This window comes from Robertmurraya siralis (genome assembly GCF_005502275.1).
Lineage (GTDB): Bacteria > Bacillota > Bacilli > Bacillales > Cytobacillaceae > Robertmurraya > Robertmurraya siralis.
On sequence record NZ_SWLZ01000004.1, the window covers coordinates 172,662 to 226,907 of the forward strand.

90 protein-coding genes (1 of these 90 cut by a window edge) are annotated in these 54,246 nt (G+C 30.4%); 71 read left to right on the forward strand and 19 right to left on the reverse strand.

Translation table 11 applies throughout. The features are described 5' to 3' along the window. From FCJ93_RS07555 to FCJ93_RS07635, 19 genes are all read right to left on the reverse strand, one after another. Positions 1–895, reverse strand: the 5' portion of a protein-coding gene (locus FCJ93_RS07555) for a zinc-ribbon domain-containing protein (protein WP_137743258.1). The gene continues 317 nt to the left of window position 1, outside the view; only the first 895 of its 1,212 coding nucleotides appear in the window; it begins with the start codon at positions 893–895; its stop codon lies beyond the left edge, outside the window. A 43-nt stretch (positions 896–938) separates the two neighbouring features. Next, positions 939–1,121 carry a hypothetical protein gene (locus tag FCJ93_RS07560; RefSeq protein WP_137743259.1) on the reverse strand — a complete coding sequence of 61 codons (183 nt, stop codon included), beginning with the start codon at positions 1,119–1,121 and terminating at the stop codon, positions 939–941. 42 nt (positions 1,122–1,163) lie between these two features. Then, positions 1,164–1,604: a hypothetical protein gene (locus FCJ93_RS07565; protein WP_137743260.1), complete on the reverse strand. Its 441-nt coding sequence runs from the start codon at positions 1,602–1,604 to the stop codon at positions 1,164–1,166. A 41-nt stretch (positions 1,605–1,645) separates the two neighbouring features. Continuing rightward, complete coding sequence (locus FCJ93_RS07570; RefSeq protein WP_137743261.1) at positions 1,646–3,115, reverse strand: hypothetical protein; 1,470 nt, start codon at positions 3,113–3,115, stop codon at positions 1,646–1,648. Between the two features lie 29 nt (positions 3,116–3,144). Then, a complete protein-coding gene (locus FCJ93_RS25635) occupies positions 3,145–3,276 on the reverse strand; it encodes a hypothetical protein (RefSeq protein ID WP_268951573.1) in 132 nt (43 codons plus the stop codon). Between the two features lie 4 nt (positions 3,277–3,280). Continuing rightward, positions 3,281–4,879 (reverse strand): hypothetical protein, encoded by a 1,599-nt coding sequence (locus tag FCJ93_RS07575; protein ID WP_137743262.1) that lies wholly within the window; start codon positions 4,877–4,879, stop codon positions 3,281–3,283. A 26-nt stretch (positions 4,880–4,905) separates the two neighbouring features. After that, positions 4,906–6,750, reverse strand: a complete 1,845-nt coding sequence (locus FCJ93_RS07580) for a terminase large subunit domain-containing protein (protein ID WP_137743263.1) — start codon at positions 6,748–6,750, stop codon at positions 4,906–4,908. A gap of 2 nt (positions 6,751–6,752) precedes the next feature. Then, positions 6,753–7,631 (reverse strand): hypothetical protein, encoded by an 879-nt coding sequence (locus FCJ93_RS07585; RefSeq protein ID WP_137743264.1) that lies wholly within the window; start codon positions 7,629–7,631, stop codon positions 6,753–6,755. Between the two features lie 185 nt (positions 7,632–7,816). Next, positions 7,817–8,080, reverse strand: a complete 264-nt coding sequence (locus tag FCJ93_RS07590) for a hypothetical protein (protein WP_137743265.1) — start codon at positions 8,078–8,080, stop codon at positions 7,817–7,819. A 75-nt stretch (positions 8,081–8,155) separates the two neighbouring features. Continuing rightward, complete coding sequence (locus FCJ93_RS07595) at positions 8,156–9,394, reverse strand: hypothetical protein (protein WP_137743266.1); 1,239 nt, start codon at positions 9,392–9,394, stop codon at positions 8,156–8,158. A 12-nt stretch (positions 9,395–9,406) separates the two neighbouring features. After that, complete coding sequence (locus FCJ93_RS07600; protein ID WP_137743267.1) at positions 9,407–9,613, reverse strand: YonK family protein; 207 nt, start codon at positions 9,611–9,613, stop codon at positions 9,407–9,409. A gap of 321 nt (positions 9,614–9,934) precedes the next feature. Continuing rightward, a complete protein-coding gene (locus tag FCJ93_RS07605) occupies positions 9,935–11,050 on the reverse strand; it encodes an RNA-guided endonuclease InsQ/TnpB family protein (RefSeq protein ID WP_137743268.1) in 1,116 nt (371 codons plus the stop codon). A gap of 11 nt (positions 11,051–11,061) precedes the next feature. Then, a complete protein-coding gene (gene tnpA / locus FCJ93_RS07610) occupies positions 11,062–11,460 on the reverse strand; it encodes an IS200/IS605 family transposase (protein WP_137743269.1) in 399 nt (132 codons plus the stop codon). Positions 11,461–11,764: 304 nt separating this feature from the next. Next, positions 11,765–11,920 (reverse strand): hypothetical protein, encoded by a 156-nt coding sequence (locus FCJ93_RS24835; protein WP_170211236.1) that lies wholly within the window; start codon positions 11,918–11,920, stop codon positions 11,765–11,767. 125 nt (positions 11,921–12,045) lie between these two features. Then, entirely contained in the window at positions 12,046–12,861 is an 816-nt protein-coding gene (locus FCJ93_RS07615) for a hypothetical protein (RefSeq protein ID WP_137743270.1), read from the reverse strand. After that, on the reverse strand, positions 12,854–15,646 hold the full coding sequence (locus FCJ93_RS07620; protein WP_137743271.1) for a hypothetical protein: 2,793 nt from the start codon (positions 15,644–15,646) through the stop codon (positions 12,854–12,856). Before FCJ93_RS07620 ends, FCJ93_RS07615 begins: the two co-directional genes overlap by 8 nt. Before the next feature lie 273 nt (positions 15,647–15,919). Next, positions 15,920–16,207 carry a hypothetical protein gene (locus tag FCJ93_RS07625; RefSeq protein ID WP_137743272.1) on the reverse strand — a complete coding sequence of 96 codons (288 nt, stop codon included), beginning with the start codon at positions 16,205–16,207 and terminating at the stop codon, positions 15,920–15,922. Positions 16,208–16,212: 5 nt separating this feature from the next. Next, a complete protein-coding gene (locus FCJ93_RS07630) occupies positions 16,213–16,407 on the reverse strand; it encodes a hypothetical protein (RefSeq protein WP_137743273.1) in 195 nt (64 codons plus the stop codon). 129 nt (positions 16,408–16,536) lie between these two features. Then, entirely contained in the window at positions 16,537–16,740 is a 204-nt protein-coding gene (locus tag FCJ93_RS07635) for a helix-turn-helix transcriptional regulator (protein ID WP_137743274.1), read from the reverse strand. A 233-nt stretch (positions 16,741–16,973) separates the two neighbouring features. Between FCJ93_RS07635 and FCJ93_RS07640 the strand changes: the two genes are divergently transcribed. From FCJ93_RS07640 to FCJ93_RS24875, 71 genes are all read left to right on the forward strand, one after another. Beyond that, complete coding sequence (locus FCJ93_RS07640) at positions 16,974–17,258, forward strand: hypothetical protein (protein ID WP_137743275.1); 285 nt, start codon at positions 16,974–16,976, stop codon at positions 17,256–17,258. Next, the gene (locus FCJ93_RS07645; protein ID WP_137743276.1) at positions 17,258–18,385 is read left to right on the forward strand and encodes an FtsZ/tubulin family protein; all 1,128 of its coding nucleotides are present in this window, start codon (positions 17,258–17,260) and stop codon (positions 18,383–18,385) included. Before FCJ93_RS07640 ends, FCJ93_RS07645 begins: the two co-directional genes overlap by 1 nt. 405 nt (positions 18,386–18,790) lie before the next feature. After that, positions 18,791–19,261 carry a hypothetical protein gene (locus tag FCJ93_RS07650; RefSeq protein WP_137743277.1) on the forward strand — a complete coding sequence of 157 codons (471 nt, stop codon included), beginning with the start codon at positions 18,791–18,793 and terminating at the stop codon, positions 19,259–19,261. Between the two features lie 142 nt (positions 19,262–19,403). Next, positions 19,404–21,767: a hypothetical protein gene (locus tag FCJ93_RS07655; protein ID WP_137743278.1), complete on the forward strand. Its 2,364-nt coding sequence runs from the start codon at positions 19,404–19,406 to the stop codon at positions 21,765–21,767. A 114-nt stretch (positions 21,768–21,881) separates the two neighbouring features. Next, entirely contained in the window at positions 21,882–22,055 is a 174-nt protein-coding gene (locus tag FCJ93_RS07660) for a helix-turn-helix domain-containing protein (protein WP_170211237.1), read from the forward strand. 29 nt (positions 22,056–22,084) lie between these two features. Then, positions 22,085–24,271 (forward strand): AAA family ATPase, encoded by a 2,187-nt coding sequence (locus FCJ93_RS07665; protein ID WP_137743280.1) that lies wholly within the window; start codon positions 22,085–22,087, stop codon positions 24,269–24,271. Further along, the gene (locus FCJ93_RS07670) at positions 24,272–24,949 is read left to right on the forward strand and encodes a hypothetical protein (protein ID WP_137743281.1); all 678 of its coding nucleotides are present in this window, start codon (positions 24,272–24,274) and stop codon (positions 24,947–24,949) included. It abuts the gene before it with no gap. Positions 24,950–25,252: 303 nt separating this feature from the next. Then, entirely contained in the window at positions 25,253–26,206 is a 954-nt protein-coding gene (locus FCJ93_RS07675; protein ID WP_137743282.1) for a hypothetical protein, read from the forward strand. Between the two features lie 1,594 nt (positions 26,207–27,800). Further along, complete coding sequence (locus FCJ93_RS07680) at positions 27,801–28,112, forward strand: hypothetical protein (protein ID WP_137743283.1); 312 nt, start codon at positions 27,801–27,803, stop codon at positions 28,110–28,112. A 49-nt stretch (positions 28,113–28,161) separates the two neighbouring features. Continuing rightward, on the forward strand, positions 28,162–28,767 hold the full coding sequence (locus FCJ93_RS25410) for a defense against restriction DarA-related protein (RefSeq protein ID WP_137743284.1): 606 nt from the start codon (positions 28,162–28,164) through the stop codon (positions 28,765–28,767). A 152-nt stretch (positions 28,768–28,919) separates the two neighbouring features. Continuing rightward, a complete protein-coding gene (locus FCJ93_RS07690) occupies positions 28,920–29,189 on the forward strand; it encodes a hypothetical protein (RefSeq protein ID WP_137743285.1) in 270 nt (89 codons plus the stop codon). A 140-nt stretch (positions 29,190–29,329) separates the two neighbouring features. Beyond that, a complete protein-coding gene (locus FCJ93_RS24845; protein ID WP_170211238.1) occupies positions 29,330–29,470 on the forward strand; it encodes a hypothetical protein in 141 nt (46 codons plus the stop codon). 243 nt (positions 29,471–29,713) lie between these two features. Continuing rightward, positions 29,714–31,177 (forward strand): LPD25 domain-containing protein, encoded by a 1,464-nt coding sequence (locus tag FCJ93_RS07695; RefSeq protein ID WP_137743286.1) that lies wholly within the window; start codon positions 29,714–29,716, stop codon positions 31,175–31,177. A 285-nt stretch (positions 31,178–31,462) separates the two neighbouring features. Continuing rightward, complete coding sequence (locus FCJ93_RS07700; RefSeq protein ID WP_137743287.1) at positions 31,463–31,756, forward strand: hypothetical protein; 294 nt, start codon at positions 31,463–31,465, stop codon at positions 31,754–31,756. Positions 31,757–31,819: 63 nt separating this feature from the next. Next, complete coding sequence (locus tag FCJ93_RS07705) at positions 31,820–32,953, forward strand: hypothetical protein (RefSeq protein WP_137743288.1); 1,134 nt, start codon at positions 31,820–31,822, stop codon at positions 32,951–32,953. Positions 32,954–33,223: 270 nt separating this feature from the next. Next, the gene (locus FCJ93_RS07710; protein ID WP_137743289.1) at positions 33,224–33,430 is read left to right on the forward strand and encodes a hypothetical protein; all 207 of its coding nucleotides are present in this window, start codon (positions 33,224–33,226) and stop codon (positions 33,428–33,430) included. 170 nt (positions 33,431–33,600) lie between these two features. Further along, positions 33,601–33,783, forward strand: a complete 183-nt coding sequence (locus FCJ93_RS07715; protein WP_137743290.1) for a hypothetical protein — start codon at positions 33,601–33,603, stop codon at positions 33,781–33,783. 176 nt (positions 33,784–33,959) lie between these two features. After that, positions 33,960–34,166 carry a hypothetical protein gene (locus FCJ93_RS07720; protein ID WP_137743291.1) on the forward strand — a complete coding sequence of 69 codons (207 nt, stop codon included), beginning with the start codon at positions 33,960–33,962 and terminating at the stop codon, positions 34,164–34,166. A 33-nt stretch (positions 34,167–34,199) separates the two neighbouring features. After that, positions 34,200–34,412 carry a hypothetical protein gene (locus FCJ93_RS07725; RefSeq protein ID WP_137743292.1) on the forward strand — a complete coding sequence of 71 codons (213 nt, stop codon included), beginning with the start codon at positions 34,200–34,202 and terminating at the stop codon, positions 34,410–34,412. Between the two features lie 51 nt (positions 34,413–34,463). After that, the gene (locus FCJ93_RS07730) at positions 34,464–34,706 is read left to right on the forward strand and encodes a hypothetical protein (protein ID WP_137743293.1); all 243 of its coding nucleotides are present in this window, start codon (positions 34,464–34,466) and stop codon (positions 34,704–34,706) included. Positions 34,707–35,036: 330 nt separating this feature from the next. Beyond that, positions 35,037–35,333 (forward strand): hypothetical protein, encoded by a 297-nt coding sequence (locus tag FCJ93_RS07735; protein WP_137743294.1) that lies wholly within the window; start codon positions 35,037–35,039, stop codon positions 35,331–35,333. Positions 35,334–35,467: 134 nt separating this feature from the next. Continuing rightward, positions 35,468–35,779, forward strand: a complete 312-nt coding sequence (locus FCJ93_RS07740) for a hypothetical protein (protein ID WP_137743295.1) — start codon at positions 35,468–35,470, stop codon at positions 35,777–35,779. A gap of 15 nt (positions 35,780–35,794) precedes the next feature. Next, a complete protein-coding gene (locus FCJ93_RS07745) occupies positions 35,795–36,007 on the forward strand; it encodes a hypothetical protein (protein ID WP_137743296.1) in 213 nt (70 codons plus the stop codon). 138 nt (positions 36,008–36,145) lie between these two features. Continuing rightward, complete coding sequence (locus FCJ93_RS07750; RefSeq protein ID WP_137743297.1) at positions 36,146–36,484, forward strand: hypothetical protein; 339 nt, start codon at positions 36,146–36,148, stop codon at positions 36,482–36,484. A gap of 72 nt (positions 36,485–36,556) precedes the next feature. Beyond that, complete coding sequence (locus FCJ93_RS07755) at positions 36,557–38,155, forward strand: DUF4942 domain-containing protein (RefSeq protein ID WP_137743298.1); 1,599 nt, start codon at positions 36,557–36,559, stop codon at positions 38,153–38,155. 499 nt (positions 38,156–38,654) lie between these two features. Further along, a complete protein-coding gene (locus FCJ93_RS07760) occupies positions 38,655–39,047 on the forward strand; it encodes a hypothetical protein (RefSeq protein WP_137743299.1) in 393 nt (130 codons plus the stop codon). 284 nt (positions 39,048–39,331) lie between these two features. Continuing rightward, positions 39,332–39,742, forward strand: a complete 411-nt coding sequence (locus tag FCJ93_RS07765; RefSeq protein ID WP_137743300.1) for a hypothetical protein — start codon at positions 39,332–39,334, stop codon at positions 39,740–39,742. A gap of 11 nt (positions 39,743–39,753) precedes the next feature. Beyond that, entirely contained in the window at positions 39,754–39,912 is a 159-nt protein-coding gene (locus FCJ93_RS24850) for a hypothetical protein (protein WP_170211239.1), read from the forward strand. Then, positions 39,912–40,376 carry a hypothetical protein gene (locus FCJ93_RS07770; protein ID WP_137743301.1) on the forward strand — a complete coding sequence of 155 codons (465 nt, stop codon included), beginning with the start codon at positions 39,912–39,914 and terminating at the stop codon, positions 40,374–40,376. Before FCJ93_RS24850 ends, FCJ93_RS07770 begins: the two co-directional genes overlap by 1 nt. A gap of 2 nt (positions 40,377–40,378) precedes the next feature. After that, a complete protein-coding gene (locus FCJ93_RS07775; protein ID WP_137743302.1) occupies positions 40,379–40,795 on the forward strand; it encodes a YopX family protein in 417 nt (138 codons plus the stop codon). After that, entirely contained in the window at positions 40,788–40,934 is a 147-nt protein-coding gene (locus FCJ93_RS24855) for a hypothetical protein (protein ID WP_170211240.1), read from the forward strand. The genes FCJ93_RS07775 and FCJ93_RS24855 overlap by 8 nt, the downstream gene beginning before the upstream one ends. A 32-nt stretch (positions 40,935–40,966) precedes the next feature. Next, positions 40,967–41,419: a WDGH domain-containing protein gene (locus FCJ93_RS25230; protein ID WP_211344101.1), complete on the forward strand. Its 453-nt coding sequence runs from the start codon at positions 40,967–40,969 to the stop codon at positions 41,417–41,419. A gap of 178 nt (positions 41,420–41,597) precedes the next feature. Further along, positions 41,598–41,777, forward strand: a complete 180-nt coding sequence (locus FCJ93_RS07785; RefSeq protein WP_137743303.1) for a hypothetical protein — start codon at positions 41,598–41,600, stop codon at positions 41,775–41,777. Further along, entirely contained in the window at positions 41,774–41,938 is a 165-nt protein-coding gene (locus FCJ93_RS24860) for a hypothetical protein (protein WP_170211241.1), read from the forward strand. Before FCJ93_RS07785 ends, FCJ93_RS24860 begins: the two co-directional genes overlap by 4 nt. 3 nt (positions 41,939–41,941) lie before the next feature. After that, positions 41,942–42,238 (forward strand): hypothetical protein, encoded by a 297-nt coding sequence (locus tag FCJ93_RS07790; RefSeq protein WP_137743304.1) that lies wholly within the window; start codon positions 41,942–41,944, stop codon positions 42,236–42,238. An 11-nt stretch (positions 42,239–42,249) separates the two neighbouring features. Beyond that, complete coding sequence (locus FCJ93_RS07795; RefSeq protein ID WP_137743305.1) at positions 42,250–42,480, forward strand: COG5 family protein; 231 nt, start codon at positions 42,250–42,252, stop codon at positions 42,478–42,480. 26 nt (positions 42,481–42,506) lie between these two features. Then, positions 42,507–42,707: a hypothetical protein gene (locus FCJ93_RS07800; protein WP_137743306.1), complete on the forward strand. Its 201-nt coding sequence runs from the start codon at positions 42,507–42,509 to the stop codon at positions 42,705–42,707. Positions 42,708–42,709: 2 nt separating this feature from the next. Next, positions 42,710–42,970 carry a hypothetical protein gene (locus tag FCJ93_RS07805; protein WP_137743307.1) on the forward strand — a complete coding sequence of 87 codons (261 nt, stop codon included), beginning with the start codon at positions 42,710–42,712 and terminating at the stop codon, positions 42,968–42,970. Continuing rightward, entirely contained in the window at positions 42,960–43,193 is a 234-nt protein-coding gene (locus tag FCJ93_RS07810; protein WP_137743308.1) for a hypothetical protein, read from the forward strand. The genes FCJ93_RS07805 and FCJ93_RS07810 overlap by 11 nt, the downstream gene beginning before the upstream one ends. Next, positions 43,193–43,375, forward strand: coding sequence for a hypothetical protein (locus FCJ93_RS07815; RefSeq protein ID WP_137743309.1), 183 nt, complete (start codon positions 43,193–43,195; stop codon positions 43,373–43,375). Before FCJ93_RS07810 ends, FCJ93_RS07815 begins: the two co-directional genes overlap by 1 nt. 232 nt (positions 43,376–43,607) lie before the next feature. Beyond that, on the forward strand, positions 43,608–43,790 hold the full coding sequence (locus FCJ93_RS07820) for a hypothetical protein (RefSeq protein ID WP_137743310.1): 183 nt from the start codon (positions 43,608–43,610) through the stop codon (positions 43,788–43,790). A gap of 16 nt (positions 43,791–43,806) precedes the next feature. After that, entirely contained in the window at positions 43,807–44,043 is a 237-nt protein-coding gene (locus FCJ93_RS07825) for a hypothetical protein (protein WP_137743311.1), read from the forward strand. Positions 44,044–44,094: 51 nt separating this feature from the next. Next, positions 44,095–44,640 carry a hypothetical protein gene (locus tag FCJ93_RS07830; protein WP_137743312.1) on the forward strand — a complete coding sequence of 182 codons (546 nt, stop codon included), beginning with the start codon at positions 44,095–44,097 and terminating at the stop codon, positions 44,638–44,640. Positions 44,641–44,691: 51 nt separating this feature from the next. Then, entirely contained in the window at positions 44,692–44,931 is a 240-nt protein-coding gene (locus FCJ93_RS07835) for a hypothetical protein (RefSeq protein ID WP_137743313.1), read from the forward strand. A 45-nt stretch (positions 44,932–44,976) separates the two neighbouring features. Continuing rightward, positions 44,977–45,369: a YopX family protein gene (locus FCJ93_RS07840; RefSeq protein WP_170211242.1), complete on the forward strand. Its 393-nt coding sequence runs from the start codon at positions 44,977–44,979 to the stop codon at positions 45,367–45,369. 21 nt (positions 45,370–45,390) lie between these two features. Further along, positions 45,391–45,606: a hypothetical protein gene (locus FCJ93_RS07845; protein ID WP_137743315.1), complete on the forward strand. Its 216-nt coding sequence runs from the start codon at positions 45,391–45,393 to the stop codon at positions 45,604–45,606. A 2-nt stretch (positions 45,607–45,608) separates the two neighbouring features. Then, positions 45,609–45,767: a hypothetical protein gene (locus FCJ93_RS24865; protein WP_170211243.1), complete on the forward strand. Its 159-nt coding sequence runs from the start codon at positions 45,609–45,611 to the stop codon at positions 45,765–45,767. 40 nt (positions 45,768–45,807) lie between these two features. Next, positions 45,808–46,134 carry a hypothetical protein gene (locus tag FCJ93_RS07850; RefSeq protein WP_137743316.1) on the forward strand — a complete coding sequence of 109 codons (327 nt, stop codon included), beginning with the start codon at positions 45,808–45,810 and terminating at the stop codon, positions 46,132–46,134. 228 nt (positions 46,135–46,362) lie between these two features. Next, positions 46,363–46,863: a hypothetical protein gene (locus FCJ93_RS07855; RefSeq protein ID WP_137743317.1), complete on the forward strand. Its 501-nt coding sequence runs from the start codon at positions 46,363–46,365 to the stop codon at positions 46,861–46,863. Between the two features lie 32 nt (positions 46,864–46,895). Further along, complete coding sequence (locus FCJ93_RS07860) at positions 46,896–47,399, forward strand: hypothetical protein (RefSeq protein WP_137743318.1); 504 nt, start codon at positions 46,896–46,898, stop codon at positions 47,397–47,399. Between the two features lie 407 nt (positions 47,400–47,806). After that, entirely contained in the window at positions 47,807–47,935 is a 129-nt protein-coding gene (locus FCJ93_RS25640; RefSeq protein ID WP_268951576.1) for a hypothetical protein, read from the forward strand. Between the two features lie 41 nt (positions 47,936–47,976). After that, entirely contained in the window at positions 47,977–48,237 is a 261-nt protein-coding gene (locus tag FCJ93_RS07865; RefSeq protein WP_137743319.1) for a helix-turn-helix domain-containing protein, read from the forward strand. A 42-nt stretch (positions 48,238–48,279) separates the two neighbouring features. Beyond that, positions 48,280–48,534, forward strand: coding sequence for a hypothetical protein (locus tag FCJ93_RS07870; protein ID WP_137743320.1), 255 nt, complete (start codon positions 48,280–48,282; stop codon positions 48,532–48,534). Positions 48,535–48,568: 34 nt separating this feature from the next. Beyond that, complete coding sequence (locus FCJ93_RS07875) at positions 48,569–48,907, forward strand: hypothetical protein (RefSeq protein ID WP_137743321.1); 339 nt, start codon at positions 48,569–48,571, stop codon at positions 48,905–48,907. 33 nt (positions 48,908–48,940) lie between these two features. Continuing rightward, on the forward strand, positions 48,941–49,204 hold the full coding sequence (locus FCJ93_RS07880) for a hypothetical protein (protein ID WP_137743322.1): 264 nt from the start codon (positions 48,941–48,943) through the stop codon (positions 49,202–49,204). A gap of 37 nt (positions 49,205–49,241) precedes the next feature. Beyond that, positions 49,242–49,439, forward strand: a complete 198-nt coding sequence (locus tag FCJ93_RS07885) for a hypothetical protein (protein ID WP_211344095.1) — start codon at positions 49,242–49,244, stop codon at positions 49,437–49,439. A gap of 35 nt (positions 49,440–49,474) precedes the next feature. Continuing rightward, the gene (locus tag FCJ93_RS07890; protein ID WP_137743324.1) at positions 49,475–49,663 is read left to right on the forward strand and encodes a hypothetical protein; all 189 of its coding nucleotides are present in this window, start codon (positions 49,475–49,477) and stop codon (positions 49,661–49,663) included. Then, on the forward strand, positions 49,660–49,791 hold the full coding sequence (locus FCJ93_RS25645) for a hypothetical protein (protein WP_268951577.1): 132 nt from the start codon (positions 49,660–49,662) through the stop codon (positions 49,789–49,791). The genes FCJ93_RS07890 and FCJ93_RS25645 overlap by 4 nt, the downstream gene beginning before the upstream one ends. A gap of 54 nt (positions 49,792–49,845) precedes the next feature. Then, a complete protein-coding gene (locus FCJ93_RS07895; RefSeq protein WP_137743325.1) occupies positions 49,846–50,040 on the forward strand; it encodes an RNA-binding protein in 195 nt (64 codons plus the stop codon). Positions 50,041–50,076: 36 nt separating this feature from the next. After that, on the forward strand, positions 50,077–50,295 hold the full coding sequence (locus FCJ93_RS07900) for a hypothetical protein (protein WP_137743326.1): 219 nt from the start codon (positions 50,077–50,079) through the stop codon (positions 50,293–50,295). A 262-nt stretch (positions 50,296–50,557) separates the two neighbouring features. Beyond that, complete coding sequence (locus tag FCJ93_RS07905) at positions 50,558–50,770, forward strand: hypothetical protein (protein ID WP_137743327.1); 213 nt, start codon at positions 50,558–50,560, stop codon at positions 50,768–50,770. Between the two features lie 45 nt (positions 50,771–50,815). Continuing rightward, on the forward strand, positions 50,816–51,061 hold the full coding sequence (locus tag FCJ93_RS07910; RefSeq protein WP_137743328.1) for a hypothetical protein: 246 nt from the start codon (positions 50,816–50,818) through the stop codon (positions 51,059–51,061). An 18-nt stretch (positions 51,062–51,079) separates the two neighbouring features. Next, positions 51,080–51,313: a hypothetical protein gene (locus FCJ93_RS07915; protein ID WP_137743329.1), complete on the forward strand. Its 234-nt coding sequence runs from the start codon at positions 51,080–51,082 to the stop codon at positions 51,311–51,313. A gap of 134 nt (positions 51,314–51,447) precedes the next feature. After that, complete coding sequence (locus FCJ93_RS07920; protein WP_137743330.1) at positions 51,448–51,804, forward strand: type II toxin-antitoxin system PemK/MazF family toxin; 357 nt, start codon at positions 51,448–51,450, stop codon at positions 51,802–51,804. 42 nt (positions 51,805–51,846) lie between these two features. After that, positions 51,847–52,029 carry a hypothetical protein gene (locus tag FCJ93_RS07925; protein ID WP_137743331.1) on the forward strand — a complete coding sequence of 61 codons (183 nt, stop codon included), beginning with the start codon at positions 51,847–51,849 and terminating at the stop codon, positions 52,027–52,029. Between the two features lie 44 nt (positions 52,030–52,073). After that, a complete protein-coding gene (locus FCJ93_RS07930; RefSeq protein ID WP_137743332.1) occupies positions 52,074–52,343 on the forward strand; it encodes a hypothetical protein in 270 nt (89 codons plus the stop codon). A gap of 35 nt (positions 52,344–52,378) precedes the next feature. Next, the gene (locus FCJ93_RS07935; protein WP_137743333.1) at positions 52,379–52,612 is read left to right on the forward strand and encodes a hypothetical protein; all 234 of its coding nucleotides are present in this window, start codon (positions 52,379–52,381) and stop codon (positions 52,610–52,612) included. A 31-nt stretch (positions 52,613–52,643) separates the two neighbouring features. After that, positions 52,644–53,066 (forward strand): hypothetical protein, encoded by a 423-nt coding sequence (locus FCJ93_RS07940; protein WP_137743334.1) that lies wholly within the window; start codon positions 52,644–52,646, stop codon positions 53,064–53,066. A 203-nt stretch (positions 53,067–53,269) separates the two neighbouring features. After that, complete coding sequence (locus FCJ93_RS24870) at positions 53,270–53,437, forward strand: hypothetical protein (protein WP_170211244.1); 168 nt, start codon at positions 53,270–53,272, stop codon at positions 53,435–53,437. A gap of 29 nt (positions 53,438–53,466) precedes the next feature. Further along, the gene (locus FCJ93_RS07945; protein WP_137743335.1) at positions 53,467–53,658 is read left to right on the forward strand and encodes a hypothetical protein; all 192 of its coding nucleotides are present in this window, start codon (positions 53,467–53,469) and stop codon (positions 53,656–53,658) included. A 249-nt stretch (positions 53,659–53,907) separates the two neighbouring features. Then, positions 53,908–54,078: a hypothetical protein gene (locus FCJ93_RS24875; RefSeq protein WP_170211245.1), complete on the forward strand. Its 171-nt coding sequence runs from the start codon at positions 53,908–53,910 to the stop codon at positions 54,076–54,078. The last annotated feature ends 168 nt before the right edge of the window (positions 54,079–54,246 follow it).

The window sequence follows — 54,246 nt, forward strand, 5'->3', positions numbered from 1 at the left end:
ATTTTCTTATTTTTGATTCTCCTTTAGATTCGTTGCACTTCGGACATCTATTTCCTTGTAAAAATCTATCGGGAGATACAACATATCTATGTCCACACTTCATGTGGATAATAGGAAGTTTAAATTTATTATTTTTATACTCTCCCAAAAACACATACTCGTTCCCAACCAAATCGAAAACTTCTTTATTAAAATCCCCTGAAGTCTTACGCAAATGACCACTACATTTGGGACAATTAAATTTTGCCTTTCTTGCGTCATATATACTCTTTTGGTAGTCAGAATGATGACTATTTGAACATTTGAACCAAACTTTGCGATTAGAATTAAGTGAATAAATGAAAGGACTACTATTATTCTTAACAGACCAAATCTTAGTTAAATAGTTCTTTCCATATGCATCCAAAATATGTTGACCCAAGGAATCTTTCGGATGCACTTTACGACTTGAGCAATATGGACATCTGCTGCCATTTATAGTGAAATTTGCAACAGAAACCAAATAACTTTTATGAGCTTTGTTTTGTTGACATCTAATCCACACTTTGCTTGTTGTTTTTTGGGGGATACTCCATGGATTCTTTCCTGATTCATTATTCATTTTCCAATCCCAATACAAATCTAAGAAATCTTCACTAATGTTATCAAGACCAAATTGCGCAATAGAATTACATCCATTACACTTAACAACAGCACTAGATTTTCTTGTGCAAGCTGCAAGGTTTCTTAAAGTGGATTCATGTAATCTTTTCGGGCATTTAAAATAATAACGATTATTTGAGGAACGATAGACCTCTTCAGGTTGACAATTATTTAAGCTATCATCCCATCTAGCTAGTAAGTCGTATCTATTATTTTCTAAACACCACTGTTTAAAAGTTTTCCTATTTGACAACAAGTCCACTCTCCATTGATATAATTTCTAAATAAAAAAAGGACTAAGAATGTTTTCTTAGTCTCCAAGCAGTTAAAAGATCATTTAATTTTTCACTGCCAATAAAGATCCAATATTTTTTTCTAGTTTTCTCATGGATTGATTTTGTAATAAATCTTTCGCCATTTTCGATTAAAAATTCCTTTAATGGTTTTGAGTAGCAATAGAAAAGTTTATTTTTTTTCAAAATATTAACCTCCAAAATAATATGAACTTGTAAAACTTTTAATTATTCGACAGTAACAGGATCTACAACTCGGAATTGCTTTAATGTGACATTCCCATCTTGGTAGTTGCCGACAAACTTAAACTTAGAAACATTGCCGGCTTGAGCAGGGGCAAATTTACCGTCAACAGCAACAGCATAATCACCATCAGTAAATTCACCTTCCACTTGGTCAACAGCGAATTGTGCTCCTACTGCATAAGTAGTTAAAATTCCTCTTTCATTGGCATTGACATCATCAAGCTCATAAGCAGAAATTTCTACATCTGATAAATGTCCCATTGGCTGATTGTCAGCATCCAAAATGAATACATCAACAGCGTTTCCGTTCGCTGCTACGGCAACACCATTACTTTTTGAAACTAGTGTTCCACGTTTTAATTTTTTATCACTAATCTTATACACTTCAACTGTTTTTGGTGCTTCAATTACACTACGTAACATTCAATATTCCTCCTAAAAATTATTATTAATTTAATTTTGTTTTATTTTTTAGAAACCCATGATTTAACAATATCCATAGATGTAAGAGTTCCATCTTCTTCAGAAGTAAGTGTGCTTTTTGCGTTAGTTTCTTTAACAGAACTTGTTTCAACTTGAGTCTCTGAATTAAGATTTTTAGTTTCCTTGAATTTAGCAATTGCTCTTTTACCTTTAATCACTTCTAATTTGTTCTGACTTGCTTCAAAGTTCTCCAATGTTAACTCAGAGAATATGGTTGAAAGAGCTTCATCTGATTCTAACTCTTCACTTGTAATTAATTCATCTTCAAGTGCAAAAGTTTTTAATTCTTCTTTCTTCTCAGATAGTTCTCTTTCTTGTTCAGCTAATTGCATTTCTTCAACCTTTTCTTTAAACGGAGTTAATTCGCTTATTTGAGTTTCGAGTTCTTCTTTTTGTTTTTGTAAATCAGTTAATGCCTTCCCTGCTTCAACAATTTCTTTTTCAGCATCGGAAAGTTTTGTTTGTAATTCAGACACTTCTGACTCAATCTCATCTACTGGAACAAAACGCAATTTAACATTCTTTTGAGAAGTAATAGATACAGTCTCATCGGAATTCACTTGGTAAATGAATTCTACGTAATCCTCATCACTCTTTCTGTCCCAATTATATGCAATAGCCCTATACTCATAAGGGTATAACTGACTAATGTAATACCATTCGTCAGAAAAATTGTTAATTGCTCTTCTCACTGCTGTATATAAGTCATTATCTGTCATGGCAGACAGTTCCTTTTCGTTCTGTTTCGGCATTTCTTCTCCTCCTTCATTTGAAACTGGATTTTCTTCATTTTCATTAGATGACAAAATCAACATATCTTGAGACAAGGCATTTGTTAATTCATCATCTACGAAACTAGCAACCTCTAAAATCCCTGAACTTTTATATGCAGGGGAAACATACTCTCCTAACAAAGCATGTCCAATAAAGATACCTTGATCGATTACTTTGATATCCTTACCATTAATTTTTTCTTGATGAGATTCAGATACATTAATTTCCCAAGATGTTTTTAAACCTTTTTTACTTTCAGCTCTATTTTTAATTATCTTATAAGCTTCCCTAAATCTCTTCCAAATCTTTGCTTTAGCAACTATATATTCAACATCATCTATAGTTTCAATAGCAACTTCATAAAAGCTACCAAATGCTGAAGTATCAAATTCAATAATTTTGATTTCGTTTCCTTCTTCATCAACATCGCTAACTATTTTTGCATTATGACCAGAAAAATCTCGCTTACCATCAAAACGAGTTACTATCTTTCCTACAACTGGTTTAACATTTAAAGTTGATAGCCAATCTTCAACAGTATCCCTATTTAATGCAACGTCATTGGCATTAGGATCGAAATCACAAATGATAAATTTAACATCTGCGGTGTCGCTATTTGCATCTTCACTAAAGATAACATTATGATTGCTTGTGATTTTAATTGTTTCTTTCCCCAATATTCATTCACCTCCTTAAAGGGATATCTTTATCCAAATTCAATTCCATTATCAGATAGTACCTTTTTCACAGCTTCAGATTCCTCATGAGTGGGGGAGGGCACTTTAACTTCAATGGAAATTTCCTCCTCGCAACAAGGGCATATTAATTTAATTTCCATTCAATCACCTATTATTATTTTTATTATAGTCTTTGTCATAATCTTGCTTGTCCGTATTGTCACTATCATTTGGTCTTCCTGTTTCTTTAGAATCGTTTCCACCTGAATTAGTATGAGCGGTTTGTCTAGGTGTGAATATTTCTTCATAGCCCATTTCTCTCTCGTTCGCTCTCTTTCTTGCTTCATTCTTTACATCTAAACCAAGAGTATTAAAAACGGTCTCTAAAGATGCATTTAATTCATTATTTAACATTCGTGCCAATTGCATAGATAATTCAATATTTAATTTTTCAGAGTCTAACACTTTTATCTTAGGGCAGTAAATTTTAGGATCGATTCCATGATCAATAAGTATACCCTTGTACCATTTAACGAGTATCTTTTCTAACTGTTCTCCAATTTTATTTATAACTTTTAATAATTCATTAATACTTATCTGAGCAGCGCCCAATGATCCTTTATCTGCACTTAAGTATTGGATACCAACAGCAGTTAATATTTGATTTCTATAGTTATTTTTTACTTGAACATTGGTTGGTTCAATTGATGGCTCAATGTAGTCTAATGATTCAGTCCAAGGTAAGCCTGTAAAAACACTTAAATTACCACTACTGTTTAAAGCGGTAATCAAATCAGTGTGTGCTTTAGCAATTGCCTCACTCCAATTGACCTTTGACTTATTAGCATTTGATTCAATAAAAAGTTCTTTAGATAACTTTTGGAATAAAATTTTCTTACCTCTCACAAGAGTATTCTTATCCTCTGATAGTTCAATATTTTCTAGTCTTACTACAGGTTTAAGAGCTTTAAAAATATGAGATAATCCATACTTTCTTTTTAGATTATTTATTCTCATTAGACCAGTGTTTTGAATATTTAATTTTGCATACGCTTCTTTGTTTTTAAATGCTTCGTATACTTCAATAGGATAGGTTGCCTTAACTTCTTCTTCGGCATTTGCATAAAATAAAGGTTGGTTTTTTCTGTTTTTCTTATATGTTTTTCTCAGTCGAGCTTCCAACTCTTTAACATTGATAAGCAAGTAAGGCTCATTGCCATCACTGTAATCAGAGACTTCACACACACCTAAAGGGTAATAATCAATTTGATAATTGTTATTCTTTGTATCTTTTCTAAGATACATGGGATAGTTTCCCTCTAAATATGTCATGGGAATTGATTCAGAAATTAACTCCCCTAAGTTAATTTTTTCATTAAAATCTCTTATAATCTCATCAACAAATTTTAAAGTTTCTTCATCCATTTCCTTATGTTTGGGGTAATTAAGTACCCAATCAGAATTTATATTGGACTCAATACTTTCATAAATATTACCAAGAATATCATTTTTGTTAACGAATAAACGAATGATCGAATTGATTTTTAAGATATTATTTAGATTTCCTTGGGCATTATATGCTAAATTATCTATATCTTCAATTTTAAAGTTGATTAAACCACTGCCCTCATTGAGTTGAACAGAACGAAAGTTTGAATTGTTATTGTAATCGTAAACTGCCTTTTCTAAAATTTCACGTTCATATTTTTCAGCAGTGAGAAGAATAGTATTTTCAGTTGATTCTATAATTTTCTCATCTTGCAATAATTTCACCTCATTTCTTTCCTAGGTTAGAGACTAATATTTAAAGAGGTAACATAAGTAGGAATAGAGTTAATATCAACATCATCTTTTCTACCTTGTAAATCTTTTTCCAAGCTACTTATAAAATAATTTCCATAAGCGAGACTAGTGTAACGGTCTTTGCGTTTACCAGATTGCTCTTTTAATTTTACAAACCTATTGTGATCTATTCTCTCAAGGAGCACCATTTCATTTTCGAGCAGTGTAGTTTGTAAATATGGATTTAATAGCATTATTTGTTCTTCAGGAGATAGTTTATTAAACCAAGTTTCATCAAAAAGGTGCTCTCGAACATCAGATTTGGAAATAAGAAAACTAATTCTTTTATTCACGATTTTCTCTTTTAGATCAATTGCAATATCACTATTAAACTCCTCAGAAGCTGACACTGTATAGATTTTTTCTTCGTAATCATCTTCTGTATGAAATGCAGATAACTTTGGTTCGTCTTTTTCATTTAATGAAATAAATGGCTGATATTCAACTTTTCTTTCATTATCATATAATTTTCTGCAAAGATAAGCATAAACACTTATCCCATTACCCTGTCTATCTAAGACAATATAATCACAATCAAAGTCATCAAAAAGTCTTCTTATCATTAATGCTTGTGTTTCTGGATGTAGTCCTTGATGTGATTCAATATTGAGAACTTCTCTTTTGTATCTATTACCATTTTTATTTTTCTTTGCAGATATTAATGTAAAAACAGAAGAGTCATTAGCATCTCCTCCAAGTAGTGCAATATCACAGCTTAGTATCCTGATTTCATTGTCGCCTTTTTTGTTATTTGCGATTTTTTTATTTTTAATTAAAGATTGAACTTCTTTTTTGTAAAAAGGAAACTGAATTACTTTGATTCCTTGCAATTCTTCAGTTTTAAAATAGGCTTTTTCACTCTCTCCAAAGAAAAGAGTATCCATCTCCATTGCCCAGCCAATTTCATCTATGTCATCTTCAGAAAGTTCATCCAATAATTGCTCTCTATTTGTTAAGTTTTCTTTTATGGCTATTTGATAGGGCAACCCACATACAAAATATTTCCTACCGTTAAGCATTGCTTTCACAAAAACTTTATATCGTTCATATGACCAATTAAATTTGTAATATGCTGAGGTTAGAAATATCTCTTTATTTCTTTCTAGGTATTCTTGCTTGTTTTTGTATTCAGGCTTATCTAGATATCTAGGTTGCCTTGAAGCAGCAAGGAATCTTCTTAGAACATTCTTATAAATATTTGGTTTTATCATCCTAAATTCATCTAATATCAATAAGTTTGCTCGTGCACTGCGTGCTCCATCTGTTGCAGCAACCACTTTAATCCAAGAACCATTTAGAAATTCAACATTCGGATCATCAGTATTCATCGAGGTTCTAATAGAGCCTTTAATTTCTCTTCTTAACATTCCAGTTTTTGATTGGGATATTAATTCTGGTATTTTCTCAGTTACAATTTTCATTCCTTGAGATTTCTGACCAGCCGCAACAACAATTTTTGTACCGGGCTTTAAGATACAAATAATGACACAGAATAAAGCAGTTAAATAACTTTTTCCCAGACCTCTGCTTGCAAAAAAGGAAGTATAGTTATAATGCATCATTACGTACAGAAGAACCTTTTGGAATGGTTTTATAGATAATCCTAAATATTCTTCAGCAAATATATCAGGTCTTGAAATATAAAAAGAAGCCCATGCAGCTACACCTTGCATCAGCTTCTCTGATTTTGTTAAATTATCACTACTTTTGTTATATTTTCTTTGCTTATCATATACACCTACAGTATTTTTATGCTTATTTCGCTTAACTTGATAATTAGAATATGAAGCCATGTTTACTCCTCAAATTCTTCTTCAGTTTTATTGATGTCTTCAAGGTTTATGGTGTATTTTGATAAGGCTTCATCATATTTATCGGTTAAATCATTATTTAAACCTTCCATTTTTGCTAAGTGACCAACCATGAAAGTATCAATGTATTCTTTTATTTCATCATCCATTGGAACAGGAATTGGACGTTCATCTTCCCACTTTTTAATAAGTGTTCCAAATGTTACTTGATCATTGCCCTCTGCACCAGTTGACTGTATTGGCTTCATGTTGGCATCGGTCATTAACTGTCTTCTAGTTTCTATTAAGTTCATTATGGTTTTTGCACTGGTATCCTTACGTTCCTGTCTAGCTTTTTCAATATCAAGATTTATAAAACAAATGTCTTTCATAATCATTTCCATACCATAATCTGGACATTCGAAACTTGACATTAGCTTATGACGCTCATCTTCTAAAAACATATATTCCCAATCTGAATATCCTCTTCCCCAATATTTAACGGTTTCTTCATCATACTCAATCTCATTTTCCATCATTAAATTATTGACATCAGTCTTTTTGTGACCCTCGAAATCACTATTTTCCCAAGTTAGATATCGAAAATCTTTCGTATTAATTAGTTTAAAATATTCACCTAATACACTATTTTTTTCTAAAGCAGATTCGTATAAATGAGTAATAAATGGTTTATCAATCCCACGAAGCATATTCACAAAAGACTTCATATCTCCATCTTTTATTTCATTTGCTAAACAAACTTTGCACACATGCAATCTATTTGTGGCTTTGTGAAAAGGGGAGTAAGACATATAAAATCCTTTATTTAAATCCTTTTCTTCACCACAAGATGTACATTTGAAATTGTCTTTTCCACTAGACACAAAATCACCACCTAAAATATTTAATTTATTCCAAGAGAATGCTTACCTAGTCTGATAAAGGAGAGGAAAAACAGACCAAGCAAACACTCTCTTGGAATAAATTAAAAAAGAGGTATCCAAAAATGAATACCTCATAAAATTAGTTTTTTATATTAATTTTTCAATCCCGATTTTGTTTGATAATATCAAAAATCATCATCGTCAATATCTACAAATTCTTCCTCTTCAAATTTTTGAATATTTTCTAATTCATGCAAACTTAATTTAGCCTGATCTATTAAGAATTGTTTACAGCTCCAACGATTACAGTCAATAAAAAAATCATATAGAATCTCCTTTAAGGATATTCCTCTTTCAAGATTATATTGAATAATATCTATATAATCTTCAATAATCTCTTCGGGAGTTTCTTGAGTTGGTACTATAAGAACATTTGGGTAATCTTCCATAAGTTTAACCTCCTAAATGGAGGAAGAGGATAGTTGGTTAACACCTAGACTATCATACCTATATTATTTTAATTATTAAATATAATAAATAGCTTCTAAAGCAGAAGGGGAATATTCAAACAACTGAAATCTTTTATGTGCTCCAACAAACCCATTTTCATCATGCCAATCATCTGTCTTACCTTTAGTTGATAAAGTTCTAACCAAAACTCCAAATTTGTCCTTTGCGGTTTCTGTATGTATATGACCAGTATGTATTTCAACAACTTCAGCAATAGCCATCTGCTTACCGAAGTCAGATAAAAAATTTTCGTGTAGGCGATTAGCACCCTTGTGACCATGAGAATATCCAATGAAAACGTTATTCCATATGAATGCTTTTCTTACTTTTTTAGAGGTGTCAAAATAGATATCAGGAAACTTAACTTCAAGGCATTTAACTAAAGCCCAACTCATAGAGTCATCATGATTAGCAATAGAGTAGCTGCACTCTGTGCTATTTGAGTTATTTTGCGCTTCGTTAATTAATTCACAATAGAACCTGAAGGCATCAGACCAAGCTTTATCCATATCTACTTTTTCAATAGGAGTTCCACTTGAAGTCTTGCCATCAAACCCGTTGTTATGTAGTAAATCTTGACCCACAATAAAGAAAATTTTATCCCACTTTTTACTTCTAATTTTGGATATAATCTTATCTCTAACGACTAAATAATCTTTGTATGTATTTACTCCAAAGTGTAAATCATACAAAGGAATTTCCAGTAGTCCATTACCGTCACTTATAATGGTATTAATATGTACAGGTGTAATTTCCTGTTTTGCTTTCTCAATGAAGTTATCAATATTAAACCCTACGACTTTTGGTCGCACAGTTATTTTACTAGAGTATAAATTTTGAATACCATCTTTTTTACTATAAACATTCCAAATATTATTTCTAGCATTTACAAGTTCCCACGATTCTTTATCAAAACCATGTGCGTCTAAAAGATAGTTCACATCTTTTAATTGTTCGGAGTTCATTCGAATTAATTTATCTGATTTATGCGAGCCGTCTGCCAATATCTCAGTAGTTTCTTTATAAGCAATTTCTTCCTCTGAGTTAAGTTGCTCAACTTCTTCATTCTCAACCATTAGCTTCCATCCTGATGCGTATTTTCGCAAAGATTCTGCTGAATGTTGAAAGTCGAACATTTCTTTTAAATCGATCCAATCCATAGAATGCTCTTTATTAAGTTTTGCAACAGAGAGTCTAACTAAATGTCTAAATTTGCTTTCTCCTTGTAATCTATCAAAATTAAATTCAGTCAATTAGTAGACCTCCTATTCTTCGCCTTCAGGAAGGTGCTCTGAAACTTCTGCAAATGTGATGTCAACTCGTCTATTGTCACCTGCGAAACGTGCCAACTCTGTCATGAGATCAAATTCTCTTTCCTCATCACCTTTCTTCTTAGGCATTTCCGTTAAAGTCATTGCTTTCAAGTCAATAACTACATTTGAGTATTTTCTGTTTAAAGTATCTTTTGCCATATATAAATCTCTCCCTTTTTATTATATGTATTTAATAAAAATAACCCTTCTATAGCACTAGAAGGGATTCAAAAGTTTAAATAAATTTATTTATATTTAGTTAATTTGTCCACTGTGTTTAAAACCTGATCAGCCAACAAACTAAACTCTCCACGATAATTCGTTTCTAACTTATGATATGTAACCCGAAAGCCTGTGAACTACCCACCACTTATTGACCTTACGTTCTGCTTGAAGTGGGGGGCTTCTCGACTTATCGTTGCTTTTATTAGCCAACGAAAACTGACCGAGCTAACCCTCTTGTTCCAAGAGTTTTGTTCCTTATGATAACGCTAATAAGCGTATACCTTCATTTTTGATGTTGATTGCTGAGTTATAATCACGCTCTGCCATATAACCGCATGAACAACGGTAGGTGCGTTCAGATAGTTTCATAGGTTTTTCTGCACCACAACAAGAACACTTCTTAGTAGAAGGGAACCACTTATCAATTTTCACAAGCTGTTTTCCTTGTTCTTTTAGCTTGTACGATAAGAATGTCGTGAACATGCCCCAACCGTTGTCGTGAACGCTTTTACCAAAGTGAAGGGCTTGAGACATTCCTTTCATATCCAAGTCCTCAATGATAACAGCGTCATAGTTTGATGCTAATTCTTTTGATTTGTGGTGAAGAAAGTTCTTCCGTTGATTGGCTGTCTTTTCTTGTAATTCAGCCACCTTCAAACGTTGTTTTTCCCAACGTGCAGAACCCTTTTTTCTACGAGATAGAATTCGTTGTTCTTTTGCTAATTTATCTAATGATTGTCGATAGAAACGTGGGTAATTGGCTTTCTCACCCTGTTCACTCTCGACATATAAGCCATCCATAGCAAAATCTAACCCAACAACTTTCTTAATGGACACAGGTTTTATGTCTTTCTCGTATTCTGTCAAAATCGAAATATAGTATTTACCTGACTTTGTTTTAGAAATAGTACAGGATTTCAATTTATAATCAGCAGGGATTTCTCTATGCTGTTTGATTTTTACTAATTTTAGTTTAGGTAATTTGATATGACCATCTTGCAATTCAATATTTCCGTTTACTCGATTAGTTGTGTAAGACTGCTTATGTTTACGACTTTTGAATTTCGGAAATTCAGAACGACCTTCAAAAAAGTTTTTATAGGCTTTTTGTAGATTTATCTGTGCATTTGCCAAAGCTAAAGAATCCACTTCTTTTAGAAATGGAAATTCATCTTTGTATTTGGCTGGTGTCGGAAACTTTTGCGTTTTAAGCATTTCCTTGTCGTTTCTATATTTCTCATAAGTCTCTTGTCGTTCTGAAAGCATCTTATTATAGACAAGACGAACACAACCAAAAGTTTTGGCTAATAATACTGCCTGTTCTTTGTTTGGTAACAAACGGAATTTGAAGGCTTTGTTTTGCTTAGTCATATCCATTCACCTCACTTTTGACCTTGATTTTCGATGTATTTCTTTATGGTATCTATGGGAGCGCCGCCTGTTGTTAGCAGACAGAAACTTCTTGACCAAAACATTTCTTTCCATAGCTTTTTTCTGATATGCGGAAAGTCTCTCTTTATTAATCGAGAACTTGCACTCTTGTAAGCATTGATGAACTTTGATAATTCAGAGTTTGGATGTGCTTTGAATAAGATGTGGATATGGTCTTTATCGTGATTCCATTCCACTAAAGAAATATTGTATTTGCTTCCAATCTCAGCGAACATTTCTTTTGCAAAATCAGATATTTCACTGTCAAATACTTGTCTGCGATATTTTACAACCAGTACAAGATGATAATGCAGCAAGAACACTGAATGGTTATTATTATCTAATTTCATTGATATATCAATCCTTTTCCTTTCTAAGACTGATTATATCAAAACCTTTAGCTAAAGCCAACCGAAATTCATCTCCCGCCTACTCATTGGTGCTATTCGCACCTTCACATTCCTTGAGGATGGGAGACTTCTTTCGGAAAGCCGTTAAAACCTTTTTCTGCAAGCCATTTCCAACGAATGTCACCAAATTTATTAGTCATAAGTAATGCCCCTTAGTTTGAATTTTGTTGAAGCAAGACAGGGATTGTACGAGGGGGGGGTATTGATTACCTGTCAATTTTCTTTTATGTATTTAATTATTTAATTAATCTTTAATAAAATATAAACTTTCCCTATATTCAATAATTCCTGAACCATTCTCATAAGGAATTAAATCTTTGTATTTATCTAAACTTTCCTTGCTAAAAATTTCATTTAATTCTTCTTGTGAAAGAATCTTGGTGTTTTCAGCAGCGTTCATGACATGTCCAGTCCTCCTTTAATTACTTTTGATAGAATCCTTATTTTATAGGTTTTCTCTATCATAGTAACAGAAAAACTAAAAACGCTTGAAACCGTTGGGGGAGTAAGTAAAACTAATGTCTTCTATTTCAAACTTGATTTAAATTTACGGTTGTCTACAGTTTTTTGTATATTTATATTTCTAGCACAAGGATTACAATACTTCTTTTTGTTGTTGCTTTGCTTTATCGGAATTCCACAACTCTCACACTTCTTGACTCTATTCTCGCCATGATACAAATCATAGTAATATCCAATCTCATTATAGTCTTTTACAATAATCCCTTCGCTGTCATCACTAGGAATATCATACATAAATAATAATTTTATATTTCCATTGTTTGCTATTTCCACAATTTCTTTATCATGCAATAGCCTTACCAAGTCATGAATATTTTTTATCTTTGATTTTTTTCTTTTATCAAAGCTAATCTTAGCTACAGATACCAAGTCTCTGTAATTCTTATATCCTCCAAAATAATATTCTTTACTTTTAATATCTCCATCTTTAATTTCAAGATATTTTTTTAAAAGCCTCTGTAACACAAGAAGGGTAAATATTACTCGTTTATATTCATGAGGTAAATCTAATCTATCTATATAATTAATTTCAGGTAAGGAAACTACTATATTATCAATTTGAACAATTTTATTATGCTCGTTCATTCCATGAGACACAGCATTGTTTATGATTCTATAGTGAATGGCTGGATTATATTTTTCCATCCCGTTTTTGCAAAATTCATGTAGTTTATTTTTAATTTCTTCTTCGCTGCCCCCCAATTCACGATAATGTCTTGCTAATAATTTCAACTCTGTACTATAAAACTTTGAGGTAAACTTGTTATTTTTTAAAATATCATTTATGTAATCTCTATCCTTATATTGATACTTATTCAATATCTAATTCCACCTTTCTCATTAAATATTTTTTGTTTAAATATTCAATATCTCCAGACTCAGAAGGGAAGGGGAGCGTGATATGGCTTACTTTAGTTTTTAAATTTTCTACGATTTCACTTCCGAACATATTCCATAAAACCTCTTTACTGATTACTCCATTCTCTTCGTATGCTAACTTAATTAAATAATCAACTAACTCCTGTTCATTAACACATATAGGCAATAATTTATTTTTAAGTGTCTCATATGCTTCTGAGATTGTTTTACTTAACTCTTCATTTTGCCCATCTCTCAAAGTGATATTCTCAGTATTTGTTGAGGCTTCTTCTTCACTAGATTTTTTAAATGTTCTTAACTCTTTTTTTATCTTAATTAATTTATTCTCATCAAGGACAATATTATTATTGTTCATAAGTCGCTTATGTATTTCGGTGTTATCACTATTGTTAATTACATATCTAATTCCAAAATCGATTGATTCTATGTATCTGCAAATTTTATTCATTGTGCAGTCGCTATCGATGACAGGGGAGTATAATCTATATTTTCTCAGAAATTCAGACTGTTCAGGTGTTTTTCTATGTAGAGTCTTTAGTTCTTCGATTCCTACTCCAAATAATTGTCTACATGTCGTGTCTTGATTATTGTAATATTTCCTATATTTTCTTTTTGTGTTTTTATATAGGTAGGTGAAAAAGTAGGGATGCTTATTTAAAAGAATCTTATTCAAAAATTCTTTTTTATGTCTAGTTTTTTCTGTATCATCTTCTTCAATCTTATTGTACTTTAGCCAAATATTAGGAATAGATTTAACCTTTCTACCTATCTTTGCTTTGTCAATTTGAGCACTCTGTAACTTGGTGCACATCTGTATACGCTTTAATGTTGTTTGGAATTCTTGACTATTTTCCTCTAATTGAGCAAGTAGAGCATACCCACTCGTACTTTTATTAGTAATCTGTCCTATCTCAGAACCAAACGAATGTAAATCGGCACTATATAATGCTCTCTCTTTAATATGAATAGGCTCTGATTTAGGTGGCGTATAAGCGATGGGCAATTCATCTTTATAAACTCCATTTATTATATTGTCATCTGACGTTGTGGCAATAATATCAAAATCAAAATCACTACCTGCCCAATTCATAGTTTCATGTCCATGAATATTAACTATAATCCCAGTGGTATTATACTTATACCAGTAATCTAACTCTTCATTTTTTTTTAGATTTAAGATAACATGTTCACTTCTATATGTAAGAGGCGCTCTCATAGAATCAACTTTTTTTACACCTTTTTGATTCCAATAATTAGAATAATACTCTTTTTCTCCAAGTAATCCTGTTACTTCTTTGTGTCCACAAATATGCTGCATCATTGCATAAGGATCTGAAACTAACACTTGAAAATTACCTTCGACCAATATTTCACCAAGACAGGCTCTCTTGATTTTCTTTTTAATTAGGTCGTAAATTTTTCTTTTAATCCATTTATCTCCAATCAAAGAATTATCTAACATTAAAGCTTTAGCCCAATGATTTTCATTGTTTTTTATATAATCAAATATTTTCTCATCCGTTACGTTCTTCCCCATCAGAAAAAGAAGAGTATAGCTGAGGTCTTTTGATGTTACTCCTGTTAACCAATCCACGGTCGTTTTACATAGGGATTCAATTTGCTCATCACTAAGATTGACGGTTTGTAAAAATTGATAGTTCATATTAAGAATATCTTTATCCTTTTTTGGACTAACTAATGATACACCCCATTCCAATTTATTTTTTTTACAGTTTTCCTGATATTCCTCAATACTAGGAAATGACTTCCAAAGTTTAAACTGGCTTTCTGACAAAATTACATCTATTTTAGATAGATCTGCTAAAATTGGATTTCCATTTTCATCTCTATAAGATGTTTTGACTATATAGTTACCATGATTCTTTTTTTTACAAAAAGATTTAATATCAAAAGTCGTTAACATTCCTTTAATGTAGTTTTGTCTAATGCACCATTGAGAAGGAATATAGTCTAATTCTAATTCCTCAGCCCACTTTGTAGCCATTTCAACACTAATGATGCCTTGACCGTCAAAACGATTGAACATCTCAGTTATTGTTTTTTCTGTAATAATGTCATCTTTGTTTAATTCTGTTTCAGTGACAAAATTTACTTTTACATTAGTAGGACTTTCATAATCGGGCACCAAACAAAGCCTTGGAGTAGATACGACTGATGTAGAACTTGTAACCAAACCTTTGTACGCATTAAACTTGGAAGGAACTAGTTTTACGTCTTTATTTCTTCCGTTATCAAAGATCTCATCTAATCTATTAGCCATTTCAGACTCACAAAATATAACCGTAGACGACCTTGCTTGACCAGCAGAACAAGTTAGCCTCCTATATTCTAAATTATTTAATTTCAATTTATTTCTAAATAAATATCGGTAATGTGCCTTATTTTCAATAATAATACTAATTATTTCTGGAACAAATAACATTTTATTAATTTCTGTTTGTACTTCTACTATCTTTCTTATATTTTCTTCAGAATGGTTTTGTTTCTTAAGAAACTTTAATTGTCTTTTTAGCTTATCTAAGGTATTATAATCAAATTCTTGTCCCTTCACATGCCGTATAGATCTAAATAATTGACTATCAAACATGGAGATTACTTCTTTATTGGCTTTTGCTTGGTCAAATGTTAGTCCTTGGATGTTGTAGTTAAACTCTGCCAACCTAGAAGATTTAAATTTATATGTATAGAAAATCTGTTTTTGCAATAAGTTTCCTCCTTACTGTTCAGATAAATTGGGATCAAATTCTTTCATGATTTCCCAATCATAGTCATCAATGCTATCTTCAAACAACTCATCTAATTCTTCATTTTCTTTCATCAATTTGATCATTCCTCCTAAAGTCCGTTCTAAGGCTAGAAATCAAAGTTAATTCTTTGATTTTAAAATTTAAATCTAACTTTAGACCATTTACACTAAAAATAATATGCGTTTAATTCATTAATTAAATTACTTTACATGCAGACCTTAAAATCGATTCTACTTTTTCTTATGTAAATTTCTCATTCTTTCTGCTGCCTTTTTTCTCTGCTCTTCTGACATCTCACGCTTTTTTCCTTGTCTAAATGAAACTTGATTATTCTTTAGCTCAAATCTGATCGATAAAGGAGATTCTCTACCTTCTTCATATTCGGCATCAATATTATTAACCCCTAATAATTTGACAATTTTTGTGATATGAGAGGGAAAACAAGAATATCCAACCCATTTATTCTCCTCAGCATCATATACAAGTGTGGTTTCTTGCTCGCTTTTCGCATAACCCATTCTGTTTACACTCCTTCGTTATAGTATTTTCGCAGTTTCTTTTTTAAATTTCTATATGTATATTTATATTCATTTAATTTATTTAAATCATCCCAAATAAATAACTCGTACAATTCCATTTCAACATTTGTAGCTTCTTGATGACTTAAAAGATACTCAAGAAACTCTTTCACCTCACTTGTGCTAATTTTTCTTCTCATATATACACCTCCTTGTAAACTTGGTTGCTATGTATATATCAAACTTTAATAGATTTGTTTGATATATACTTTATTATATTTATTTAATTAGTTAATGTCAATTAGAAATGAAGATTAAACTAAAAATATTTAATCTTCATCTATGTATTGAAATAAATCATCAACTTTACAGTTGAGAATTTTAGCTATTTTAAAACTTACCTCTAGGGGAGGGGTAGCTCTGTTATTACACCAAGCATTCATTGTCTGTTTGGTGACATTTAATATGTTAGCTAGTTCTTGCTGTTGCATCTCTGCTTCGGCTAATTTTACCTTTAATCTAGATTTTAGCAATATCAACACTCCCCACAATTCCTCCTTTTAATATACATTTAAGAAGCCATTATATCAATATATTCTAATGGGATGCATATATTACTTTAAAAAGTAATAAAAATATTTTCATTTATGATTGATTTTATTGTATATATGAATGTATAATGATACCAAGATAAACTACCGTATTCATTTCACATCAGTTAGCATCTATGGTAAATGAATATATTCATTGATAAAGGAGGATAGAGATGGATAGTTATTTCGAAGAAATTGTAAACAGTTTATCCATTGAAGATTTAAGTTTACTAGGTTTGTTGCATGACAACGATGCAGAAATCAAATTTAAAGCAATTAAAAAGAAAGATTTACAAGAGCAAAGTAATCTAAGTGAGGCTAATTTTCGTAAATCCATTTACAGGTTGGAAATTGCAAAATTAATTGAAATTGTAACGGGACAGAAAGAGCATAAGGTATTTATCACAAACTTTGGTCAAAAAGCTTTGAACATTTCATTATCTAAGGAGGCTATATAATGTTTTTTGGAGTAGTAGGAATTGGGCAGGCTGGAAATAATTTAGCAGATGATTTTGCAAAAATAAATTACCCTGCAATCGCAATAAACTTTTCATCGTCAGATTTAAACTCTCTTGAACATGTGCCAAATAAACTGACTTTAGTTGGAAGTGAAGGGGTAGGGAAGCAGCGTTCGAGAGCAATGGAATTGATGGAGAATAATTGGGAGTCAACAATTGAATTCATAAAACAAAAGTTCAATCAGCCTTCTATAGAAATAATTTTAGTTGCTTTTTCAACAGGAGGAGGAACTGGTAGTGGAATTTCTCCATTCATTATTGAATTACTGCAAGAACAAATGCCTGACAAAATTATCTGCGCTTGTCCAATCCTTCCGGATCACTCTGAAATGGTTGGGAGCCAAATTAACACGCAAGAAGCTCTAGAGGATTTATCTCAATTAAATATTTGTACACTACCGTTAGATAATCAATCAGTAATTAAGATGGCAAACGAGCGAGTACCAAAGAACATCCTCTTCAAAGAGATTAATAGTACCTTTGTAGAATTTATATCAAAAATAGATTCCTATACAACAAAAAACTCCAAAAACGGAGTTGTTGATAAAAGAGATATAGCACAGCTATTCAGCACGAAAGGTATCATGGTCATCTCGGAGACTAATATTGCTGACATATCTGATTTTAAATTAGATAATAATCATTTTATTGATAAAATTCAAGAGTCATGGAAAAAATCTATATTTGCTCCAGTTCAATATGAACAAATTATGAGAGCAGGTGTCATCTTCGATGGCGATGAATCATTGTTAAAATATTTACGTTACGAGAACTTATTTGATACATTTAAACATTCGCCAATTGAATTGTATGAAGGGTACTACTCAGATGACAAAGGAAAGGTAATCACAATACTAAGTGGACTGGATTGGATCTATAATCGGATAAAAAGTATTGATGAGATTATAGAAAAAGGAAAAGAAAGAATAAACACTGTTGAAGTTAGTGCTTATAAATCTAAAAATACAAATAAGGTTGCTCTATTTGAGAGTATTACCAAGTCAAATACAACTGTCATCCCAAAGAAACGCTCGGTATCAGAAATGATCAACAAATATAAACGTTGATATTTGTTGATAAGAAGTAGCCACTATTTAATTGGTAAGGTGATGAATAGTGGCTACCTAAAAAGTAAAAATTCTATCATTTAGTCATATTTCCGACTATGCAAATCATAAAATTTCCTTGAAGGAACGTGTGACGGAAGGAAATTTTTAGATAGCAAGTCTACAAAGGTAGCAAACCTATTGTTACTAAAGTTAAACCCACTCCAATTAATGCAGCAATTAGCATATCATCTACCTCCTAATGTAACTGTAAGATTATTTTTCCCATTAGAAAGTTAAATATACAAATTGAGGTGAACATAATGAGTCTTTCTTGGGTAATATTCTTAGGTTCTCTCTTTACAACTATTACTTATTGGACTTTTGGATACAAATATGTAAAAAACAAAATGGAGGAAAATAAAAATGATCATCAAGATTAACGGAGTCTCCATTGATAATTCCCTTTGCCTAGCTGGTGTAAATTCATTTGACCTAAAACCTTATATACCAAAATCAAGAAAAGAAGCCAAAAAACTAAGAAAATTATCTGTATGGCTTTGGAGTATATCAGGAACGTTTTTTGTGAAATCACATGCTTTTGCATCATCAGGTACTTCAATGTGGAAGCAAATGAGTCCACTATGGGGAACATTCCAAGATGTAGCCCTTGTGCTTGGTGGAATTGCTATTTTTGTTGGTATGCTAACATTCCTTTTTAAAAGAAATTTAGGGAAGCAAATATTGGTGACTTCCGCATTGGTGGTAGGAGGATGCTTCTTAGTACCATCAGTTTTAATGTTGATTGCTATTGTCGGTTCACTCCTAAATGATGTGTTAATGGGCGTGTTTGATAATATGAACTTAAAAAACAGCGTTCAAGTAGGTGGAAATTAATGAAAATATTCATAGGGGTTGCTATTGGTTTATTTTTTGGATTCATGATCTGGTTTCCATATGGAATTTTCTACGCAGTTCAAGCAAATGATTCATCAACCTTGGTTAATGTTATATCACTTCTCAAGGGGGTGATAGGGTTATGAATTTATTGGAACAGTTAAACAGTAGAGAAATGAAACAATTAGTCATAAAACAAACTTTCCCAATGAAGATAAAGCTTAACTATAATAATTCAATCAAGTTGAAATCAAAAAAATCTAATGTCACAGATTTAAAACTCAATTTTAAACTAATTTCTCCAATAATGACCACATATCAAATTAATCCAACAGCATCCACTAAAAATGACAAAGTACATCTATTGTTAGATCATCTATCCGATTCATTCCAAGAATATTACCAAATGATGAATCAATTTCAATTCACTGAAAAAGGGATAATCTTACCTAGTCAGCCGAAGTTGTTTTTTGAGACATTGATTACACATAAAGAATATAGATCATTTGTAACTTTTCCTGAATCAAAAGAGGAAGACATGTTGCAAAATTTAAACTTTACATGGTACAAAGCCTCGAAGATAAAGAAAGAGTCAAAGTTATTTACGTTGAATGACAATTGTATTGGCATTGAGTTTAAATTTAAACATACGTCAGGATTGTCATTGTCAGTAGACCAAAGATTCAAAGAAAAACCTATGCGAGAACTTTTAGAGCAAAGTAAGACACTTAAAGAAAAAGAAGAGATATTTATTCAGTTTGGTATTCAGCCTGCTGAATTAGAATGGTGGAAAGAGGCAGAAAGAAGAGTGAAAAATATATCTAAAAGGATAAAAACAACAGAATCGACAACGGGTAAGTTAGGGATGCCTGCATTTGACACAGTAATACGATTAGTTGTCAAAGGAGAGAATGTGAAACGATCTGAAATGTTAGCTAGAGGACTTATTATGGCTTTCAAGCAGTTAAACGGTGATAATGAATTAATTGACAAAAAAGTAAAAGCAGCGAAAATAAAAAAATGGTTTACTAAGTATGTAGAAAGCAGAAAAATCCCTATCTATTTCTTTAGGTTTGATAAACGCATGTTAATGACAAGAAAAGAGATTAAGCATTTTATCAAACTACCAGAAAGAAACCTTCAACTCGATTTTGAGTTAGGTGTAAATGAGCGTGAAGAATTAAAGGTGGATTCATTACTAACAAGGAAGAGGGGAGTGTTAATTGGTTATGCGGAAGAAAAGGGAAAAAAGGTTGATATTCGATTGCCAATTCAAAACTTGGATGATTTCTGTAATACCAGTGTGATTTGTGGAAGCCCTAGAAGTGGAAAAGATACCTACTTTTGCAACACATTAATTGAAAGTGTTAAAAATTTAAATGTAGGGGCGTTTATTCCAGATGTGATTAATGAAAAAGGTAACGACAGGGGAATGTCTGACACTATTAGAGATGCATTTGAACCTTCTAAAATTATTGACTTAAATATTGGTGATTATGACAATCCCATATACTTTGGACTGGAGGATGTAGCAAACTTAATAGGAGCAAATGGGATGAATGTTATAGCTGGTAATCTGGTCAACATTCTCAATCTAGATGACACGACAGATACTCAGGAATTATGTTCTCTTATAGCAAGAGTGTGTAAATGTAATATATATGATATGTATTGCTGCTTAAAATCCAAATCGTATGCGGAGAATTTATATGAAATAGTAAAAGAGGAAGACCAGTTATTAGCTTTAGAATACAAACAAGAATTTCTTAATACAAAACGTGATAGAGCAGTTTCAACCTTAAGAACTCGTTTAAAAATGATACTAGGTAATCCTCATTTTAAACATATGATGTCACAAGATCCTAATCCAAATATTAACTTTGAAAAATGGATTAGAGAGAAAAAAGTAGTTATTCTTAGAATGAATAAAATGGAGATTGGAGAAATAGGAGTCAAAATATTAATGTATTTACTATCAATGAAAGTATTTTGGATTAAAAAAATCATCCAAACAGACGATCCTACATTTATAGTTTACAATGAGCCACATCAGTATATGTCAGATGGATTGCAGGAATTAATGGAATCAATGGTCATAGAATCACCCAAATTTAGATTAAGTCAGTATTTTTTATTCCATCATCCTTTACAATTACCTAACAAACTGTGGCAAATATTAATTTCCTCTAGTGTAAATATGTATTTGTTTAAAAATACGAATTACAAACTATATAGTGATCTTAAGGAACAATTAAAACCTATAGAAGTTGATACTGCTATGAAAACAGAAAAATACGAATCGATTTTCTTACCATATGTAGAAGGCAGACAATTAGAGCCAATATTTGTGAAAATGCTCCCACCACCTAAGAAAAGAATGAAGATGTATGATAATAGTCATTTAACAATTGAGCATTCTAAATTATATGGACGAAATGTAGAGGAAGTCAGGCAAAAAATAATGGAAATAGAATTGAGTATGTACGCTGAAGAAAAGAATGTATAGACTACTGTAAGGTGGTCTGTCTTTTGGAAAATAAGTGGACAAAGTATATTGACATTAATTAATTAAATAAATATAATGTAAATATCAACTAATTGAAAGCGAGGTGATAGTATGTTGAGTGGGAAAGAATTGAAAATTAAGAGGGTAATGTTGGACATTAAAGCGATTGAGGTAGCTCAATATTTACATATATGCAAGAGTTATGTTTCTAAAATGGAAAATGGTGTGCAACCGATACCTAGCAAGATTTATGACAAGTGGGTATTGTTTTTGGGTATTAATAAATAATTAAATTAATATAAAGAGGAGATGGAGAATTGAGTGAGATAATTGAAACAAGAATTATTCCAGTGAGAGAGATGTTTTTCAATGAGGACTCAAGCTATGGTATTTATGCTTGTCATCCAGTTGAGTTTGATAAGGTGAAACTTAATACATATAATAATATTTCCGTTAAAGGCAACACAGTCAAGCTTAGATTAGACCAAGAATATAATGCTAGGCTAATAGAAAAAGAGGATAAGAAATATGGAGTTTTTTATGAGATTGCATCCATATTTGAAGATATTCCGACAGATATTTCTAAACAACGAGATTATTTAGCGAATATTATCACAAAAAATCAAGTTGATGCTATATTCACAGCTTATCCAAATCATGATGTTATTGATTTGATTAAAAATGATCAGATTGATTTAGGCAAGGTAAAAGGAATTGGTAAGAAAAGCTATTCAAAGATAAAAGATAAAATTATACAAAACTTGGAATTTCAACAGGCATATGAGTTCTTAAGCAAATTTGAAGTTACTAATAATCTAATAATTAAATTAGTTAAGCACTTTAAATCTGCCGGACTCTTGATTAGAAAGATGAATGATAATCCATATTGTATTACAGAGGTTAATGGAATTGGCTTTCTTAAAGCAGATAAGATTGCTTTAAATATGGGGTGTGATCCAAATAGTGGTTTTCGAATTATATCTGCAATTGAATATGTAGTTGAAGAAGACAGTAAAAACGGAAACACCTACTCAAAAGAAGAGCAATTGCTCACTCAGGTACATGAGTTAACGGATATTGAAAGGGATTTAATTCAGAATCAAATTAAAACAACTGAACGCATAATTGTTATTGGCGATAGGATAGCTCTAAAGAAAAATTACAATGCTGAGAAATTCATCTCTAAAAAATTGAAAGAAATTATGAACTGTCAAAGTGAGTTGGATTTTGATGTTCAGCAGTTCATTGCCAAACAAGAAGAGAAGCGAAATATTAAATTAACTGACCAACAGAAGCAATTTTTCTACAACATCAAGAAGAATAATGTAAATCTTCTAGTGGGATATGCTGGATGTGGAAAAAGCCAAATGACCGCATTGCTAATTGATCTACTTGAAGAATTGAATATTTCTTACAAGTTGACTTCTCCAACTGGGAAAGCAGCAAAAGTATTAAGCAATTATACAAATAGAAATGCAGAAACATTACACCGAGCAACGGGGTTAGGGAAAGACCACCAAGAGGGGTTCGAAAGATTTATTGATGAGGAGTTTGTGATAGTTGATGAGTTTTCAATGGTGGATGTGATTCTTTGTTCGAGGACATTAAGTAAATTAACAAATGAAAATGTAAGACTATTGTTTATTGGAGACGACTTTCAATTACCAAGTGTTTCAGCAGGGAACTTACTGTATGACATGATACATAGTGAAATAATACCTACTACAAAATTAGATGTTGTTTTCCGGCAAAGTGAAGGTGGAATATTAGATATTGCGACAAAAGTGAGACAGAATCAAAAATTCTTAAGTAATGATGATTGGGGAATTTTAGAGTTTGGAAACAATTGTATCATCGCTTGTGTTCCTCAAGACAAAATTAATGGCGGTTATCAATACTATTATAATAAATTATTGGAAACGTATTCTAGTGACGATATTACAATTGCCACTCCAACTAAGAAAAGTGAACTAGGAACAGTAATTATTAATAAGCATATTCAAGATATTGTTAATCCACAGTCTGATAACAAACCAGAAAAAGAAACAGGTTTTGATAAAATTACATTTCGTGTTGGAGATAGTGTTTTAAACACAAAAAATACATATGATATCTTTGATGTAGATGAACGAAAGATAGACATTGTAAATGGTGACATTGGTAAAATCATTCAGATTAATCTAGAGGAAAAAGAGTTAATTGTAGACTTTGAATTTGCGAAAGTACCCTTTGGTTTTGACCAGTTAAATCAATTACTGCATTGTTGGGCTATGACGATACACAAGTTACAAGGAAGCAGTAATAATGCAATTGTTGTAATCGCAGATAAGGCTCATAAGTTTCAATTAAACGCTAATTTGCTGTATACCGCAATTACAAGAGGAATTGATAAAGTAATTATTCTTAGTCAGGCTGAAACAATCAACTTTGCTATGAGGAAGGTTGCAAGTCAGCAAAGAGATACATTTCTGAAAGAGATGTTAGTGGAGGAGGGAGTGGAATAATTGACAGTATTTAAAATACAGATACCATCTGAAATTATTAGGAATCCATTGATTAGTCACGACTCTTTTTATGTGTATTGTAAATTAATTCAACATTACTATGTTCGAAAAGAAAAGAATTTGAAATTGAAAATTGATCATAAAAAGTTTATGTACTTTTGTAATATCAAATCCAATCAAACCTTTAAAAAAATCATTAACGAATTAAATCAATTTAATTTTATAAAAAATAAAATTGATTCTCTCCCTCGGAATGGGTTAATAGAATTAGAATTAAATAAAAAATATATAAGTAACTCAAAGAATTTTACATTTGCACAGTTGCCATTTTATTTACTGGATAAGTGTGTTCTTGATACGGTGGGGAAGGAAGGGTTCAGATTGCTCTATTACTTAAAAAGTTACATAAACAATTATGATGAATTTTGTTTTTGTTCTAGAGAAAGGATCGCTGCTGAAATTGGTAGTAATCCTAAAACAGTTGATAAGTACAATCAAATATTAAGAAAGAATAAGTTTATTAAAATTGTGCAACATGAGTTAAAGTCAACAGGTGATTATGAGGAGAATGAATTTGGCAATGAAATAGAGAAGTTTACAAAATTTAATAATCATTATTTTTTACGTGCAGATAAGTTTGAGGAAATACATACTAAGTTGAAAAATAATTCTACCTAAATTTGCAAACTTGTTTTGCGAATTTAAAATACTGGTTCTGAAATATCTTTTATATTTGGTTCTTTATATTGGTTATTTTATATCTTTCATCTGTATTAATACTAGAGTGTATTTCATGTAAGATGATTTACATGAGCAAGTTAAACGAAATACATTTACATCTTAAACAAAATACAGTATTGCTTACATGAAATACATGAGTATCTTTAATGAAATACAGGTAGATGAAGAATGTTGATTCGGTAGGGTTTTGAGGAAGGGGAAAATAAATAATTGAATTGATGTAGAAAAGAGGTAAAGTAAATGTATTTTGATATGAATGAAAGTGAAACACACTTAAAGGCAAAAGAAAAATTGTTTAGTTTAATTGCTAATAAAAAAGTAAGATTAATAGATGATAAGAGAAAGCAGATACATATTTATAGCGGAGCAATACCAACTGAATTTTTACATATGGAAAGCATGGTTGTTGGATATGGATCAGACGCACTGTATAGCAATTTTGATAGTCCGTGTAAATCATTTATAGATAGCCCAGTATGCGATTTAAAAGGTCATTTTGGAGTCATTGAACAATTACCTTGTCAGAAATGTATATTGAATAATGTTAATGAGGAAGAATTGCGTGGCAGTTCCATATACGCAAGTTATAGACCTGATATTGCCTATGGAATTAATGGAAAACATTTAGTGTGGGTTGAGATATACCATAAAAGTAAAAGTAGCTACAGTAAAGTTTATTTTTGCAGAGATAAAGGAATTAAATTATTAGAAGTGAAAGCAGACGATGTATTAAATCTAGTGGAAGATAACGATTTGGTTGTAAATGTTTTGAATGAAAAATTAGATGAATACATTACTGATTCATTAGAGGATAAAGTCGCTAAAATTATTAATAGTGTTAAGAAATATATAAGTAATAATGGTATGATACCAAACAAAGATTTCTATAAATTTATTGATAAATATAACTTAAATACTTTTGACAGGTATTATACTAAAAGAAAAATTATAGATACATTAAATAAATATGTAGTACATAATGAATATATGAAAATGATTAAAGAGTGTTTACCAAAAGGGCAAAAGAGCAAGTTAAAAGATTATATAAAATTCAAAGACGAGTTTATAGTTAAAACTGTTGGAGATTTGATGAAGATGGAAAGCTTCCCGTGCAAGGAAGATTTAAAAGGATTACACAGAAATGTCCATATTCTAATTGATCCAGAATATTATTTATCCATTATTGATAGATGAAATATTGGGGTAGGGTATCCAGTAGGGTACTTGTATATTTTTTATGTAAAATGTACCCCCACGTTAAAATGAAAATTGAATATCGTTGATCATTTTTATTAATTATCGTTATTCTTTGGAGCGATAGCTTACTTTTGATAGATGTCGATAATATAGTGGGGGATGTTGGTATAATAACGTTTCTGAAGTTTAAAAGGTCAAAATAAGCAAAAAATATCGTTAACCCTTTATGTATCAAGGGATTGAGTAGTTTCTTATAAAAAATCAGGGGAGTATGGTTGTATTAAAGGAAATTAGAAAATCAATAGTATCAAGGGTTCTATCGTTATGGTTACGATTCACTTTACGATAGAAAAGTAAGGTGGAAATGGTAAGTGGAAAATAAGTTGAGTGTGTGGATAGATGTGCTAGGGGGTAAAATTGTAAAATACTTCCACTGAAAAGTGTAAAAATACCCCCTATATCATGTATTTAACTTGTATATAAGATTCATTATATTAAAGTTAACTTGATGTGTTATTCTAGCCGTATTTAATTGAATTGTTATTTTTTCAGTTTAAATTTTTTGTCCGATGCTATACCAAAAAATAAAGCACTTTTTAGATCGTATAATAACATGCGCCAAATAGCGTAAGTGTTACCATAACTATTTCTTATCACCTATCACCATTCATCATAAAAATATCTTATAACTCATATAATCACATCATCACAACTATACATAGTTTTAAATACTACATTCTAACCTTCATTACTACCATACATATTTACATTTTCTATAATCGCTTACCATTTATAGACAATAGCCAATTTATCTCACCGACTCATTTCATTGCTACACCCAATCGACAATCACACAAAAACCTTCAAATAAATATCAGCAAAAAATTGGAGTAAAAATACCACATCACAATTGGCATATAGTTTATAGTAATATCATAATTTCTTTTACTTATTGTTACATTTTATCATCATATTAATGAATTAAATATATACAAAATATTAATTTTATAGTATAATTAATAATATAGAAAGGAGGTGCAAACATAGTGTGATATCACTTGTTACATTAGCGTCTATAATGGCTTTAATTATCTCATTTCTAACTATCATCACTCAGCTACTAACAATCATAGAAAAGGTTAGAACATTGAAGTCAAAGAAAAAGCCTTCTCAAAGTCGGTCGAGGACTACAAGAAGGCATAAACCTAAACGCTAATAACTCAACGCTTAAAGGGGATCTAACAAATCCCTTTTAAGTGATACTAATATTATATATCATACTATCCATTTTATGCAAACATTAAAAAAATATTCAAACATCTTTATTTTGCTTTTTGCTGCATTGTATCTATTCACACGCTTGTTAGTTGATTACACATCAACTATTATTACTCTTGCCGATATATTTCTATCTATTGCGGTTATCATTACAATATACAATATAGTCAAACAAGTTATAAAATAATACTTTGCGCCAGTATGTTTAATACTGGTTATTTTTTATTTATATTATAAAATTAAATAAATGTATTGAAATACAGTATAATGTTTGATATAATTTACTTAGAAGCGAATCAAGGAGGATACATACATGTCAGTCAATCCTTTTCTTTTAACCGAACACGAGTTACAACAATGGTATGCAGCCGATCAAGAAAAAAGAAACAATATACATTCTTTATTATCTCATCTGAAATATATCCCTTCATTATGGAAAAAGGATCATCAATCATATTACATAGTATCTAAATCAGCTAAAAAGCCTGAATCCTTACAAATAACACTATTTACAAACAATATGCCTATATTTGATCGTGTACGCAATATAAACGATATCAGCGACATAGTAGAAGAGTTACACTTATCAGAAGCTACAATACAAACAATCAACTATATAAACTAATTAAATACATACAATAAAATAAAATAATAATAAAATGGAGGTCATACAAATGTTTTCAACGAATCCAGCAATCACATCTTTATCAAAATGGAAAGAAGGAAAGGACTACACGATCACATATGCTATAGAGCACACTAAGCACGATCCGGAACTCGAAGAAATAAACTACTCTAACCTAATTAGAGAAGAATTCAAAGACCTAGAACAAACGTTATACTTTTTAAACATCTATCAACAGCAGGGATATCAAAACATTACTATCATGTACACAGTCTATAATAAAGACGGTCAGCACATCATAGAAGACTATGTAAGCGAGATAGATATAACTTTAAACTCAAAACATCAGGAAGAAACAAACAAACGTAATAAAGAACTTACAAAGGTTATAGAGGAGCAACAAAAAGAACTTGAACTATATAAGCAATTTCTAACAAAATATAACAGTATAAAACTATTTGAAAAGTTTAAAAAAGAAAGTAATATACACTGGTACGCATACAGGCTCAGAGGCTTCTCTCTTGGCTGTCAGCCTAAAGGACATATAAAAGTAGACCATAGCAAAGGAAGACATGGAATAATAGCATATGATAGAGAATTAACGCAAAAAGAACTAGACGATTATGAACTAATTCCATACACTGAAGCCGTATAATTTTACGGTTTCTTTTTTTAATGCAACAATCCACGCATAAAAAATATAAAATATTTTAACTAATTAAATATATAATACATTGTTGTTTTACGCTTATCGTGTTATAATTAATTAAAGGATTAAATAAATGCTATTTATTAGGAGGAGTTAAAATGAATTTTACAAAAAGTCAAGTTAACACTATCAGACATCTAGCGGATACAAGAAAATTACAAGTCAAGATATATAAATACAAAGGAATCCTTAGTGTAGAACTACACGAAAACACAAGTTATTCATTGGCTGATCAGTTTAATTTAATAATTGCTGATAACGTCAAAACATTAAAAGAGTGCAAACAAATTGCTGCAAACTTCCTAAACTGGCTTGATCAATATAGTTCTTACGGATACAATATCAGAACAAAATATGTAGACTTATAATAAGCGACTCTTTCAGGGTTGCTTTTCTTTTTAAAAATTATTAACTAATTAAATAAATACTATTGATCATAATCCTATTCCATGCTATAATTAGTTATAGATGGAAGTTAAGTTTTATATTGATGAGGAGGAATTGAAAAATGAATATCAAAGAAATGTTTAATTCTCAACTAAGGGAACTAAGAAACTCTACAAAGGATCAAGAATTAATTGCAATGATTGATGCAGAACTACAAGAACGTTTTGAAACACTTGATTTTATGTATACACAAATTAATTAAGAAAGTCGTCTAAGCGACTATATGAGCCGAAACAAGGGGATTTGTTCCCTTGTCATAGTGAAGTTAACCTTTCGCTATCTGATGATGGTAGGTTAAAAAAGGGGGGATAACATTTGATAAAAATATCATCACCAAATTAATAAATTAAATAAATAAAAGACTTGAAAGATAAAAAGAAAACCTTTATAATTATAAGTAAGTTAAATAATTAAATGAATAGTACTTTAAAGGAGTGTTTGAAAAATGAACAGAATAGAAGTATTAAACGCTATTAATACAAATCCACGCTATGCGAAAGATGCACTCGCTAACATGTATCACGGTAAAACATTTGTAGTTGCTAATAATCGTATTGACACATTCAAGAAAACAAAAAGAGGTGCTGAAGGGTACATCAAGAAACAGCAATCAATTAGTTACTATGATGATATGACTTTTTCAATGGTCACATGTGGTAGCGGTTTAGAAGTATTCGAAATTCAACAGTCTGAAATACTCGACTATAAAACATCCGTCAAAATGTGGTATGACTATATCCGATCCATTTGGTCTAAAGATTGGATCGTCCGATATGCAACGGAAGAGGCTCGACGTTTTCAAGTATCCGACGATGTTCTAGCTTACGTTACAAGGGCAGTAAAAGAAGCTTTAACAGAATCCTGTTTTACTCACATTGACGAGTATGAAAATACTCCTTTAGAAGATATTCAAGCACCTGAAGCAGAGCAAACTGAAAACACTGTAACAGAATCACATAATACGGATTCGGCTATTACCTTAGAAATTGTATTAAACGAAGAATTAAACGGAATCGAGTTATATTTTTCCGATAAACCTACAGAAACAATTAGAAAAGAATTGAAATCAAATGGTTTCAGATGGCATAAAATGGGCTACTGGTACGCAAAAAATACACCTGACAGATTAATGTTAGCCGAATCATTACAATCAATCTATAACGATATCAAGGCGGAAATTGAAGAAAACGGGTCATTATTGGATGTAGAACTAGAAACAGTAACTAAAACACCTGTAAACGAATCAGAAGTAACAGATGATAACAATCAACCTATAACAACACCAGAAGGAAAGATAGAAGTACAATCAATTCAATTCATATGGAGCGAATCAGCATACATAGAAGACGATACAACAGTATCAACATTTACAGAAGCTGAAGCCATGATCAAAAATGCTGCCATTCATGCACCTGATAACGGATGCTACGATAAAACAAAATTTCTTATAACATGGTCAGACTGTCAAACATACGAGGGACGAATTGATATAGTCAAATCAGATTCATTCAAAACTCAACCTTTAAAAAATCATATTGAAAGATTCGCAAGCTTTGTCATAGATGATGAATCTGAATCAACTGAAAGAAAAGAAGCATATAGAGAATTTTTGAATACTTATCCTTTAGAAGATTTTACACCAACAACACCGGAAAAGCTGAATAAAAGTGCTAAAGGGAATGTATTAGACTTTTCTACACGTTTTCAACAGAAGCAAGAAAAAGAGGAAATAAACAGGCTGACAAATCACTGGTTAAATAATATATTGCCTTACATGACAAATGAAGAAATAGACCAATTACAACAGGCATATAAAGTAGATGACGATCAACAGATAGAAAGAATATTTACTAAAATATCACTTTCAACAGCCGTTAAACGAGCATCTGAAGAGTTGATACAAAATTAATTAACTAATTAAATATAGGGAAGTGTTGATACTTCCCTATCCCTTTAAAATTTGTATAACAGCAGCCTGTTTTTATCGCTGGCGATTTTATAAAAAATCTATATAACAGATCCCTTGAAATATCACTAAATATAAAGGAGCAAATCCAATGAAAGATATTTTTAAAAATAATTTTCACACTGTATTCTTTATAACACTAGTGGCAATTCTTGAGACGATTTTAATTATCATTCATTTATAACACAAAAAAATTAAAATAAAATTATACAAAGGGGAAAGCGAAGAATGAAAACTAAAATTACTTTTATCACTTTATTATTAATCTCTATTATTTCTATTTATACAACTTTTGAAGCCAATAACAACAAAGTCGATACAGTACAAGAAAAATTCGAAATTACAAGCATTTCCGAAGGTGTATATCAAGCTACAAATATTAAGCCTAATATTGATAAAAATGAATTGTATTTCACACTAGATGACATTCAAGATGATACTTCTATAACAGAAGGGGACACAGTAACAGCACATTACATAGAAGCTGGAACGGAAGATATATTTTTCAAGGTGACAAAATAACAAAGTCCTAACATAGATTTTTTGTATAACAGACTTTAAAATATATCGCTGGAGGTTTTGAAAATGTCAAACTTAAATCTAAAAAATACCTATTTCGGATTTACTTCCAATAAGAAACCATTACAAACTGGTAAAATTGAAAAATCACTAGATCAGCTAATTCGCTATGATGGGAAGGTAATCACAAAAAAAGAATATATCTATTTACTATTGCAAAAAGGTTGTGCTCCAGACATTGAAGAAAATTACACTTATTATAGTATTCGCACAGGCGATTACACAAAACCGAAAACACTTTACAAATTAACATATGAAGACGGATCATATCATGAAATTAATAAAACTCTATACAGCTATGCTCAATACATACTAGACAACAATTTCCTAAATGAATCAGTAGCACTCAATCACATTCAGACTGAATTAGAAGCAATTGAAGCAGCAAAGCAAAAAGAATTTGCTGAACGTGAGGAGCGACTCAAGAAACATCAATTAGAGGAGCAGAAAAGAAAAGAGGAAAGGGAAAAAAAGCGTAAGCAATGGAAAGAAATAGGCTTATCACTCATGACAGATAACATTAAAAACGCTATAACAGAATCCATTTCCGATCACTGGGAACTCATTCAGTCACACGGCTACAACGATAAAGAAGCCTTAACAGTTAACACAATTGAATTGTTTACTGAACAACTCGGAAATACCGAATACATCAAAGGAAATGTATCCTATGTATTTCACGAAGGCAAAGAATATAAAAATCTAAATAACGCACTATACAGATCAATTTACACTCGAATCTTCAACGCTACTGAATTAGATTCAAAACAAACACTAACCGCGAAGGTTAAAGCATTTTATGAAGGCAGAGAATACAAAGGAGGCAACTATCAGCCAAAGGAGCAGGAGACATTCTATTTCTTAAATGCTCAAACTAAACAGTTTGAATCTCGACAAGGTGAAAGAATGAGTATAAAAGGCTTAACTTGCTTTATTGCCAAGAATAATAAAGGACTATATGCAATCACAGAGGCTAGAACAGGGATGTTATTAGGTAGTCCAAAGGCAACAAGAAAGGAAGCAATTGAAGTAACTAAAAACGGCATTGAAAGAGTTGGGGAACGTTTAGAACAGCTAATTCAAAACAATATAGAAAAATATGGAATATCTCCATTATATGAAGAGGAAACTTCTGTATGATACCATATAACAGAAGTCGGTTAATATCACTGGCTCATTTTCTATTCATTTAATAAGAGTATTGACTCTTTTGGCTTACAATAAAACATGCATTTTAACTGATTGTAAACACAATATATAGTATTGTTTGTATGTAATTTCTATACATGTAGTATCTATAAATAGGTTTAAACATTATATATTTATTTTCCCTATTCGATTGACTCATTAACTAATTAAATATATAATAATTATTAAGAAGGATAATGAAATAATAGGAGTGAATGAACAATGAAAATGAGCATAAACGAATTTATTAATAGGCAAGATGAATTTGAAGGGTATAAGGTCAGATTTAAAGTAAAAATGAAAAGTGGAAACATCAATTACTTTGAAAGACTTGTAAATGATGAATTTTGTAACCCTAATGGAGAAATGTTTGAGGTGCTGGAAGTTGAAATTTTAGAATATGTTGGTATTATTTCGTTATTTAAATAAAATAAAAATTGTATAGGGAGATGAATTAATGTTAGCTAAATTACAATTTTGGTTATTTAAAAATGGAGCTAATAAGGAACATTTTATATATGAGCGACTAGGAAATTTAATGCAAGATATAAGAACTAAATTAAGATAAAATAGAACTTTCATTATAGGAGTGTTTAAAAATGTACAAATACTTATTTGAATTTCAAAATGGATCTACTGTGCTAGTCGAAGCAGCGAACAAAATGAAAGCAACTGAAACTGTAGCTAGTACTTATTTAAAGCTATTTGAAACTGAGAATTTCAGGGTTGTGCGTGTAGGAGTAGAACTAGATAGTAAAGGGAAATTAAAAGAGTTTGACTGATTTAAAGCCTTTGTATTATGAGGCTTTTTCTTTTTGTCTCCAGTTAAAAAACTTTATAAATTTTTATTAACTAATTAAATAAATATAGTTGATCTTCGACTTTGTCTGTGTTATAATTTACTTAAGGTTAAGGAATACATAAAACTTTCCCATAAGGGTACATGGAGGAAATTAAAATGTTAAACTATGAAGCTTATGATTTAATTAAAGGAGAAACAATTTGCTCAACCGGAAATAAATCATCTTTAATAATCGAATTAAAATATTATATTGAATATCAGAATCATATTGACGAATATTTAATTTCAATGGAAGATATTGAAGAATTAAATGAACAAGCATTAAGAAAAGTTGGAATAAAATTATATGTGTGCAAGTGGTAGAGAAATACTTGAATAATAAGGAGTGAAGGAAAAATGATTAAAGTGGTTAACAAGGAATGGAATGATTTTGATTACACTTATATTTTCAGTCTTGAAAATGGAGATCGAATTATTATTAAAGAAAGTGATTACGATAGGATTATGCTTCATGAATCCACACAAGGAAATACATATCGGGCAATAGTTGATCAACATGAAGACGAGTTTGAAGAGCCAGTAGAGTATATTGGATTTCAATTAATCTAATAAAACAATATTTGATTGTAAATAAATCATAAAATAGGAGTTGGTTCATAAATGGCTTATTACGGGAATCAAAACAAAAAATCAATTATTTATTTATTGGATAACACTATTGCAACCTTAAAAGATAAAGTCAAGGATTGCAAGGGTGAAACAGGAGATCTATGGAAAGAATATAGGAAAATAGAGAAGGTTTTATATGGCGAAGGAAAAGAACTGTTATCAATGACAAATAAAGTTAAATTTGAAAGCAGATTAAATACAGTGAAAAAAATGTTAGAAAAGTCTGATCTATGAATTCAGTAAAAAAATTTATAGTGAGATGATAATATGTTAATAAAATACCATTTTAGGAATAGGAAGCATGATGTTGTGCAGTATAAGACTTTCTCTGATGAAGAAATTAAAGCAGGATATGACCAAGAGTATATTCGCAATTTAAAGTGGACTAGGTACAAATTAATTAAAAGGGAAGTTGTTCAAAGTCTATTTGATTAAAATAAATAAATCCATATAGTAATTATCATAAAGCAATGCAACTATAAGAGAAGGGACTTTGTTCCCTTCCTAATTCATATTAAAACCAATATTTTAAATGGAAAATAAATTAACTGGAGGCTGTTAAAAATGGAGAAGCTAATTACAGACGGAAATAAAACAATGTATTTTTTAAATGAAGATTTATTACTAACTATTGAAAAGCTAGCCGAGAATAAATTTTTGGTTGAAAATCAATTTAATAAACTAATCGGAACAGTAACTCCAATAGATGACTTTAAAACTGAAATAATTCTAGAAAAGAATTTTAAAAAAGATACATTGGGCAGATGGCGAAACACGAAAAAACTTTTCAGTTGTAATATGACTTGGTTTTCTTATATCTTGCAAGAAAAAGGCTTTGTGAGAAAAGCTAAGGCTATCTGAATAAAAAATAAATTTTAGAGTAAGTGGAGTCATCATGAATGGCTAAAATAAAAACTTCTAATTTAAAGTAATTTATAATTAAGAAAGACAAACAAAAATAAATCAATTATAATAAAAATAGGGAGGTTTTGGAAATGAAATTCTCCACTATGTTTCAGCTAGTAAAGAAGGATGCTAAAAATAGAGCAATAGATTTTTTTAAAGATTATCTTGAAGCAATGAGACAGAGAAAAATAATCATACAAAATATAAAGCCTACATCAGCAGAGATGATTGCTCCAGATGGTAAAAGGGTTAAAGCATATATATTGTATGAACAAGAATCTTGGGAAGATGGCATTGCAATTTATAAAGCAACCATTTTTATTAAACATGAAAATCAAACAAGAGCGGTAAATAGTACTCAATTTATATTTCATGAATCTGATTATTTTAATATTAATTAAAAGGAGAATAAAGTGATGGAAAAAAGTGAATTGGGAATTATTATTAAATCTGAAAAAGTATTAAGCGAGTTAGAAACTGAAGCAAGAGCATTATATAATACTCATAAGGATATCTACTCAATAGAGCACAAACAAACAAGGGAATTGATTAAAGTAATATCCGCAGCAAGAAAAGATATTCTAGAAATCGGAAGTAAATTATTACCTGAAAGCGAATTTGATGTTTAGTAACATTAGTGATGAGACTATTTAAGTCTCTTTTTTTTAATAAAAGAGCAATTTTATAAAATGATTAAATAAATATATTGACAATTTAACAGAATCGATTTATAATATAATTAAATTAATATTAAAGGAGAGGTTAAAATGAAGAAATTAATCATCGCAAGCAGTATCGTATTAAGTTTATTATTTGGCACAGTTGTTGGGGCTTCGGTATCTGATTTACTCAATGCAAAAGAGGCACTAAAGGAAAATTATAAGAAAGAGTTTGAACAATTTGCAGAGGATTTTTACTTTAATGATTTACAATTTTACCAAGAGGAAAAAGTAGAAAAATTAGAGAGTGAATCAAGAAAATATTTTGATTCTAAAAAAGAAGAATATAAAAAGAAACAGTATGAAAAATTGGATAAAGAATATGAAAAAACATACGAAGAAATGAAAAAGTACATTGATGAATTATTAGATGGTAATAATAAGTAATTAAATTAATAACAATAGACAAGTTAATTTTTCTTGTCTATTGTTATAACAGTTAAAGGGGAGAATTACTGGATGTTTACGAACAATGTAGATTTTTATCCAACGCCAAACGCACTAATTAAAAAAATGCTTAATAAGATAGACTTTCGATATATCAATTCAGTTCTTGAGCCTTCTGCTGGACGTGGTGATTTAGTTGAAGAGATTAAAAAAGAATTCGATTTAACTAGAAGATATAGAAACACCAAAAAGTATGACATTGACACTATTGAAATAGACACTAGTCTACAACATATCCTAAAGGGTAAAGGCTATAGAATAGTTCATGATGATTTTTTGACTTATAACAGTTTCAAAAGGTATGATCTTATAATCGCTAATTTCCCATTTAGTCAAGGCGATAAACATTTATTAAAGGCAATAGAATTGCAACAGAAAGGCGGCAGAATTGTCGCTTTAATAAATGCTGATACTTTAAAAAATCCATATAGTAACATCAGGAAAGATTTAATCAGAAAACTAGAAGAGCATGATGCTGAAGTAGAGTTTATAGAAAAAGCCTTCCTTGACGCAGATAGAAAAACTGACGTAACGGTGGCACTAGTATACATAGATATACCAAAAAGTGAGTATAACAGTGTCATACTTAATGAACTGAGTAAAGAAGAGATACACCAAGAAAAAACATCAAACAATGATAAATTAATACATTCAGATTTCATTGAAGGAATTGTCCAACAATACAATTATGAGGTGAAAGCGGGGCTACGATTAATAGAAGAATATATGGCAATGTGTCCTTATATGTTGCGAAGTTTTAAGGGCGACAGTAATCCAGTATTAAAATTAGAACTTGAATACAAAGACGATGAATCATCTTTGGAAAATGCTTATATCAAGCAGATTCGCTCAAAATATTGGAATGCACTGTTTAGTAATGAGCAATTTATGGGATTGTTCACAAGTAATTTAAAAAGAAAATATATGGAGTTAGTGGGAGAATTAGAGGATTATGATTTTTCTTTTTATAACATTTACACTATACGGATTCAATTAAGCAAAGAGATGGTGCAAGGTGTGGAGGACACTATTCTAAATTTATTTGATGAGTTCAGCCATAAGCATTACTATGATGAGTCAAGTAAGAACGTGCATTTATATAATGGATGGCGAACGAATAAAGCATATAAGATAAATAAAAAAGTAATTATTCCTCTCAATGGATTTTACGATATTTCATATTCTTGGGGGAGATTTAATCCGACAAGTTATAGATGTATGGATAAATTACAAGATATAGAAAAAGTGTTCAACTATTTAGATGATGGCACAACTGAAGATATTGATTTAAAAGAATCGTTAAAATTTGCAGAGCACTATAACGACACAAAGAAAATCGAATTAAAATATTTCTATGTCTCATTCTACAAAAAGGGAACTTGCCATATTGAGTTCAAATATCCAGAATTACTACACAAGTTCAACCTATTTGGATCACAGAGAAAGGGTTGGCTGCCTCCTTCATATGGTAAATCACGATACAAAGATATGACCAGAGAAGAGAAGGAAGTCATCAATCAATTTGAAGGGGAGTCTTCATATAACAAAGTCATGAACAATCAATCATATTACCTTGTAAAGACTGAAGAACTATTAGCATTAACTTCATAATTAAATTAATATAACAGTGCAACAGAAAGCCTTATATGACTTTCTGCCTCTATCCAACATAACAGTGATCAACTGTAATCACCAGAGTAAAAGGGGCATATACATGAACTTGCTGGAAAAGCTAAAAGATAAAATCATCAAAGGTGAATACAGCAAAATAGCTGAATGCATCGAGAAAAAGGAAGAACAAGAAAAGAAGAAATAGGAGAGTAAGAATGATAAAGTTGATTAAATTTTTATTTTTAATGTTGTTACTGGTTGTTTTGTATTTATTGATTCAATTTCATTTCACTGTCATTTAACATAATAGATCGCCATTTGGATCGCTGGAGTTTCTGTGAATTTCTATATAACAGCCGATACAAAATATCACCGGAGAATTTTACGATAAACTCTACATTTTATTTTAAATAAATAATTAAATATATATTGAGTATTATTTAGTATTTTGGTATATTTGAAGTGGAAATATATTCATATGTCAGGAGGTGTTAATAAAATGAAAACTAGAATATTTGAAAACGGTTTAGTAGTTAAGCATCGTAAATCAGCCATTATCTTTGAAAATGCTAACGGTAAAAAAGAAAAAGAAGAACGTTTCTCTTTTGAATTTACTGAGGATGGATTCTTAGAATTTGCTCGATATATAGAGGAAATAGCAAATGAATCATGGTCAGGAGTTATACCAAAAGAAGCACATAGCACAGGTTCAGATTATGACGAATATTATGACCGGAAATATGATGATAACGGGAGTTTATATATTAAAGAGAATAGCATTTTAATAAAGGCTCCCTATTGGTCGATCGATACATTGTATCAATTCAATAAGCCAAAAATACAGTCGTTTATTTATGATTTGAGAAAAAAGTTGGAATATTTGCCACTGTAATCACCATAAATTAAAGTTTTCATATTAATAGAAAGAGGGAGCGAGAGTGGTAATAATAAAGGAAACTGATGAATTGAAATATTGCCCTTGTGGTATTCAAACTGACCAAGTAATTGTGTGGAACTTTAGTGGTTATCTTCATGAACAACCTATTTGCTGGACTTGTCAAAGAGAAATAAAAATAAAATAACATACAATAAAAGATGGATTTTAAAGGAAAATAAATCAATATATTGTGGTGATTTTGTATTATATATACTACATATAGTAGGAGGATGAATTAAATGATTAATTTAAAATTGAATGATGATATACCAACTATCCCTTATGAAATTTCATTATTTAACCTATTTTATTATGGGAAAGCATTAAATAAAGGTGAATTAGAAACTCTAAAAGATTATCTAGAGCGAGGAATCAAACAAGTAAACAAACAAATAGAAGAATTGGCAGAATTAGAGAAATGGACATTGTTAGGTAGGAAATATGGAGAATTACAAGAAGGTGATATTGTTTACATAAATTACGGTCATGATGTACCAGTTGGCTATTATGAAGTAACATTCACAAAAGACGATAAGAAAACAGATATAATGTGGCTAAAGAATGATAGAGATGGATGTTATAATGCAATGAATACTGATTTTGGAACAGCTAAATTAATTGTTGCTTCTCAAAATAGGTTTGATAAATAAGGAGGATTAACATGTATTACAAAATAACAATCAAAGCAAATGGAGTTACTGTTTGTGAAACATATGGTGATCGAACCAATATTGATACATTAAAGAAATTATTGGAAGTTGAAGAGGAATTAAACTATAAGAATGGTGAAATATATTTATATTGTAAGGAGTTGAATTGATGAGTAGTTTATTTTATACGAGCAAATCACATTCAAAAACAGTTGAATTGATACAAAAAATATTGAATGAAGCTAATAGAAAAAGAAACGGTACTCGAAAGGGAACAGATTTTTTAACGATTGAGAAAAATGCAATGACGGAATATCACATGGGATATATTATTGAAAAATTAGAAGAAAACGGTTTTGAGGTTAGATTAAGTCAGGGGAATAGTGCATTTAATTTAACAATTAAATGGGATAATAATCTGATTACGTCAAAAGAAACACTGCAAGAAATATATGAAGAGTTAAGTAAAGGAGATTTATTTAATTTGCTAACAGAAGCTATATCTCAAAAAGAAAAAGCAATTAACGCTTTAAAAGAAATAGAATCATTAACAATGAATCCTAGAGAGTATGAACCATCTATATATTCTATTAATCATATAGCAAGAGTAGCTTTGAATAAGAAAGGAAATTGAGAATGAGACAACCAAAATTTAGAGGTTTTGATCCATCGTCAAACGAATGGGTTTATGGATATGGGTGGCATAAAACTGATTACCCAGAAGATTTTCTTAAAAAAATTAAACAACCTAAGCAAGATGCGGTTTTATTTACTAAAACATTCCCGATAACTTGTGATATTGAATCTATGGGAGAGTTTACAGGTATCTTAGACACAAATGGTCGTGAAATTTATGAAGGTGATTTAGTGAGAGAAATATCAGACGGAGACATTTATAAAGTTATTTTTGAAGAAGGTGGATTTTACGTTAAATGTTTATCCATATATGATTTTCAGACAATAAATGAGTATTCATTAGAAGTGATTGGAAATGTCTATGAGAACAGTGAACTATTAGCAGAAAATGAAAAGGAGGGATTTTTGAATGAGTGAAACTAAAATTTCTTATTTTGATATTGCGGTGATTGTTTCAGGAATCGCATATGACAAGCAATTTACTACTATTGAGGAAGTATGTGACTATTTGATGGAAAATGAAAATTTTGTTGTTACTGTAGGTCGAAATGACTAATAATAACGTATCACAAGAGGAGGAGAAATGCATTGAAAATTAATGCCTATATAAAGAGATATGATATGACTTTACCTGTTTCGTTTATTGATTTTAAAAACAAAGAAGTTGAAATTGATTTAACAGACGGTAATGGTGATACAAGTAATTTTGGTTTTGATGAAGTTAAGTTATCAGTTAATGGTGATACAAGTGATGGATATCATACGTTTGACGAATTGTACTACCATAGAATGATGCTGTTTGCTGTAATTTGTAATCAGAATCGGTTGATTTCTTGGAAGTCTTGGAAACATGATGATGGGACAATGTATGATGATTATTTCATTGTGGGAATTGAAACTGATCAAGGTCATTACACTTATCATTATCATAAAGATTATTGGAAATTATTTGATGTAAAAGAATTAGATTTTGCTCCTAAATGGGATGGACATAAGCCAAGTGATATAACACGATTATTAACATTGGTAGGTTGGAATTGATGACAAAGAAAAAGAAATTAATGTTTCCTATGAAGTGTGACAAATGTGGTAAAGAACCATTGAGAGAAAATAGTGACAATTGGGAAGTAATTCAATTAAACTGTAATTGTGGTGGTAGAATTATCACTGATTTTAGTAAACCTTATTATGAATAATTGTAAATTTAGGGGTGTATAAAATGAATAAAGAAGTATTTGTAACATGTATAAACAATAAAGGATTTGAGAAGTTTCTTACCATAAATAAAGACTATAAATTAATAGCAAAGTATACAAATGAATATATTTTGTATGATGACCAAAGTACAGGTAAGTATCTGCAAAGTTTATTTGAAGAAAAGAGGATGAGTAGATATTGAAACCTAAGAAGATAGGAGATAAGTGGTATATAGAAACATACACTAAAGAATTCGGAAATGTATTACTAACAGAACGTAATATTCCTTTGCCTGTTCCAATAGCGTTTGACAAGGAAGAATATGCTTGGGAATATATCAAAGAAATTGAAGAGGTGAATTAAATTATGAAAATTTTCAAAGTTGGTGACATTGTACGAGAATTAGAAGAATTTACACTAGGTGAAGTTACAAAAATTGATTATGATTGTGGATTTGATGAAGTATGGGTGACGTTTGATGACCATTTGACAGATCATTGTTACTCTTCAAAAGAATTAAGATTAGTTTGTCCAGCGTACCAAAGATTTGATAAAGAGGAGCATCCAAGTGATTTTGATAGGCATATCCCGACAAATGAATTAATTGACAAGATTGCGTTGCGATTTGTAGACGAAGCTAAAAGGGTGTTTAATTTAAAATAGGAGGGTTAACAATGGATGAAACGCCAAAGGAAGTATTAGATGAATATGGAATAAGTGAAGTTATAGCCAGATATATAACAAGTTCTGAAGCAGAAGAAGTCTTAGATGAATATATTTATACTCCACTAAACAGAATTAACTTTTTACAAGAAAAAAATAAGCGACTGAAAGCATTTGTGGTTGACAATGAATTAGATTTATTACCTGAGTATAAGAATTATTTTGATTGTAGTTTTAGATGAAAATAACTTAAAAAGGAGGGCTACCCTTGAATTATCCAATGTATAATCGAGATTTTGACGTTATATATCAATGTTTGAGTGAATCAATCAGACGTACTGCTGATTGTTCTCATACTCATATTGATAATGAAAATGCTGTGGGAGATTTAATACACATGGCTGAAATTGTAATTAGGAATCTAAAAAGACTTGATCTTAGAGATGAGCTTACAGAGGAGGATTTATAGTATTGGTTTATAAAAACAAATCACATGAGAAAACAATGGATTTAATTAATGAAATGCTAAATTATGCAAACAATTTAAAGAAAGATAACCCAAATGTAATGGATGGTGTTGAACATTTGACAATTGATAAAAATCCTATGACAGAATATCATCTAGGTTATATAATTGAACAGTTACAGGAAAATAGATTTGATGTTGAATTCACAAACGGTATTAATTTCTTTCATTTTCATATATCATGGGGTGATAATAATGAAGTATAGTATATGGATCACTGCAAAAGGTGAGGAATTAACAATGTCACAAATGACAACAAAACATATTGAAAATTGTATAAATATGATTGAAAGAAGTCGTTTTGAAAACAACAGAGATTTGTATGAAGAATTACCCGAGCCACCATTGAAAACAACTGTAGATTATGAATTATATAAGCCGTATTTAAAAATATTTAAAGAAGAGTTAACAAGAAGGGAGAATTTATAATGACTATGAAAACTTTTAAAAAAAAGCTTAATGTTGAGGATATAGCTTTTACTGAAATTAAAATTGGTAATACCATAAAGTCTTTAGACAATGAAAATATAATGATTACGAATATTACAACAGTAAAGATTGAAGATGGATTTGTGTATATTGAAGGGTATGGTATGCCAATTGATATATAAAGTGATAAAGAAGTGAAAATGATCATGATTGGAGTTGGATAAATTGGAATGTCCAGAGTGTAAAGGGTCAATGTTATGGGATAAACTAATTAATGAAAGCTTTATCAAAAAATATATTTACAGATGTTCTCAGTACAGTATTGAAGTGATTAAAAGTTATACGATAAAGAGTAAAAAATAGTTATTTAAAGTGGTTATTTTATATAAATATTAGACTGATAGTGGTGAAAAAATGAAAATATATACAAAAGATGGATACTGGAAAGTTGAACTTGATGAAAGCGACAATTGGCAAGGTTCGACTTTTAATAATCCGTTACAGGTTAAGGAAGCACTATTGAGTAGTATTGAAAGAAATTTCAACAAAGAATTAATTAAATTAATAGAGTTAGGTATATTTAATAAATATAAATAAGATGGGTGTGAAGCAAGTGAATCAGAAAGAATATGAGTTAGGTAGATTTTTCTTTGAATTTCTTGATACAAGTATAACAAGTGGATGGTCATTAGGTGGAGCATTTGCACATGAGACTAAACAACGTATGACTGAGGATTATTCAAGACTTGAAGGAGATTTTAAGGAGTATTACTTATACATAACATTGTTTAAATGGCAATTTACATTTGGATATAGGACAAAATTAAGACCGTGGAAGGAAGAATTTTAATATAAAATTGTTGTATTATTGCAAATTAAATTTATATAGGAGGTTTTAAAGATGGGGAGAATATATAAAACAATTGAATTTAGAGCAGGTGACACAATAGAAGGAGCTGTAAGGGAACTACTAAGACACAAAGAAATAGGTTCTGTAGTTTGTGGACAATTTAATGGAGTTACTTTATATTCAGATACAGTAACGATGGATAGTGCGTATAAAGAGATTACAGGTAAAACTAAAGCAGAGTTTGATAAGGATCAGCAACAATGGAAAGAGGACTACGATAGGCGACAAAAGGAACATGAAGAACGTATTCCTGAACTTTCTAAAGTTTGGATGGAGAAGGGTAGAAAAATCTTATCAGAAGATAAATGGGAGTTTTGGGATGAGATTGTTCCTATCAGACTAGGTGACATATATCATGGAATGGAATTAGGAAACTGTTTGGATATTATAGAAATTCTAAATAACAATGGGTCACTTGATGAAGCGAAAGAAAAAATTGAAAATCAAGGTCATTCTGGTATGTCTTTCAGTTTGGTTTGTGCAATGGTTAAAGAATTTTCTGATAGAGGAAATGAATTTGTTGAGTATGTAAAATAAGTAATTCTAATGATGTGTAATTTTAAAATTAAATAACAAAGGAGAAAAAAGATGATTGATACGGATGAAATTTTAGATAGTATTTTCTGGTCTACTGCAAACGCACTGACAGACGGATATGACACTGAAAAAATACTATTATCACAAACTGTATACGATGCTTTCAAGGAGGAAAATGAAGAGGTTTTAGGAGCTGGAAATGGAGATTTTGATCGGCTATTAGTTTATCCAGTAGAGGTTAACAACGAGATTGAAGAATATATGGTTGTACTCAATAAATCAATTTACTGATAAAACGTAATTTTTATTGATTAAATAAATATGAAGGAGATAAAAATGAAACTACCTAAATTTAGAGTTTATGAACCATTAAACAAAAAGATGCATTATTTAGATTTTACTTTATATGAATTCAGTGGTGGCTTGAATAGCCATAAATTTGTATTACCTCCAAAACATCAAGGTATGCAAAATCCATACACAATGATGAATCTAGAAACTGTAGAAGTAATGCAATTTACTGGACTACATGACCGAGCAGGAAGTGAAATCTACATTGGAGATGTTGTCCAACTAGGTAATTATGAGCAGCCCTATGAAGTTATGGTCAATGATTATATGCAAATACCTGTTATTGATAATGATTTAGGACAGGAAAATTTATTTAAAATCCATAAGAATTGTAGAGTAATAGGAAATATTTATGATATGCCTGATTGGAATTTTTAAAAGAAAGGAATTAAATAAAAAGTGAAAGTCGATTACAAAGGATTTGAAATAAATGTTGAACGTGAAAAGGCATTAGGTGGTTGGGATTCTACATATTATACAGTCATGGAAAAAAAGAATGGTTTCTTTTTAGTTGATAGTTTCAGCGATTCTAATGATACAGTTAGAGAATGGATTAAAGATTTGAAGAAAAGGGTAGATGAATATTTGGAGAATCTCGAAGAGTGGGAGGATTAATTATGAGTGAGTATACAAAAGAAGACATTAAAAACATTATTGAAGACTTAGAAATTGAATTAAAACAATGTAATTCTGATTTTGGATACTGGAGCATTCAGAACGAGTTGAATTATTGGAGACAACGGTTATATTGGGAGGAATCAAAACTGTATCAATGAATAAAATACACAATTTAATATGATTTAGAGGTGAATATTATTGAAATACTATGGTACAGTCTTAAATAGCTTTCACATACCAAAAGAGATTCAAGATAAATTCAATTTAAAAAGTAATCATAATCAATATAGAATAGTTTTTAAAGCAAAATCTAGAGCTGCTGCAAATAGGAAAGCAAAAGAAATACTTAACTGTGCAAGAGATGTGTTTCGTCCTGATTACACAAGTGAAACTGGTAATAATATAGAACTTGAAATGTGCGATAAGTATGATGAAATTATAGGAAAACTCCAAAACTTTGGAGAGTTTCATGATTTAAAACTTATTGTTGATGAAATTAAAAAATTTAAGGAGCAAACAAAATGAAAACTCTGTTTGATTAGAATTGAGGTGTGAAATATGGATTATTTGGAGGCATTAGAAAGATTATTAGATGGTACGGAACGTGGAGTGGACATGATCCTAATCTAACAGGCACAGAAATTAAAGCAATTCAATGGGCAAAAGATAAATTGGTAATTATTCAAGAGTATTATCCTGAGTTATTCCAATAGTACATGTTTTTAAAAAATTATTTGCATAAGGTGGTTAATGATGAACATAACTAAAGAAACTCTCAAACAATTAAGAAAAACACAGCAAAAATCAAACTATGGAAGTCAAGCTCAAGCAATGTTTGTTGATGGACTCTTCAATTATGGGAATTGGAATGGGGGAGATGGGTTAATTAGACAGTATTTTTCAAAGTATAATGAAAATAGTATATTCTGTGATACAAAAGTTACTGACATTGATTTCTTACATAATGAGATTCATTTTTGGGGAGACATTATTATTACTCATTCATGGTACGAAGAGCGAAACTATGCGACTATTACGTTTGCTGGAACATGTGAAACAAATGGTATTTTAAATCCAGTAGACTATAAGTTTGAAGATGTTGCTTTCTTTACATGGTATAAAAGCAGAGGAACTACTGAATCAGCTAAGTATAATGGTAAACGAATGACAGAGGATCAATATTTATTTGTTCTAAATGCTCTACAGGAGACAGGATTTAAATTCGATTTAGATAAGATAAAACCTGCGTTTTAAAGTAATTAAAATAATAATTGGAGGGATATTGAATGAAACAAATTTATAAATCAATTGATGGGCAAATTTTCGATAAGGAAAAAGATTGTTTAGTACATGAATTTAACTTAAAGGGTGGATCTGAAAATTTTAAATCTACTGTTAAAGCAGCGGTAGATGAAGTCAAAAAATTGACCGGTTTAGATATCAAAATTAAAGAAGTAGATGCTAACATAGAGTGGGATGGAGATCCTAATAGTGATATAATGCGCTTTATAGAACGACAGGAAGTCCATTTAATAGTTTACAAAGATGGGGTACAAAGAGGTGAAGAGTATAATCGAGGTTCTGATGGTAACTACTACACAAAAGAAAATTTAATTGAGGAGCTAATTAAAGAATATCATACACCCTATTTAAAAATTCATGAAGGAATAATTGGAGAAAGTAATGAGGGTGAATGGTGTCCTGAAGGTTATGCGATAGATGGGATTAATGTAAATGACATCTTAAAATCAAACTATGGTAAGCGAATTAGAATTGAAATATTAGAATAATGGAAAAACCGAACACTTCAGTAGGTGTATGGAATATTAGAATACTTCTAACAAACAAATGGAACTAATCAGCAAAAAGTTCCATTTGTTTGTTATTTTTATTATTTAAACCCTTTACATTAACAAATTAAATATATATAATATACTTAAGGGAATGAAATGAAGGTATGAAAACTTTGACATTTAATCTAGATTGTGAACTCAATGAAAATGGTGAATGGATTAAGAAAAACACTGTTATAGTAGTTTCTGATAACGAATTTTACTTAAACAGATATGAAAATACTATACCGGTAATCATTACAGAAGGGTATAATTGTAGGGGAAAGAAGAGATTACATTTGAGCCCATATGTAGAGTGGTTCATGAAGGAATCCTTTGTGAGAGTATAAACAGGAGGAATAAAAGTGGAGTGTAAATTTTGTGGCAATAAAACAGACAAGGAATATGATCCATATCCGAATGTTTGTGAGAGTTGTTTCGATGAAATAAATATGGAAGATCCTTTCGGTGGTAATTGGATAGGTCATGAATAAAATGAAAGTCACCTTTGAATTGAAATTGGGAGGAGAAAAGAATGAAAGATTTTGATGATGTTAGAAATGAACTTAAAGAGGAAGATCCATCATTATTCTTTATACTAGAAATTACAGGGAAACTATTGGCGGCGAGACAAAGAAAAGAAATATCTCAACGTGAGCTATCAAGAATGACGGGGGTTGCACAAAAAACAATATCAAGAATAGAAAGTGGGATCGATGTTCCGACAATTGAAACACTTGGAAAGCTGGCACATGCTTTAGGGATGAAAATAACTATTGTTGAAGACAGGGAATAAATTAAAATTTCCCTTTTAAATAAAAATTTGGAGGTAATCATAATGATAGTAAATCAAGAAAGAGAAAAAACAGCTCAGCAAATTGCAGGTATTTTAAATAACTGTGAAATGCTTCTTGGATTGGATATAGAAAAAAGAGTTGATAAATATTCACTCTTTATTAAAACAGATCAGCTAAGTGTTGAATATAAAGAGTTTACTAAAGACGGCATGGAATGGTTATTAAGTAAACTAAAAGACTATGTAGTCAATAAAGATGATATTGATGAGTTACTTGAGGAAATTGACTTTATATAAAACTTCTCTTTAAAGAAGATATGGAGGAAAAGTTATGAACATAGAAATTTTTAAGTTACTAAAGGAATATAATTCACTAGAAAACGACCTTTATTTTAATCTTACTGACGAAATTGGATTAGAGCCTGAGAAAGTAGATGGATTGTTGGATGGGTTTACAGATCTTTATGAGCGAACATTAAGACTAGGAAAGTATCTTGATGAGGAGTCGTATGTAGGTAAAGAAACTCATCTAACTAAAAAATATAATAGTTTTGATTCCTATACAAGATTGAATGTTATTTACATGTACGAAAATGGATTCGCTTTATGCAAAACTACATCTGGTTTGATTGAACTTGTACCTAAAGAATATTTGTTTGAGTTTTATTAGAATAAATTATGTCTTTTATGAGAGGGGATTAATATGAAAAATGTAAAATATGCAAAAGGCTCTTGGATGGAAAAGGAGATCAAAGATAAATTACATACGTACTTATATCATCAAGAACAGATTAAGAAACATGAAGAAGAGATGAAAAAGATAGTGGATTCCATAGAGAATTCAATTGAGGGATATCATTTAGAATATAAAGAAATTGAAGAGTTCTTAAAAGAACATTCAGAGCGTAATCAAAGAATGAGGCAATATGGACACCGATTTCCAATAGTTGAAGATATACTACAATGAAGTTTCTCTTTCATTGGAGAGGAAAGGATGTTAGATGATGTATAGATTATGTTGGATTCCTACAGGGTGGAATACTCCAGAAATGTATAGAGGTGTTCCACATGCTGCGAATTTTAAAACGTTGGAAGATTTAAAGAGAGTAATGAGGAATTGCATATATAATGGTGAGCGGATTGAAGATAAAAATGGAAATAAAATTGATATTGATTTAATAGAAATTTGTGTAAGTCTATAAGACATATCTTTTAAAAGAAAGGGAGAGAAGGAAAAATGGATAGAAATTTAATTAGACAAACAATAGTTGAAATGATTAAGAGTGGAGACTTACAAATTGAAACTAGCTTTTCTCAAGGCAATTATTCAGACAAATTAATTACTACCGTTTACTACTGCGATGAAAGTATGGATAGTCGGGAAGTCATTCAAGAAAATAAGTATAGATTGAATGAAAAACTATGAATAAATATAGAGCAATCTATTATAACGGTTTGGAAAATGGGGAAGAGATTATTGAAGCTGTTGATGCTCAACAGGCTAGTAGCATTGCTTTTAAAAAGTATGGGATAAGATTAATGAGAATCTTATAGATGAAGTCTTAAATAAAACAAGTATTTGATTGAGAATTTAAAGGAGGTTTAATAATGGAAAATATGAAAGAATTAATTAAATCAACTATTGTGGAAATGATTAAGGATGGGGATTTGCAATTTGAAACAACTATTAAAAATAGAAATTATGGAAAACGAATAGTAACTAAAATTTATCATTGTCCAGAATTTGGACAAAAGGAATTAATTCAAATGTTTAAAGAGGATATTAGTTCAAAAGTGTTTTAGATAAAACGAATATTTTACTTCAAAAGGAGAGTTATTATGAGAATTAATCAGGTTTTTGCATATTTCAATGAGAGAGATTTAATGTTTAGAAGTATGAGAGAAATTTTGGAAGATGGCATTCAATTAGCTACACTAGAAGAAGTTATTGATTATTACATTCAAACTGGAAATACATTAGAAAATGAGGATGAATTTGTGATAACAACTGATGGTAGTTTTTATTTTGAGGATGGAGATTATAGAAAATTACAGTAAATCGAATACTTGATCATAAAACTGAGGTGATTAATTGGAAGTATATCAAGTAATATTCAATGGTGTACCAATAAGCAAAAGTAATCCAGCATGGGAGACAATATATTTACCTAGATGGATTACTTTTAAGGTCAAGAATCAAATAGACTTATATGAGAAAATAGATAATTATATTATTGAAACAGGTATTCGTTTTAGTAGTTATGAAATAGATTTAATAAAATGACAATTTAATCGTAATTTGATAGGGGAGAGAATAGTAATGAAAATAAAAATAAACGCAGTGAGCTGGAAACTTTTAAAATACATGAATGTTCTAAGCAAGTATAACTTTACTGGTAATGGGGAACAGGGAACAATTGAAATCATTTCACTAGAAGAGTTATTTAACTTAACCGAAGATCTTGGTCATTCTTTAATAATAAATAAAGATTCAGATGAGTTTAAAGTAACTATTTTCGATGATTATTTATGATCAAATAACTATTTCATTAACTAAATAGAACGGAGTGATAAACTTATGAATATTACTGGACAAAAATCATTTGTGAATTTTTTAAAAATAATTAAAACACAAATTTATGATGAAATGAATAATTGTTATATCCCTGAGCAATATTATCAAGTTTACTATAAATGTTTAGGGATAGAGCAAACTTTAAATAGTATGAAAACAGAAATTAAAGATGAAAAAATTATTGAGTATATTGGGGATTGTTTAGAGTCGATAGAAACTTGTAAATATTATTGCCAAAGAAGATTTTAAAAGTTAGGAGTGATAGCAGTGAATTGGTTGTATGAGTTATATGATTCGAACAATAGACGTTTAGGCACAATAGGTTTAGATAATCATTTACCTGTAAGTTCAACCTTTGTAGTAAATAAAAGTTTGTATGAAGTGACAAAATCACACTTCAATAAGTTTACAGATTATAATTCAGATTTGACTGTAAGAAAGATTGGAACAATAAATATAGCGGAACAATTATATCCAGACGTAGCAGCGAGAAGACTATAGATTGAATCACTTATTAAATAATTAAATAAAATGCAGGAAAATAGTACCTTCAAAACCTTGATTCTCCAAATCTCTAATGATATAATTAAATTAATAATTAAAAATATATAATTGGAGATAGTGAGGGAACTGGAATGAAAAAACAAGAAATATTTAGAGGCGAAATTTATTTATGCGATCTAGGTCAGACAAAAGGATCGGAGCAATCTGGCGAGCGTCCTGTACTAATTATACAGAATGATGTAGGTAATCGTTTTAGTCCAACTATCATTGCTGTAGCTATCACTGCACAAATTTCGAAAGCAAAGCTGCCCACACATATAGAATTAAAAGCAAAAGAATATAATTTAGCAAGAGACTCAGTGATATTATGTGAGCAGGTTAGAACATTAGATAAGTCAAGATTAATTAGAAAAGTATCAGAACTGGATAGTTATATGATGAAAAGAGTAGACAGTGCATTAATGATTAGTTTAGGCATGGTTGGATAAGTTACATAAATGAATTAAATTTATAGGAGTAAGGTGAAGTTAATGTATACAAGAGATGTTAGAGTATTTTTTAATGGTCAATGGACAGTTGTGACAGTTCCATGTGTACCATCTACACCGATGGGTGAATTGAAAAAAGCAGCGATATCAATCTTAAAACGGAAACAGGAGAAAAGAGTGAAAAAGACTTTAAAGTTGTTAGAGCAGGGAGCATTATCAAGATAAATTTCTAAATTTATTTAAAAAAATAAAAAAAGGGAGAGAAAAACATGAATAAAAAATTGCGAGTATCACATTACCCACAAGTACCATGTAAACCATTTATGGTTGAAGTAAAAGATTTAGAAGAAGCACGTAAAATATATAATATGTTAGCTGATTATGATTTGTTCCAATATGAAAACCGAATTAAACCAGATTATGATAATGCTACTGTTATAGAAGAATTTGACGAGGAAGAAAAAGACTGGATTTCTTGGTGCGATGAAGAGACAGGAATTGAAGATATCGAAGAATACTTTGAGTATATCAATCAATAAATTGTGATTTTTATTATGAGAGGAGTTGATATTTTATGTTAAAAAGAGAAGTAGGGCAATTTGTTGTCATAAATCCATATCACAACACGACAGGAACAATTATTGACACAAAGGAGACTACCACTGACGAATATTTTAACAAAAAGTATGACTATAAGGTTAAATGGAATCAGAAAATGGAAAAAGGCTGTGGCGAATGGGAGTACTTTGATGAAGAAGAGTTAGATATTTTAGAGAAGAATTGGAATAGAATAAATCCAACTTTGTAGATAAAAATCTGATTTTATGAGGTGATTTAATATGGAACTACACTATTGGGAAAAGCAATTAATATTATATACTAAGAACCATTTTGAAAGAATTGATTATGATAAAGACTTAAAGTATTTTCCAGCAGAGTTATATGGATTACACCCAGAACAAGTTGAACTCTATAATATGCTTGGAATGGTAGTTAGGCTTTATCAGAAATTAATTGATAATGGACATATTCCCTTTACATTAGAAAGATTTATTAGTGAGAATTTCAGAAGGGCATTCAGGGAAAACAATAAGCATGAAATAAGTCATAAACATATTCTTAGACAGATTCTTGCTGAAATATCATTAATACATGTGTTGGACGATAAGGGTAAGAGAATATTTGAATTGGGTGAAATAGATGAGAAGTTAAATAATAAAATTAAATTAGAAATCGAAAAAAGGTTAGAAAACACCCTTTGATACAGTAATGATAAATTGGGATTATGAGGATCAGTTAGAAATAGACATTTCAGAAAAAATGATTAATGTTAGTGTAATTATATCTTGAGTAAGAATTTATCCTTATGTAATTATACATGGTGGAAGATATTTTTTAGAAAATTACTTAAGAATAAAATGAACTATTTTTTATCATAAAGTTAGGAGTTTAAGAAAGCAAGCAAATGAAAAACGAAATCGAAATCTTACTATATAAGCGTACCCAAGTAGAAAAGAAAATTAAGAAAGCGCAGCATGAACTTGAACAACTCCAAAATATCAAATTAAATATTGATTATGAGATAGAAAGTCTTAAGCAATTAAAGGAAAAATATAATCTTAAATCATTATAAAAGTGTGTTTTTATTGGAGGGGGATAAAAATGTTCGTTGTAATTGTTAAACAAGGAAATCAATATGAATTACAACATAAGCCTACAATTGATTCCAGAGTCGTCAGTCATGCTGAAAGAGCTTCGAGTGATGAAGCGCTGAAGATGTCCTTGTCGCTGGATTGGAAACCATATACTCATGAAAGGATATTATGGTATGCAGAATGCGGTCAAACTTCTTGATTTTATTAACTAATTAAATTAATATAAGATATAAATCGAAAAGGAAAATACTTCTATGTTGAACTTAAAAGATGATGTAAAATATTTATAAGGTAGCAACCTTCTAGGGAGAGTATGAAACTCTCTACATTAACTCCTAAAATCCGGTGAAAGGTAATGTGTAGGTGGTGCTACACTTTGCCTAGAGGGTTGCTAAACGTTTTAAGCAGCGAGTTTCATAGCTAATATAAAAAAAAGGAGAAATTCACAATGACAATCGAACAATATTTAAAACGAAGAGATAACGGCGAGTTATTAGAAGATATTCAAAAGGAAAAGAATTTAAGCGAAGGAACTGTTTACACCTTAGGACTAAGTTATCAATGTTATCTAAAGAAATTACCACTTGATGCTGCTATTAAAATTATTCAATCAGTCTAATGAAACTTAATGATAGATATGAAAAGGGGGAAATATTACTTGAGACATTCTCAAAAGAATAAAGAGTTGTTTGAAATATTAGATGCCATTCATGTTAGATATTTTAGAATCGTCATCTAAGGAATTAGAATTTCTTGCTGTAAAATTACAAAATCATGTAAAAAGTAT

Bases quoted from the DNA above. Each gene is read 5' to 3' on its own strand.
- FCJ93_RS07565 (WP_137743260.1), bottom strand. From the start codon at position 1,604: ATGTTACGTAGTGTAATTGAAGCACCAAAAACAGTTGAAGTGTATAAG.
- FCJ93_RS25635 (WP_268951573.1), bottom strand. From the start codon at position 3,276: ATGGAAATTAAATTAATATGCCCTTGTTGCGAGGAGGAAATTTCCATT.
- FCJ93_RS07580 (WP_137743263.1), bottom strand. From the start codon at position 6,750: ATGGCTTCATATTCTAATTATCAAGTTAAGCGAAATAAGCATAAAAAT.
- FCJ93_RS07590 (WP_137743265.1), bottom strand. From the start codon at position 8,080: ATGGAAGATTACCCAAATGTTCTTATAGTACCAACTCAAGAAACTCCC.
- FCJ93_RS07600 (WP_137743267.1), bottom strand. From the start codon at position 9,613: ATGGCAAAAGATACTTTAAACAGAAAATACTCAAATGTAGTTATTGAC.
- FCJ93_RS07605 (WP_137743268.1), bottom strand. From the start codon at position 11,050: ATGACTAAGCAAAACAAAGCCTTCAAATTCCGTTTGTTACCAAACAAA.
- tnpA (WP_137743269.1), bottom strand. From the start codon at position 11,460: ATGAAATTAGATAATAATAACCATTCAGTGTTCTTGCTGCATTATCAT.
- FCJ93_RS24835 (WP_170211236.1), bottom strand. From the start codon at position 11,920: ATGAACGCTGCTGAAAACACCAAGATTCTTTCACAAGAAGAATTAAAT.
- FCJ93_RS07625 (WP_137743272.1), bottom strand. From the start codon at position 16,207: ATGGGTTATGCGAAAAGCGAGCAAGAAACCACACTTGTATATGATGCT.
- FCJ93_RS07630 (WP_137743273.1), bottom strand. From the start codon at position 16,407: ATGAGAAGAAAAATTAGCACAAGTGAGGTGAAAGAGTTTCTTGAGTAT.
- FCJ93_RS07640 (WP_137743275.1), top strand. From the start codon at position 16,974: ATGGATAGTTATTTCGAAGAAATTGTAAACAGTTTATCCATTGAAGAT.
- FCJ93_RS07645 (WP_137743276.1), top strand. From the start codon at position 17,258: ATGTTTTTTGGAGTAGTAGGAATTGGGCAGGCTGGAAATAATTTAGCA.
- FCJ93_RS07650 (WP_137743277.1), top strand. From the start codon at position 18,791: ATGATCATCAAGATTAACGGAGTCTCCATTGATAATTCCCTTTGCCTA.
- FCJ93_RS07655 (WP_137743278.1), top strand. From the start codon at position 19,404: ATGAATTTATTGGAACAGTTAAACAGTAGAGAAATGAAACAATTAGTC.
- FCJ93_RS07675 (WP_137743282.1), top strand. From the start codon at position 25,253: ATGTATTTTGATATGAATGAAAGTGAAACACACTTAAAGGCAAAAGAA.
- FCJ93_RS07680 (WP_137743283.1), top strand. From the start codon at position 27,801: ATGTCAGTCAATCCTTTTCTTTTAACCGAACACGAGTTACAACAATGG.
- FCJ93_RS25410 (WP_137743284.1), top strand. From the start codon at position 28,162: ATGTTTTCAACGAATCCAGCAATCACATCTTTATCAAAATGGAAAGAA.
- FCJ93_RS07690 (WP_137743285.1), top strand. From the start codon at position 28,920: ATGAATTTTACAAAAAGTCAAGTTAACACTATCAGACATCTAGCGGAT.
- FCJ93_RS24845 (WP_170211238.1), top strand. From the start codon at position 29,330: ATGAATATCAAAGAAATGTTTAATTCTCAACTAAGGGAACTAAGAAAC.
- FCJ93_RS07695 (WP_137743286.1), top strand. From the start codon at position 29,714: ATGAACAGAATAGAAGTATTAAACGCTATTAATACAAATCCACGCTAT.
- FCJ93_RS07700 (WP_137743287.1), top strand. From the start codon at position 31,463: ATGAAAACTAAAATTACTTTTATCACTTTATTATTAATCTCTATTATT.
- FCJ93_RS07705 (WP_137743288.1), top strand. From the start codon at position 31,820: ATGTCAAACTTAAATCTAAAAAATACCTATTTCGGATTTACTTCCAAT.
- FCJ93_RS07710 (WP_137743289.1), top strand. From the start codon at position 33,224: ATGAAAATGAGCATAAACGAATTTATTAATAGGCAAGATGAATTTGAA.
- FCJ93_RS07715 (WP_137743290.1), top strand. From the start codon at position 33,601: ATGTACAAATACTTATTTGAATTTCAAAATGGATCTACTGTGCTAGTC.
- FCJ93_RS07720 (WP_137743291.1), top strand. From the start codon at position 33,960: ATGTTAAACTATGAAGCTTATGATTTAATTAAAGGAGAAACAATTTGC.
- FCJ93_RS07725 (WP_137743292.1), top strand. From the start codon at position 34,200: ATGATTAAAGTGGTTAACAAGGAATGGAATGATTTTGATTACACTTAT.
- FCJ93_RS07730 (WP_137743293.1), top strand. From the start codon at position 34,464: ATGGCTTATTACGGGAATCAAAACAAAAAATCAATTATTTATTTATTG.
- FCJ93_RS07735 (WP_137743294.1), top strand. From the start codon at position 35,037: ATGGAGAAGCTAATTACAGACGGAAATAAAACAATGTATTTTTTAAAT.
- FCJ93_RS07740 (WP_137743295.1), top strand. From the start codon at position 35,468: ATGAAATTCTCCACTATGTTTCAGCTAGTAAAGAAGGATGCTAAAAAT.
- FCJ93_RS07745 (WP_137743296.1), top strand. From the start codon at position 35,795: ATGGAAAAAAGTGAATTGGGAATTATTATTAAATCTGAAAAAGTATTA.
- FCJ93_RS07750 (WP_137743297.1), top strand. From the start codon at position 36,146: ATGAAGAAATTAATCATCGCAAGCAGTATCGTATTAAGTTTATTATTT.
- FCJ93_RS07755 (WP_137743298.1), top strand. From the start codon at position 36,557: ATGTTTACGAACAATGTAGATTTTTATCCAACGCCAAACGCACTAATT.
- FCJ93_RS07760 (WP_137743299.1), top strand. From the start codon at position 38,655: ATGAAAACTAGAATATTTGAAAACGGTTTAGTAGTTAAGCATCGTAAA.
- FCJ93_RS07765 (WP_137743300.1), top strand. From the start codon at position 39,332: ATGATTAATTTAAAATTGAATGATGATATACCAACTATCCCTTATGAA.
- FCJ93_RS24850 (WP_170211239.1), top strand. From the start codon at position 39,754: ATGTATTACAAAATAACAATCAAAGCAAATGGAGTTACTGTTTGTGAA.
- FCJ93_RS07770 (WP_137743301.1), top strand. From the start codon at position 39,912: ATGAGTAGTTTATTTTATACGAGCAAATCACATTCAAAAACAGTTGAA.
- FCJ93_RS07775 (WP_137743302.1), top strand. From the start codon at position 40,379: ATGAGACAACCAAAATTTAGAGGTTTTGATCCATCGTCAAACGAATGG.
- FCJ93_RS24855 (WP_170211240.1), top strand. From the start codon at position 40,788: ATGAGTGAAACTAAAATTTCTTATTTTGATATTGCGGTGATTGTTTCA.
- FCJ93_RS07785 (WP_137743303.1), top strand. From the start codon at position 41,598: ATGAATAAAGAAGTATTTGTAACATGTATAAACAATAAAGGATTTGAG.
- FCJ93_RS07790 (WP_137743304.1), top strand. From the start codon at position 41,942: ATGAAAATTTTCAAAGTTGGTGACATTGTACGAGAATTAGAAGAATTT.
- FCJ93_RS07795 (WP_137743305.1), top strand. From the start codon at position 42,250: ATGGATGAAACGCCAAAGGAAGTATTAGATGAATATGGAATAAGTGAA.
- FCJ93_RS07810 (WP_137743308.1), top strand. From the start codon at position 42,960: ATGAAGTATAGTATATGGATCACTGCAAAAGGTGAGGAATTAACAATG.
- FCJ93_RS07815 (WP_137743309.1), top strand. From the start codon at position 43,193: ATGACTATGAAAACTTTTAAAAAAAAGCTTAATGTTGAGGATATAGCT.
- FCJ93_RS07820 (WP_137743310.1), top strand. From the start codon at position 43,608: ATGAAAATATATACAAAAGATGGATACTGGAAAGTTGAACTTGATGAA.
- FCJ93_RS07830 (WP_137743312.1), top strand. From the start codon at position 44,095: ATGGGGAGAATATATAAAACAATTGAATTTAGAGCAGGTGACACAATA.
- FCJ93_RS07835 (WP_137743313.1), top strand. From the start codon at position 44,692: ATGATTGATACGGATGAAATTTTAGATAGTATTTTCTGGTCTACTGCA.
- FCJ93_RS07840 (WP_170211242.1), top strand. From the start codon at position 44,977: ATGAAACTACCTAAATTTAGAGTTTATGAACCATTAAACAAAAAGATG.
- FCJ93_RS24865 (WP_170211243.1), top strand. From the start codon at position 45,609: ATGAGTGAGTATACAAAAGAAGACATTAAAAACATTATTGAAGACTTA.
- FCJ93_RS07855 (WP_137743317.1), top strand. From the start codon at position 46,363: ATGAACATAACTAAAGAAACTCTCAAACAATTAAGAAAAACACAGCAA.
- FCJ93_RS07860 (WP_137743318.1), top strand. From the start codon at position 46,896: ATGAAACAAATTTATAAATCAATTGATGGGCAAATTTTCGATAAGGAA.
- FCJ93_RS07865 (WP_137743319.1), top strand. From the start codon at position 47,977: ATGAAAGATTTTGATGATGTTAGAAATGAACTTAAAGAGGAAGATCCA.
- FCJ93_RS07870 (WP_137743320.1), top strand. From the start codon at position 48,280: ATGATAGTAAATCAAGAAAGAGAAAAAACAGCTCAGCAAATTGCAGGT.
- FCJ93_RS07875 (WP_137743321.1), top strand. From the start codon at position 48,569: ATGAACATAGAAATTTTTAAGTTACTAAAGGAATATAATTCACTAGAA.
- FCJ93_RS07880 (WP_137743322.1), top strand. From the start codon at position 48,941: ATGAAAAATGTAAAATATGCAAAAGGCTCTTGGATGGAAAAGGAGATC.
- FCJ93_RS07885 (WP_211344095.1), top strand. From the start codon at position 49,242: ATGTATAGATTATGTTGGATTCCTACAGGGTGGAATACTCCAGAAATG.
- FCJ93_RS07890 (WP_137743324.1), top strand. From the start codon at position 49,475: ATGGATAGAAATTTAATTAGACAAACAATAGTTGAAATGATTAAGAGT.
- FCJ93_RS25645 (WP_268951577.1), top strand. From the start codon at position 49,660: ATGAATAAATATAGAGCAATCTATTATAACGGTTTGGAAAATGGGGAA.
- FCJ93_RS07895 (WP_137743325.1), top strand. From the start codon at position 49,846: ATGGAAAATATGAAAGAATTAATTAAATCAACTATTGTGGAAATGATT.
- FCJ93_RS07900 (WP_137743326.1), top strand. From the start codon at position 50,077: ATGAGAATTAATCAGGTTTTTGCATATTTCAATGAGAGAGATTTAATG.
- FCJ93_RS07905 (WP_137743327.1), top strand. From the start codon at position 50,558: ATGAAAATAAAAATAAACGCAGTGAGCTGGAAACTTTTAAAATACATG.
- FCJ93_RS07910 (WP_137743328.1), top strand. From the start codon at position 50,816: ATGAATATTACTGGACAAAAATCATTTGTGAATTTTTTAAAAATAATT.
- FCJ93_RS07920 (WP_137743330.1), top strand. From the start codon at position 51,448: ATGAAAAAACAAGAAATATTTAGAGGCGAAATTTATTTATGCGATCTA.
- FCJ93_RS07925 (WP_137743331.1), top strand. From the start codon at position 51,847: ATGTATACAAGAGATGTTAGAGTATTTTTTAATGGTCAATGGACAGTT.
- FCJ93_RS07930 (WP_137743332.1), top strand. From the start codon at position 52,074: ATGAATAAAAAATTGCGAGTATCACATTACCCACAAGTACCATGTAAA.
- FCJ93_RS07935 (WP_137743333.1), top strand. From the start codon at position 52,379: ATGTTAAAAAGAGAAGTAGGGCAATTTGTTGTCATAAATCCATATCAC.
- FCJ93_RS07940 (WP_137743334.1), top strand. From the start codon at position 52,644: ATGGAACTACACTATTGGGAAAAGCAATTAATATTATATACTAAGAAC.
- FCJ93_RS24870 (WP_170211244.1), top strand. From the start codon at position 53,270: ATGAAAAACGAAATCGAAATCTTACTATATAAGCGTACCCAAGTAGAA.
- FCJ93_RS07945 (WP_137743335.1), top strand. From the start codon at position 53,467: ATGTTCGTTGTAATTGTTAAACAAGGAAATCAATATGAATTACAACAT.
- FCJ93_RS24875 (WP_170211245.1), top strand. From the start codon at position 53,908: ATGACAATCGAACAATATTTAAAACGAAGAGATAACGGCGAGTTATTA.